The organism is Arthrobacter sp. 01N442 (assembly GCF_056399345.1).
The window spans coordinates 557360-611685 of record NZ_JBFTRD010000002.1; the positions used below are offsets into that span (position 1 = coordinate 557360).

General features: G+C 68.2%; 62 protein-coding genes (2 of these 62 running past the window's edge). 41 read left to right on the plus strand and 21 right to left on the minus strand.

Going from position 1 to position 54326, the window contains the following annotated elements:
- Positions 1-681 carry the 3' portion of an MFS transporter gene (locus AC1DNC_RS05000; RefSeq protein ID WP_476861443.1) on the plus strand. It extends 507 nt beyond the left edge of the window, so only the last 681 of its 1188 coding nucleotides appear in the window; the start codon falls outside the window, past its left edge; the stop codon is at positions 679-681.
- On the opposite strand, the gene AC1DNC_RS05005 is transcribed toward AC1DNC_RS05000, so the two are convergent.
- Complete coding sequence (locus AC1DNC_RS05005; RefSeq protein WP_476861444.1) at positions 614-1105, minus strand: phosphatase PAP2 family protein; 492 nt, start codon at positions 1103-1105, stop codon at positions 614-616. The genes AC1DNC_RS05000 and AC1DNC_RS05005 overlap by 68 nt on opposite strands.
- Before the next feature lie 264 nt (positions 1106-1369).
- Here AC1DNC_RS05005 and AC1DNC_RS05010 point away from each other — a divergent pair, with 264 nt between their 5' ends.
- From AC1DNC_RS05010 to AC1DNC_RS05030, 5 genes are all read left to right on the plus strand, one after another.
- Positions 1370-2872, plus strand: coding sequence for a phosphatase PAP2 family protein (locus AC1DNC_RS05010; protein WP_476861445.1), 1503 nt, complete (start codon positions 1370-1372; stop codon positions 2870-2872).
- A 126-nt stretch (positions 2873-2998) separates the two neighbouring features.
- Positions 2999-3943 carry an ABC transporter ATP-binding protein gene (locus AC1DNC_RS05015; RefSeq protein ID WP_476861446.1) on the plus strand — a complete coding sequence of 315 codons (945 nt, stop codon included), beginning with the start codon at positions 2999-3001 and terminating at the stop codon, positions 3941-3943.
- A gap of 3 nt (positions 3944-3946) precedes the next feature.
- Entirely contained in the window at positions 3947-4852 is a 906-nt protein-coding gene (locus AC1DNC_RS05020; RefSeq protein ID WP_476861447.1) for an ABC-2 transporter permease, read from the plus strand.
- 251 nt (positions 4853-5103) lie between these two features.
- Positions 5104-6585, plus strand: coding sequence for an amino acid permease (locus AC1DNC_RS05025; RefSeq protein WP_476861448.1), 1482 nt, complete (start codon positions 5104-5106; stop codon positions 6583-6585).
- Positions 6586-6681: 96 nt separating this feature from the next.
- The gene (locus AC1DNC_RS05030) at positions 6682-7998 is read left to right on the plus strand and encodes a M18 family aminopeptidase (protein WP_476861449.1); all 1317 of its coding nucleotides are present in this window, start codon (positions 6682-6684) and stop codon (positions 7996-7998) included.
- Positions 7999-8005: 7 nt separating this feature from the next.
- Here the strand turns inward: AC1DNC_RS05030 and AC1DNC_RS05035 are convergent, their stop codons facing one another.
- Positions 8006-8692 carry a DUF1345 domain-containing protein gene (locus AC1DNC_RS05035; RefSeq protein ID WP_476861450.1) on the minus strand — a complete coding sequence of 229 codons (687 nt, stop codon included), beginning with the start codon at positions 8690-8692 and terminating at the stop codon, positions 8006-8008.
- 250 nt (positions 8693-8942) lie between these two features.
- Here AC1DNC_RS05035 and rpsF point away from each other — a divergent pair, with 250 nt between their 5' ends.
- The 7 genes from rpsF (at position 8943) to AC1DNC_RS05070 (ending at position 13001) form a co-directional block, all read left to right on the plus strand.
- Positions 8943-9248 (plus strand): 30S ribosomal protein S6, encoded by a 306-nt coding sequence (gene rpsF, locus AC1DNC_RS05040; RefSeq protein WP_056736825.1) that lies wholly within the window; start codon positions 8943-8945, stop codon positions 9246-9248.
- 54 nt (positions 9249-9302) lie between these two features.
- Positions 9303-9875 (plus strand): single-stranded DNA-binding protein, encoded by a 573-nt coding sequence (locus AC1DNC_RS05045; RefSeq protein WP_476861451.1) that lies wholly within the window; start codon positions 9303-9305, stop codon positions 9873-9875.
- A gap of 125 nt (positions 9876-10000) precedes the next feature.
- A complete protein-coding gene (gene rpsR / locus AC1DNC_RS05050; protein WP_003800144.1) occupies positions 10001-10240 on the plus strand; it encodes a 30S ribosomal protein S18 in 240 nt (79 codons plus the stop codon).
- Positions 10241-10257: 17 nt separating this feature from the next.
- A complete protein-coding gene (gene rplI, locus AC1DNC_RS05055) occupies positions 10258-10710 on the plus strand; it encodes a 50S ribosomal protein L9 (protein ID WP_175323062.1) in 453 nt (150 codons plus the stop codon).
- A gap of 164 nt (positions 10711-10874) precedes the next feature.
- Positions 10875-11729 (plus strand): PhzF family phenazine biosynthesis protein, encoded by an 855-nt coding sequence (locus AC1DNC_RS05060; protein ID WP_476861452.1) that lies wholly within the window; start codon positions 10875-10877, stop codon positions 11727-11729.
- Positions 11730-11850: 121 nt separating this feature from the next.
- On the plus strand, positions 11851-12477 hold the full coding sequence (locus AC1DNC_RS05065; RefSeq protein WP_476861594.1) for an FMN reductase: 627 nt from the start codon (positions 11851-11853) through the stop codon (positions 12475-12477).
- A gap of 95 nt (positions 12478-12572) precedes the next feature.
- Entirely contained in the window at positions 12573-13001 is a 429-nt protein-coding gene (locus AC1DNC_RS05070) for a TFIIB-type zinc ribbon-containing protein (protein ID WP_476861453.1), read from the plus strand.
- Positions 13002-13023: 22 nt separating this feature from the next.
- Here AC1DNC_RS05070 and AC1DNC_RS05075 read toward each other — a convergent pair whose 3' ends face one another.
- Together AC1DNC_RS05075 and AC1DNC_RS05080 are read right to left on the minus strand one after the other, a co-directional pair.
- Positions 13024-13599 carry a hypothetical protein gene (locus AC1DNC_RS05075; protein WP_476861454.1) on the minus strand — a complete coding sequence of 192 codons (576 nt, stop codon included), beginning with the start codon at positions 13597-13599 and terminating at the stop codon, positions 13024-13026.
- A 3-nt stretch (positions 13600-13602) separates the two neighbouring features.
- Positions 13603-14070, minus strand: coding sequence for a hypothetical protein (locus tag AC1DNC_RS05080; RefSeq protein ID WP_476861455.1), 468 nt, complete (start codon positions 14068-14070; stop codon positions 13603-13605).
- Between the two features lie 721 nt (positions 14071-14791).
- Here AC1DNC_RS05080 and dnaB point away from each other — a divergent pair.
- Positions 14792-16177 carry a replicative DNA helicase gene (gene dnaB / locus AC1DNC_RS05085; RefSeq protein WP_476861456.1) on the plus strand — a complete coding sequence of 462 codons (1386 nt, stop codon included), beginning with the start codon at positions 14792-14794 and terminating at the stop codon, positions 16175-16177.
- A 9-nt stretch (positions 16178-16186) separates the two neighbouring features.
- Here the strand turns inward: dnaB and AC1DNC_RS05090 are convergent, their stop codons facing one another.
- The gene (locus AC1DNC_RS05090) at positions 16187-17149 is read right to left on the minus strand and encodes an acyl-CoA thioesterase (protein WP_476861457.1); all 963 of its coding nucleotides are present in this window, start codon (positions 17147-17149) and stop codon (positions 16187-16189) included.
- 167 nt (positions 17150-17316) lie between these two features.
- Positions 17317-17751 (minus strand): DoxX family protein, encoded by a 435-nt coding sequence (locus AC1DNC_RS05095; protein WP_476861458.1) that lies wholly within the window; start codon positions 17749-17751, stop codon positions 17317-17319.
- 147 nt (positions 17752-17898) lie between these two features.
- On the opposite strand from AC1DNC_RS05095, the gene AC1DNC_RS05100 reads away from it, so the two are divergent.
- The 3 genes from AC1DNC_RS05100 to AC1DNC_RS05110 all read left to right on the plus strand — a co-directional run bounded on the left by AC1DNC_RS05100 (position 17899) and on the right by AC1DNC_RS05110 (position 20311).
- Entirely contained in the window at positions 17899-19254 is a 1356-nt protein-coding gene (locus AC1DNC_RS05100) for an MATE family efflux transporter (protein WP_476861459.1), read from the plus strand.
- Positions 19255-19275: 21 nt separating this feature from the next.
- Positions 19276-19869 (plus strand): hypothetical protein, encoded by a 594-nt coding sequence (locus AC1DNC_RS05105; protein ID WP_476861460.1) that lies wholly within the window; start codon positions 19276-19278, stop codon positions 19867-19869.
- 85 nt (positions 19870-19954) lie between these two features.
- Complete coding sequence (locus AC1DNC_RS05110; RefSeq protein ID WP_476861461.1) at positions 19955-20311, plus strand: hypothetical protein; 357 nt, start codon at positions 19955-19957, stop codon at positions 20309-20311.
- 42 nt (positions 20312-20353) lie between these two features.
- Here the strand turns inward: AC1DNC_RS05110 and AC1DNC_RS05115 are convergent, their stop codons facing one another.
- Positions 20354-20896: a CGNR zinc finger domain-containing protein gene (locus AC1DNC_RS05115; RefSeq protein ID WP_476861462.1), complete on the minus strand. Its 543-nt coding sequence runs from the start codon at positions 20894-20896 to the stop codon at positions 20354-20356.
- Between the two features lie 123 nt (positions 20897-21019).
- Here AC1DNC_RS05115 and AC1DNC_RS05120 point away from each other — a divergent pair, with 123 nt between their 5' ends.
- Positions 21020-22012 carry an EamA family transporter gene (locus tag AC1DNC_RS05120; protein ID WP_476861595.1) on the plus strand — a complete coding sequence of 331 codons (993 nt, stop codon included), beginning with the start codon at positions 21020-21022 and terminating at the stop codon, positions 22010-22012.
- A 99-nt stretch (positions 22013-22111) separates the two neighbouring features.
- Here the strand turns inward: AC1DNC_RS05120 and AC1DNC_RS05125 are convergent, their stop codons facing one another.
- The 5 genes from AC1DNC_RS05125 to AC1DNC_RS05145 form a co-directional block, all read right to left on the minus strand.
- A complete protein-coding gene (locus AC1DNC_RS05125; RefSeq protein ID WP_476861463.1) occupies positions 22112-22378 on the minus strand; it encodes a hypothetical protein in 267 nt (88 codons plus the stop codon).
- Between the two features lie 136 nt (positions 22379-22514).
- On the minus strand, positions 22515-24785 hold the full coding sequence (locus AC1DNC_RS05130; RefSeq protein WP_476861464.1) for a heavy metal translocating P-type ATPase: 2271 nt from the start codon (positions 24783-24785) through the stop codon (positions 22515-22517).
- Positions 24786-24870: 85 nt separating this feature from the next.
- Positions 24871-25101 carry a heavy-metal-associated domain-containing protein gene (locus tag AC1DNC_RS05135; RefSeq protein WP_175323461.1) on the minus strand — a complete coding sequence of 77 codons (231 nt, stop codon included), beginning with the start codon at positions 25099-25101 and terminating at the stop codon, positions 24871-24873.
- Positions 25102-25141: 40 nt separating this feature from the next.
- Positions 25142-25489 (minus strand): metal-sensitive transcriptional regulator, encoded by a 348-nt coding sequence (locus tag AC1DNC_RS05140; protein ID WP_476861465.1) that lies wholly within the window; start codon positions 25487-25489, stop codon positions 25142-25144.
- Between the two features lie 243 nt (positions 25490-25732).
- A complete protein-coding gene (locus AC1DNC_RS05145) occupies positions 25733-26242 on the minus strand; it encodes a universal stress protein (RefSeq protein WP_476861466.1) in 510 nt (169 codons plus the stop codon).
- A gap of 104 nt (positions 26243-26346) precedes the next feature.
- On the opposite strand from AC1DNC_RS05145, the gene AC1DNC_RS05150 reads away from it, so the two are divergent.
- Genes AC1DNC_RS05150 through AC1DNC_RS05160 form a run of 3 tightly spaced genes read left to right on the plus strand, consistent with a single transcriptional unit; the run spans position 26347 to position 28030 of the window.
- Complete coding sequence (locus AC1DNC_RS05150; protein WP_476861467.1) at positions 26347-26547, plus strand: hypothetical protein; 201 nt, start codon at positions 26347-26349, stop codon at positions 26545-26547.
- 50 nt (positions 26548-26597) lie between these two features.
- Positions 26598-27734, plus strand: coding sequence for a WD40/YVTN/BNR-like repeat-containing protein (locus AC1DNC_RS05155; protein WP_476861468.1), 1137 nt, complete (start codon positions 26598-26600; stop codon positions 27732-27734).
- Between the two features lie 8 nt (positions 27735-27742).
- Complete coding sequence (locus AC1DNC_RS05160) at positions 27743-28030, plus strand: MoaD/ThiS family protein (RefSeq protein ID WP_476861469.1); 288 nt, start codon at positions 27743-27745, stop codon at positions 28028-28030.
- A gap of 4 nt (positions 28031-28034) precedes the next feature.
- Here AC1DNC_RS05160 and AC1DNC_RS05165 read toward each other — a convergent pair whose 3' ends face one another.
- The gene (locus AC1DNC_RS05165) at positions 28035-28271 is read right to left on the minus strand and encodes a hypothetical protein (RefSeq protein ID WP_476861470.1); all 237 of its coding nucleotides are present in this window, start codon (positions 28269-28271) and stop codon (positions 28035-28037) included.
- Positions 28272-28436: 165 nt separating this feature from the next.
- On the opposite strand from AC1DNC_RS05165, the gene AC1DNC_RS05170 reads away from it, so the two are divergent.
- Positions 28437-29513 carry an ATP-dependent DNA ligase gene (locus AC1DNC_RS05170; RefSeq protein WP_476861471.1) on the plus strand — a complete coding sequence of 359 codons (1077 nt, stop codon included), beginning with the start codon at positions 28437-28439 and terminating at the stop codon, positions 29511-29513.
- Between the two features lie 132 nt (positions 29514-29645).
- On the opposite strand, the gene AC1DNC_RS05175 is transcribed toward AC1DNC_RS05170, so the two are convergent.
- Positions 29646-30965, minus strand: a complete 1320-nt coding sequence (locus tag AC1DNC_RS05175) for an MFS transporter (RefSeq protein ID WP_476861472.1) — start codon at positions 30963-30965, stop codon at positions 29646-29648.
- A gap of 226 nt (positions 30966-31191) precedes the next feature.
- On the opposite strand from AC1DNC_RS05175, the gene AC1DNC_RS05180 reads away from it, so the two are divergent.
- The 12 genes from AC1DNC_RS05180 to AC1DNC_RS05235 all read left to right on the plus strand — a co-directional run bounded on the left by AC1DNC_RS05180 (position 31192) and on the right by AC1DNC_RS05235 (position 42757).
- Complete coding sequence (locus tag AC1DNC_RS05180; protein WP_476861473.1) at positions 31192-32052, plus strand: IclR family transcriptional regulator; 861 nt, start codon at positions 31192-31194, stop codon at positions 32050-32052.
- 124 nt (positions 32053-32176) lie between these two features.
- On the plus strand, positions 32177-33058 hold the full coding sequence (locus tag AC1DNC_RS05185; protein ID WP_476861474.1) for a shikimate dehydrogenase: 882 nt from the start codon (positions 32177-32179) through the stop codon (positions 33056-33058).
- Positions 33058-34989: a bifunctional sugar phosphate isomerase/epimerase/4-hydroxyphenylpyruvate dioxygenase family protein gene (locus AC1DNC_RS05190; protein WP_476861475.1), complete on the plus strand. Its 1932-nt coding sequence runs from the start codon at positions 33058-33060 to the stop codon at positions 34987-34989. The genes AC1DNC_RS05185 and AC1DNC_RS05190 overlap by 1 nt, the downstream gene beginning before the upstream one ends.
- A gap of 43 nt (positions 34990-35032) precedes the next feature.
- Positions 35033-35941, plus strand: coding sequence for a protocatechuate 3,4-dioxygenase subunit beta (pcaH, locus tag AC1DNC_RS05195; protein WP_476861476.1), 909 nt, complete (start codon positions 35033-35035; stop codon positions 35939-35941).
- Positions 35934-36530, plus strand: a complete 597-nt coding sequence (gene pcaG / locus AC1DNC_RS05200) for a protocatechuate 3,4-dioxygenase subunit alpha (RefSeq protein ID WP_476861477.1) — start codon at positions 35934-35936, stop codon at positions 36528-36530. Before pcaH ends, pcaG begins: the two co-directional genes overlap by 8 nt.
- On the plus strand, positions 36527-38038 hold the full coding sequence (locus AC1DNC_RS05205; protein WP_476861478.1) for a lyase family protein: 1512 nt from the start codon (positions 36527-36529) through the stop codon (positions 38036-38038). The genes pcaG and AC1DNC_RS05205 overlap by 4 nt, the downstream gene beginning before the upstream one ends.
- Positions 38031-38849, plus strand: a complete 819-nt coding sequence (locus AC1DNC_RS05210) for an alpha/beta fold hydrolase (RefSeq protein WP_476861479.1) — start codon at positions 38031-38033, stop codon at positions 38847-38849. Before AC1DNC_RS05205 ends, AC1DNC_RS05210 begins: the two co-directional genes overlap by 8 nt.
- Positions 38846-39346 carry a 4-carboxymuconolactone decarboxylase gene (pcaC, locus tag AC1DNC_RS05215; protein WP_476861480.1) on the plus strand — a complete coding sequence of 167 codons (501 nt, stop codon included), beginning with the start codon at positions 38846-38848 and terminating at the stop codon, positions 39344-39346. Before AC1DNC_RS05210 ends, pcaC begins: the two co-directional genes overlap by 4 nt.
- Entirely contained in the window at positions 39343-40566 is a 1224-nt protein-coding gene (locus tag AC1DNC_RS05220; RefSeq protein ID WP_476861481.1) for a thiolase family protein, read from the plus strand. Before pcaC ends, AC1DNC_RS05220 begins: the two co-directional genes overlap by 4 nt.
- A 3-nt stretch (positions 40567-40569) precedes the next feature.
- A complete protein-coding gene (locus AC1DNC_RS05225; protein WP_476861482.1) occupies positions 40570-41229 on the plus strand; it encodes a 3-oxoacid CoA-transferase subunit A in 660 nt (219 codons plus the stop codon).
- Complete coding sequence (locus AC1DNC_RS05230) at positions 41229-41903, plus strand: 3-oxoacid CoA-transferase subunit B (protein WP_476861483.1); 675 nt, start codon at positions 41229-41231, stop codon at positions 41901-41903. Before AC1DNC_RS05225 ends, AC1DNC_RS05230 begins: the two co-directional genes overlap by 1 nt.
- A 35-nt stretch (positions 41904-41938) precedes the next feature.
- Positions 41939-42757, plus strand: coding sequence for an IclR family transcriptional regulator domain-containing protein (locus AC1DNC_RS05235; protein WP_476861484.1), 819 nt, complete (start codon positions 41939-41941; stop codon positions 42755-42757).
- 48 nt (positions 42758-42805) lie between these two features.
- Here the strand turns inward: AC1DNC_RS05235 and AC1DNC_RS05240 are convergent, their stop codons facing one another.
- Positions 42806-43291, minus strand: a complete 486-nt coding sequence (locus tag AC1DNC_RS05240; protein ID WP_476861485.1) for a hypothetical protein — start codon at positions 43289-43291, stop codon at positions 42806-42808.
- A 253-nt stretch (positions 43292-43544) separates the two neighbouring features.
- Entirely contained in the window at positions 43545-43778 is a 234-nt protein-coding gene (locus AC1DNC_RS05245; protein ID WP_476861486.1) for a hypothetical protein, read from the minus strand.
- A gap of 213 nt (positions 43779-43991) precedes the next feature.
- Between AC1DNC_RS05245 and AC1DNC_RS05250 the strand changes: the two genes are divergently transcribed.
- Complete coding sequence (locus AC1DNC_RS05250) at positions 43992-44951, plus strand: diacylglycerol/lipid kinase family protein (protein WP_476861487.1); 960 nt, start codon at positions 43992-43994, stop codon at positions 44949-44951.
- 204 nt (positions 44952-45155) lie between these two features.
- Here AC1DNC_RS05250 and mscL read toward each other — a convergent pair whose 3' ends face one another.
- Positions 45156-45716: a large conductance mechanosensitive channel protein MscL gene (gene mscL / locus AC1DNC_RS05255; protein ID WP_476861488.1), complete on the minus strand. Its 561-nt coding sequence runs from the start codon at positions 45714-45716 to the stop codon at positions 45156-45158.
- Between the two features lie 176 nt (positions 45717-45892).
- On the opposite strand from mscL, the gene AC1DNC_RS05260 reads away from it, so the two are divergent.
- From AC1DNC_RS05260 to AC1DNC_RS05275, 4 genes are all read left to right on the plus strand, one after another.
- Positions 45893-46945, plus strand: coding sequence for an FUSC family protein (locus tag AC1DNC_RS05260; RefSeq protein ID WP_476861596.1), 1053 nt, complete (start codon positions 45893-45895; stop codon positions 46943-46945).
- Positions 46946-46982: 37 nt separating this feature from the next.
- A complete protein-coding gene (locus tag AC1DNC_RS05265) occupies positions 46983-47762 on the plus strand; it encodes an IclR family transcriptional regulator (RefSeq protein ID WP_476861489.1) in 780 nt (259 codons plus the stop codon).
- Between the two features lie 116 nt (positions 47763-47878).
- Positions 47879-49069: a 4-hydroxybenzoate 3-monooxygenase gene (locus AC1DNC_RS05270; RefSeq protein ID WP_476861490.1), complete on the plus strand. Its 1191-nt coding sequence runs from the start codon at positions 47879-47881 to the stop codon at positions 49067-49069.
- Positions 49070-49185: 116 nt separating this feature from the next.
- Complete coding sequence (locus AC1DNC_RS05275) at positions 49186-49578, plus strand: nuclear transport factor 2 family protein (RefSeq protein ID WP_476861491.1); 393 nt, start codon at positions 49186-49188, stop codon at positions 49576-49578.
- Between the two features lie 26 nt (positions 49579-49604).
- Here AC1DNC_RS05275 and AC1DNC_RS05280 read toward each other — a convergent pair whose 3' ends face one another.
- The 4 genes from AC1DNC_RS05280 to purB form a co-directional block, all read right to left on the minus strand.
- A complete protein-coding gene (locus tag AC1DNC_RS05280; RefSeq protein ID WP_476861492.1) occupies positions 49605-50108 on the minus strand; it encodes a GNAT family N-acetyltransferase in 504 nt (167 codons plus the stop codon).
- A 109-nt stretch (positions 50109-50217) separates the two neighbouring features.
- Positions 50218-50889 carry a histidine phosphatase family protein gene (locus AC1DNC_RS05285; protein ID WP_476861493.1) on the minus strand — a complete coding sequence of 224 codons (672 nt, stop codon included), beginning with the start codon at positions 50887-50889 and terminating at the stop codon, positions 50218-50220.
- A 52-nt stretch (positions 50890-50941) separates the two neighbouring features.
- Positions 50942-51820, minus strand: coding sequence for an endonuclease/exonuclease/phosphatase family protein (locus AC1DNC_RS05290; protein WP_476861494.1), 879 nt, complete (start codon positions 51818-51820; stop codon positions 50942-50944).
- A gap of 109 nt (positions 51821-51929) precedes the next feature.
- Positions 51930-53372, minus strand: a complete 1443-nt coding sequence (gene purB / locus AC1DNC_RS05295; RefSeq protein ID WP_476861495.1) for an adenylosuccinate lyase — start codon at positions 53370-53372, stop codon at positions 51930-51932.
- Positions 53373-53580: 208 nt separating this feature from the next.
- Here purB and AC1DNC_RS05300 point away from each other — a divergent pair, with 208 nt between their 5' ends.
- On the plus strand, positions 53581-53877 hold the full coding sequence (locus AC1DNC_RS05300) for a hypothetical protein (RefSeq protein ID WP_476861496.1): 297 nt from the start codon (positions 53581-53583) through the stop codon (positions 53875-53877).
- On the plus strand, positions 53877-54326 hold the start of the coding sequence (locus AC1DNC_RS05305; protein ID WP_476861497.1) for a hypothetical protein. The gene runs 1020 nt beyond the window's last position; only the first 450 of its 1470 coding nucleotides appear in the window; its start codon is at positions 53877-53879; the stop codon falls past the right edge of the window. The genes AC1DNC_RS05300 and AC1DNC_RS05305 overlap by 1 nt, the downstream gene beginning before the upstream one ends.

Genomic DNA, 54326 nt, shown 5'->3' on the forward strand with positions numbered 1-54326 from the left:
GCCCACCTGCTGGTGATCGCCGTGCTGGTGGCCCTGGCGGCGCAACTCGCGCCGCGCTACTTCCTTCCGCACACACCCGCGCCGGCCCCCGCCGCCGGCGACGCCCCTCCGCCGCGCGCCGGCACGGCGTGGCGGGACGGCCGCACCCTGCTGATCGGCGTCGTCGTCCTCGGCGCCACCCTGACCGAAGGCGCGGGCAACGACTGGATCGCCAAGGCGTCCGTCGACGGCCTCGGTGCCGAGCAGTCCACCGGCGCGCTGCTGTTCGCGGTCTTTGTGCTGGCGATGACCGCGATGCGCTTCTTCGGCGGCCGGGCGATTGACGTCTATGGGCGGGTCGCCGTGCTGCGGGCAAGCATGGCTGCCGCCGCAGCCGGGCTGGGATTCTTCGTCTTCGCCGGCAACATCTGGCTCGCGACGGCGGGCGCCGCCCTGTGGGGTGTGGGTGCGGCCCTCGCCTTTCCGATGGGCATGTCCGCCGCGGCCGACGATCCCCGGCACGCTGCCGCCCGGGTGTCCGTGGTGTCCACCCTCGGCTACATCGCGTTCCTTGCCGGACCCCCGCTGCTGGGCTACCTCGGCGACCTGACCGGGATCCGCCCGGCGCTGCTGGCTATCGGGGTGCCGATTCTGGTTGCGTTGCTGCTCGCCGGCGCCGCGCGGCCCGTGCGCGCCAGCTAAGCAGCCGCCTCGCGTCAGCGTTTTCCCGGAGGCAGACGTTCTGGTAGCCGAGCCAAAGCAGCAACACCACGGGCGCGGCCAGGCAGACGGCGCCCACCGTGTCCGTCAGCCAATGCGCCGAGAGGTAGGTCCGGCTGACCATCATGGCCACGGTTCCGGCCGAGGCCAGCAACCAGGTCCAGGCCTTCGGCATCAGGAGCGCCAGCACCAGGACAAAGGCCGTGGTGGTGGCCACGTGCCCGGACGGGAACGAGCCGGTGTCAGTCAGCACCACCGTGTTATGCGGCCGCTCGCGGAGCAGGCCCGCCTTCAGGACCTGGGTGACGATGAGCACGGCTGCACCGGCCGCGGCGCTGAACACGGCCGCGTGGGGTCTCCGGCGGAGCAGGAGCGCGATAACCAGCAACCCGTGTAGCACCAGCACGCCGCGGTAGCCGGCGACGTTGAGGAAAGCGTTCGTGCCGTCCCAGAACGGGCTGTGCAGGGCGGTGATGAAGCCGGCCCAGCCCTGGTCCAGGCCCTGGAAGGGCGGCCGGGCGACGTTGGCGGCCAGTAGGCCCCCCGAGCACCGCGGCGACGGTCAGCATCGCAGTGCTGGCCGCGAGGACACGGCCTGTGGGCAAACGCCGGGGATCCAGCACTCGGGTCATCGCCTCATCCTAACGGCGCCCCGCAGTAAGGTGGGGAAATGCGAAGCCTACTGGGGAAAACGCCGCGCCGGCTTGAGCGGCTGGACCGCAAACTTGTCCGGTCCGTCTCCGGGCTGCCCGGCGGCGGCCACGACGACTTTTTCCGGCGGCTCTCCGCGGCCGCCAACAACGGCAAGCTCTGGTTCGGGATCGCCGGTGCGATGGCCCTGTTCCCCGGTAAAACCCGCCGCGCGGCCCTGCACGGGGTCCTGGCGCAGGGCGTTGCGTCCGCGGTGACCAATCTGGTCTTCAAGACCCTGCTGCCGCGGGCCCGGCCGCTGCCCGAGCATCTGCCGGTTTTCCGCTTCGTTCATCCTCAGCCGACCAGTTCCTCCATGCCCTCGGGCCATTCCGCTTCGGCCGCCGCCTTCGCCCTGGGGGTGGGCCTGGTCCGGCCCGCTCTCGGAGCCGCCGTCGCGCCCCTTGCCGCGGGGGTCGCCTACTCCCGCGTCCACACCGGTGCGCACTGGCCCTCGGATGTCGTCTTCGGCTCCGCGATCGGCGCCGGTGCCGCCCTCGTGACGCGGAAGTGGTGGCCGGTCCGGCCCCCGTTCCCCGCTGTCAGGCGCACTCCCGTCGAGGCCGCCGCGCTGCCCGACGGCGAAGGGCTCGGCATCGCGGTCAACACACTCGGCGGGTCCTACGCCGACGAAACCGCCGACGCCCTGCAAAAAGTATTCCCTAAGGCGTATATAAAGGAGATCGGGCCGGACGAGGACGTTGCAGCCGAAATTGAGGCGGTGGCAACGCATCCCGGCGTCGTGGCGCTGGGCGTCTGGGGCGGGGACGGGACGGTGGGCACCGCCGCCGCGGCCGCCGTCGCGCACTCCCTGCCGCTGCTCGTGCTGCCGGGGGGAACCCTCAACCATTTCGCCCGGGACGCCGGCACCGGCAGCCTGCGGGATGCCGTGGAGGCAGCAGCGAAGGGAGAGGCGGCGCGGGCCGACATTGGGCACGTAGCGGTCGAACGGGGCTTGCCGGACAGCCCGGAGAAGCTGGAGCTCTCCATGCTGAACACCGCCAGCATCGGCCTGTACCCGAACCTGGTGCGCCGCCGGGAGCAGCTCCAGCCCGCGCTGGGAAAGCCACTGGCAGGGGTCGTTGCCATGTTCCGGACCTTCGCCGCGGGTACCCCGAGCACCCTGATCGTGGACGGGGTGCGGCACAAGCTCTGGATCCTCTACGTCGGCCGCGGGCGCTATTACCCCCGTGACCACGCCCCCTTGGTCCGGCCGGTGCTGGACGACGGCGTCCTGGACCTGCGCATGATCACCGCGGACGAATCCTTTGCCCGCCTCCGCCTGCTCTGGTCCGTGCTGACCGGCACTGTGGCGACCTCCCGGATCACGCATTTGCGCGAAGCCAGCCGCATCCGGGTCGAACCGGGTGACACCACAATGGTGCTGGCGGTGGACGGCGAAGTCATGCCCGGCGTCCGTGCCGTCGAGTTCTCGGTCAAGCGTGGCGGGCTGGTGTACTACTCCCCTAAGCAGGAGGGCTGAGCCGGAGTTATCCCTGCGGTTTACCCTGATTGAGCCCTGAAACAACCCTTAAAAGCGGCACATTCGCGCTTCGGCGTCGGTAGCGTGGGGATTACACAACCACACGCGACGCAAAGGAACGCTTCCATGATCGAAGCACGAGGCCTGACCAAGGTATACGGCGACAAAACCGCCGTCGCCGGAGTCAATTTCACCGTGGAGGCGGGCCGGGTTACTGGCTTCCTGGGCCCCAACGGTGCCGGCAAATCCACCACGATGCGCATGATCATGGGACTGGACCGGCCGACGTCGGGATCCGTCACGGTCAACGGGGTGCCCTTTGACCGGCACCATGCCCCGCTGCGGGATGTCGGCGCCCTGCTCGACGCCAAGGCCGTCCACACCGGCCGCTCGGCCTACAACCACCTGTTGGCCATGGCCGCCACGCACAGTATTCCGAAAAAGCGCGTGCACGACGTCATCGAGATGACGGGACTGGCCGAGGTCGCCCGGAAGAAGGTGGGCGGCTTCTCCCTCGGCATGGGCCAGCGCCTCGGGATCGCCGCCGCACTGCTCGGCGACCCGCAGACAATCATCCTGGACGAGCCGGTCAACGGCCTTGACCCGGAAGGGGTGGTCTGGGTCCGCAACCTGGTCAAATACCTGGCCTCCGAGGGCCGGACCGTGTTCCTGTCCAGCCACCTGATGAGCGAAATGGCAGTCACCGCGGACCATTTGATCGTGATCGGACGCGGCCGGATCATCGCCGACGCCCCGATCCAGGAGATCATCACCGGCAAGGGACAGGGGCGCACCCGCGTACGCACCGACCAGCAGGACCAGCTCATGCGCCTGCTGGCCGACGGCGGAGCCACCGTTCAGGTGCAGGACCACGAACTCCTTGAGGTCGCGGGTATGGAACCGCGGCAAATCGCACGCACCGCGCTCGACAACCACATCATGATCTACGAACTCACCCCGCTTCAGGCCAGCCTCGAGGAGGCCTATATGGAACTGACTAAGGATGAGGTCGAGTACCACTCACTGATCACCGCGGGCGCCAGCGCCCCCACCCAGTCCGGAGGCAACTAGGCCATGAGCTCGACCAGTCTTGAACCCAACCCTTCGGGCCGCGGCGCGCACTCCGGCGCTGCGCACAACCAGGCAAACGGCGGGGCGGGCGGGAGCCTCAGCGCCGGTCCAGGCCCCAGCTTCTTGCGGGTCCTCAACTCCGAGGCCATCAAGTTCCGCACCCTGCTGTCCACGTTGATCCTGCTCGCTGCCACGGTCATCGTCATCGTTGGGGTCGGCGCGCTGGCGGCCTGGGGAATAGGCCAGGCGCTGCAGGCTTCCGGATCGGATCCGCAGCGCTCCGCCGCGCTGGCTGCCCAGGGCGACATTGCGGCTTCCGCGCCCAGCGCCGGTATAGCCTTCGCACAGCTGATCCTCGGCTCGCTGGCCGTCCTGCTTATCAGTTCCGAGTTCACCACGGGAATGGCGCGGTCCACCTTCACCGCCGTCCCCAAGCGGATCCCTGCCTTCGTGGCCAAGCTCCTGGTCGTCGTGGTCTCCGCCTTCCTGGTGAGTGCAGTCTCCCTCTACCTCGCCGGGCTGGTGGCGGTGCCTATCCTGGACGAGTACGGCCACACCCTGGACGTCTCCAGCGGTGACTATTACCGGACCCTGCTGATCAACAGCGCCTACGTTGCCGCCGTCGCTGCGATCGGCATGGCCCTCGGAGCCCTGATCAGGAATTCCGCCGGCGGCATCATGGCACTCGTGGGCATCTTCTTCGTATTGCCGATCGCGCTGCAGATCATCCAGGGCGACTTCGTCGCCGAACTGCGCAAATTCATCCCTTCGAACACCCTGGAACCGCTGACCGCCACCAAGCATCTACCGGACACGCTGGAAGCCTGGCAGGCCGCCCTGGTCCTCGGCGCCTGGGTGGTCATTCCGCTGGTGCTCGCCGCCATCCTGCTCAAGAAGCGGGACATCTAGCCGGAGCCTTTGGCCTGAAGCAGTGGTTTCAGGCACATTTCTGAATTGCCTCCCAGGCAACAGCTCTTGCCTGGGAGGCTCTAATGCTGGAGCTCCGTCCCAATTTTGCGTGCGTAATCTGTATGACTGCACAGAACGGAGCCTCTCTGGCGCGGTCTAGGGTGAAACGACATTGTGGTCCGCCGCACATCCCTCCCGGCATCGCCGGCGCGGCGGCACGGACCCACACCACCCAAGAAGGACGGCGCTTCATGCAGGCTGACCAGCAACTCTCCAAATCCCTGAAACCACGGCATCTGTCCATGATCGCCATCGCCGGCGTCATCGGCGCGGGCCTCTTCGTCGGTTCCGGTGCCGCAATCCAGCAGGCCGGCCCGGGCATCCTGGTGGCCTACCTGGCGGCGGGAATCGTGGTCATCCTGGTCATGCGCATGCTGGGCGAGATGGCAGCCGCGAACCCGGAGACCGGATCGTTCTCCACCTACGCCGACAAGGCGCTGGGCCGCTGGGCCGGATTCAGCATCGGCTGGCTCTATGCTTGGTTCTGGATCATCGTGCTCGGCATCGAGGCCACGGCCGGCGCAGCCATCATGCACCGCTGGGTACCCGGCATTGACCAGTGGGTCTGGGCGCTGGCCCTGATGATCCTCCTGACCCTGACCAACCTTGGCTCGGTGAAGTCGTACGGCGAGTTCGAGTTCTGGTTCGCCTCCATCAAGGTCGCCGCAATCGTGCTGTTCCTGCTCTTCGGCGTCGCCGCCATCCTGGGCCTCATCCCCGGCGTTCCCGCCCCGGGACTGGACAACCTGACCGGCAAGGGCGGCTTTATGCCCAACGGTCCCGGCGCGGTACTGGCCGGCATTCTCGTGGTCGTGTTTTCCTTCTTCGGCGCAGAGATCGCCACTATCGCCGCCGGCGAATCCGAGAACCCGGTCGACGCCGTCAAGAAGGCCGTCAAATCCACCGTCTGGCGCATCCTGGTGTTCTACATCGGCTCCATCGCCATCGTGGTGACGCTGCTCCCCTGGAACTCCGCCTCCGTGGCGAAGAGCCCGTATGTCGCCGTGATCGAACTCTTCGGCATCCCCGGCGCCGGAACCATCATGGACGTCGTCGTACTGACCTCGGTGCTGTCCTGCCTCAACTCCGGTCTCTACACCGCCAGCCGCATGCTCTTCTCGCTCTCCCGCCGCGGCGACGCCCCCCGCTCCTGGATGCGGATCTCCAAGCGCGGCGTTCCGGCCGGGGCCGTGCTGGCCTCGACCGTGGTTGGCTTCATCACCGTGGGCCTGAACTACATTGCCCCGGACACCGTGTTCCTGTTCCTGGTCAACACCTCCGGGGCCATCGCCTTGTTCGTCTGGCTGGTCATTTCGGTCTCGCAGTTGATCCTGCGCCGCCGGATGGGCGCAGCCGCCCGGGAACTCGAGCTGAAGATGTGGCTTTTCCCCTACCTGACCTGGCTCGCGATCGTCAGCATCGTCGCGCTGCTGGTGGGCATGGTGGTGCTGGACAGTACCCGCGAATCACTGCTGCTCTCCCTCGCCCTTGCCGCCGTCGTGGTGGGAATCGGACTCTGGCGCTACCGCGGGCACGCTGCCCTCAAGCCCGACGCCGGCACCCCGGCCGCCGATACCGACGCCGGCACCCCGGCCGCCGATACCGACGCCGGCACCCCGGCCGGGGACACGGCTGCTGCGGAGGCCCCGGCCGCCGCTGGCCGGAGCCTGTAGCTTCCGACGAAATCGGGCATGCCCACTCCCGGACACCGGGGGTGGGCATGCTGCTGTCCCGCGTACCTGCGTACCTCCGGCGCTAGACTCGGAGCCATGCCTTCCTCCGCCACAGCCGCAGACCACATCCAGGACCTCGGCGCGTATGTCAGCGCGTCGCCGTCGAGCTTCCACGCCGTCCACGAGGCCGCCCGGCGGCTGGACGAAGCGGGTTTCACCGCCCTCGACGAACTGCAGCAGTGGAACGACGCCGAAACAGGGTCGGCCGGCAAGCACTACGTGATCCGCGACGGCGCCCTGATCGCCTGGGTGACTCCTACCGGCGCCGGGCCCACCACCGGCTTCAACATCCTTGGCGCGCACACGGACTCCCCGTCCTTCAAGCTCAAGCCCAAGCCCACCACCGGCAAGTTCGGCTGGCTGCAGGCCGGCGTCGAGGTCTACGGCGGTCCCCTGCTGAACTCCTGGCTGGACCGCGAACTCCAGCTCGCCGGCCGCCTGGTGATGCTGGACGGCACCCAGCACCTGACCGCCACCGGCCCGCTGCTGCGCTTCCCGCAATTGGCCATCCACCTGGACCGCGCCGTCAACGAGGGCCTGGCCCTGGACAAGCAACAGCACATGAACCCGGTCTTCGGTCTGGGCGACCCGGCCGACGCGGACGTCCTGGGCCTGCTGGCGGCTCGGGTGCCCGGGGCCACGGTGGATCCAGCGCAGATCGGCGGCTACGACGTCGTCGTCGCCGACACGCAGGCACCCGCGGTCTTCGGCGCAAAGGGTGAGTTCTTCGCCTCGGGGCGCCTCGACAACCTTTCCGCCACGCATGCCGGCCTCGCCGCACTGATCGCGCACGCCGACAGTGAGGTGCCGGCGGACGGTCCGATCGCCGTGCTGGCCGCCTTCGACCACGAGGAAATCGGCTCCGCCTCGCGCTCCGGTGCCTGCGGCCCGGTTCTCGAGGACATCCTGGTCCGGATTTCCGACGGGCTGGGCGCGACGGCGAGCCAGCGGCGGCAGGCGTTCGCGGCGTCGTTCTGCGTTTCGGCCGACGCCGGCCACGCTGTGCACCCGAACTACGCCGAACGCCACGACCCGGCCAACCGCCCCGCACTGAACGGCGGTCCGTTGCTTAAGATCAACGCCAACCAGCGCTACGCCACGGATGCGGCCGGCGCGGCACTGTGGGCGAGGCTCTGCACCGACGCCGGGATCCCGTACCAGGAGTTCGTCTCCAACAACGTAATGCCCTGCGGCTCGACGATCGGCCCGCTGACCGCCACCCGGCTGGGGATCCGGACGGTCGACGTCGGCGTGCCGCTGCTCTCGATGCACTCGGCCCGCGAGCTGTGCGGCGTCGAGGACCCGCACCGGCTGGCAACGGTCACGGAGCTGTTCTTCCGGACGGCTGCGTAGCTCCCTCCTAGGAGGCGGCGAGGCCGATCACGAGGTTGATGGTGGCGGCCAGGATGACGGTGCCGAACAGGTAGGACAACAGGCTGTGCTTGAGCGCCTCGGCCCGGATCGCATGGTTTTTCAGGGCGGTGTCCGACACCTGGTAGGTCATGCCCAGGCTGGTGGCAAGGTACGCGAAGTCGGTGTACTGCGGCGGCTCGTCCTGGTTGAAGTCGATGCCGCCCACCGCCGCCCCGGCCCGCGGCTCCGTGCTGTAGTAGAGCCCGGCGTACCGGACCGTAAAGAGCGTCTGCACCAGCATCCAGGACAGTGCCACGGAGGCCAGGGCCAGCAGGCCGCCGCCGAGGCGGGAGCCGCCGCTGTTCGCGTGCGAGTCGAGCACGACGGCGGCCACGGCCGCCAGGCTCGCGACATTGGCGGCGAGGATCATCAGATCCGTCACCCGGCGGGACGGATCTTCGTTGGTGGCGTGGCCCCGGGTCTCGGCGGCGTCCAGCGGGCCGATCACAATCCAGACCCAGAGCACGTAGGTGAGGGCGGCACTGCTCCAGCCGATGGCCGGGGCCTCCACCCAATGGCCGGACAGGCCTGAAGCCACGGCGGCGAGCAGCCCCGCCAGCAGCATCACAGCGAAGCGCAGCCGGCTGCGGTGGACTGGAGAAGTGAGGGGATGCGAGGTGGACCCGGTGCTCATTCCCCGATCATGGCACAAGCGTCCGTGCCGTTATCCACAACGGTGCCGGGAAGCTTTCGCGCGCGGCGCCGCGGAATCTAAGGTGGCGGTGGAGAAAATCGCTGAAACCGGCCCGGATGCACTAAGCTATTGAAGTCTGTGCTGCGTCCTGCCTCCGTTCCGGGGGGCAATGCAAGGCACAAGCACCGCAAATGAACCTCCTGTTACGGAAATGCCGTAACCGCTTAGCCCAAAGGAGGTGGGTTCACATATGCGTCCTTACGAATTGATGGTAATCATCGACCCCGAGGTCGAAGAGCGTACCGTTGAGCCGTCGCTTCAGAAGTTCCTGAACGTCATCACCAACGATGGTGGAACCATCGAAAAGGTTGACATCTGGGGCCGCCGTCGACTGGCTTACGAAATCCAGAAGAAGTCCGAAGGTATCTACGCCGTGGTGAACTTCACCGCTGAGCCGGCTACCGCCAAGGAACTTGACCGCCAGCTGAGTCTCAATGAGACCATCATGCGCACCAAGATCACCCGCCCCGAAGAGCAGAAGGTCGTTGCTGAGTAATTCAGCTCCACCCTTCAATCTTTAACCCCGCAGGAACGAACAAGGAGGCAGTAGATGGCAGGCGAAACCACTATTACGGTCATCGGTAATCTCACCAATGACCCCGAACTGAGGTTCACACCGTCAGGTTCGGCAGTAGCGAACTTCACCATCGCTTCTACGCCCCGCACTTTCGACCGCCAGTCCAATGAGTGGAAGGACGGGGAAACCCTGTTCCTCCGCGCATCGGTATGGCGCGAAGCAGCCGAAAACGTCGCCGAGTCCCTGACCAAGGGCATGCGCGTGATCGTTTCCGGCCGCCTGAAGAGCCGTTCCTACGAAACCAAGGAAGGCGAGAAGCGCACCGTTATCGAGCTTGAGGTCGACGAAATCGGCCCCAGCCTGCGCTACGCCAATGCCAAGGTCAACCGCACCCAGCGCTCCGGCGGACAGGGTGGACAGGGCGGCTTCGGCGGCGGCAACAGCGGCGGTTTCGGGGGCAACTCTGGTGGAAACCAGGGCGGCAACTCCGGCGGAAACTGGGGCGGCAACCAGCCCGCACAGCAGGACGATCCCTGGGCCACGCCCGGGGTCAGCAACGCTGGCGGCGGCTGGGGCAACGGCCCGGATTCCGAACCTCCCTTCTAAACAACATCTAAGGTCCGACGTCGGGACCCGCGAGGCAGCCGCACGGCAGCCCCGCGACGACCGCCGCGGATCACCACCATCCCGTGGATCAATATCCACGGGCTCCATCGAATAGGAGCTCCACGATGGCTAAGGCTGAACTCCGTAAGCCCAAACCAAAGTCCAACCCCTTGAAGGCCGCTGACATCACTGTCATCGACTACAAGGACGTAGCATTGCTGCGCAAGTTCATCTCCGACCGCGGAAAGATCCGCGCCCGTCGCGTCACCGGCGTCACGGTGCAGGAACAGCGCAAGATCGCACAGGCAATCAAGAACGCCCGCGAAGTTGCTCTGCTGCCTTACTCCGGCGCTGGCCGCGGCTAAGGAAGGGATTAACTAACATGGCAAAGCTCATTCTGACCCACGAAGTAACCGGTCTCGGTGCTGCTGGCGACGTTGTCGAGGTCAAGGACGGTTACGCACGTAACTACCTGCTGCCCCGCAACTTCGCCCTGACCTGGTCCAAGGGTGGCGAGAAGCAGGTTGAGTCCATCAAGGCTGCCCGCGCTGCCCGCGAGCACGCTTCCCTGGAAGACGCTCAGAAGCAGGCCGCTGCACTGCAGGCCAAGCCGGTCAAGCTCGTCGTCAAGGCTGGCGAGACCGGACGCCTGTTCGGCACCGTCAAGCAGGCCGACGTGGCCGACGCTGTTGAGGCCGCTGGCCTCGGCCGCATCGACAAGCGCAAGGTGGAACTGCCGGCTCACATCAAGTCGACCGGTTCCTACCAGGCGAACGTCCGTCTGCACGACGACGTTTCCGCTGTGATCGAACTCGACGTAGTTGCAGGCAAGTAGTCCTCGGACTGACTGAACTGCCGGAAGGCCCCCGCCTTCGGATTCCCTTGGGAAGCCGGACGCGGGGGCCTTCTGCGTTAACTCCAAGCCCATAATTCCGGGCCGCAAACTCCGGGCTGGGCGCACCTGGCCCGCGGAGCCGGCACCGGTGATAGCCTGCGGCAGTGACCGAGAACAGTGCACCCCGACTCCGCCCCTTCTCCCAGGTCGACGTCTTCTCCGCCGAACCGTACCGCGGGAACCCGCTGGCGGTCGTCCTCGACGCGGAGGGCCTCGACGCCGACGCCATGCAGAGGTTCGCCAACTGGACCAACCTCTCGGAAACCACATTCCTGCTGCCGCCCACCGATCCCCGGGCCGACTACCGGGTCAGGATCTTCACCGGCAGCGAAGAGTTTCCCTTCGCCGGCCACCCAACCCTCGGCTCGGCCCATGCCTGGCTTGAAGCGGGCGGCGTCCCGCAGCGGGACGGCGAGCTGGTTCAGGAATGCGCTGCCGGGCTGGTCCGGGTGAAGCGCGACGGCGGCCGCTTGGCCTTCGCGGCCCCGCCGCTGACCCGTTCGGGCCCGGTGGCCGAGGCGGACCTCGCCCGCATAGCGGCTGGCCTAAGGATGCCTCGGCAGGAACTCCTGGACGCCTCCTGGCTCGTCAACGGCCCGGAATGGATCGGGGTGTTGCTGGAATCCGCCGAACGGGTGCTCGCCATCAGGCCCGACTACCCGGCAATGGCCGGGCTCAAGGTCGGCGTGATCGGCCCCCACCCCGCTGGATCCGGGCCGGACTTCGAGGTCCGCACCTTTATCCCCGGCGACGCGGCCGCCGAAGACCCCGTCACCGGAAGCTTCAACGCCGGCGCGGCTCAGTGGCTGATCGGTACTGGCCGGGCGCCAGGGTCCTACCTCGCGGCTCAGGGGACGGTGTTGGGTCGTGCCGGCCGGGTCCACATCGAGGCGACCGGTGACGATGTCTGGGTCGGCGGGAACTCCGTGAGCTGTATCGAGGGATTCGTCCTCCTCTGAGTTGCGGGCTGCAGTGTGGGGGGCAACGGCGGAGGGAATAAAGCAGGCAGGTCCCGGCTTCTATAGGTAGATGCAAATGCATATAAATACCGAAACCGTGGACCAGCTACAGGAGCACACCGTGGAAAGCCGCCGCATTACCGTTATCTCCGCCGGACTCGGCGTACCGTCGTCGAGCCGCCTGCTCGCGGACCAACTGGCCGCTTCCGCCGAACGCCAGCTCGCCGCGGCGGGCCATGCCGTGACGGTCGACGTCGTCGAGCTGCGTGACCTGGCCGTTGAGATCGCCCACAACTTTGTAACCGGCTACGCTGCGCCCCGCCTGGCCGAGGTGATCGCCGGCGTGGAAGCCTCTGATGGCATCATCGCGGTCAGCCCCGTCTTCAGCGCGTCGTACAGCGGGCTCTTCAAGTCCTTCATCGACGTGCTGGATCCCAAGTCACTCGAGGGCAAAGCCGTCCTGCTGGGCGCCACCGGGGGCACCGACCGTCATCAAATGGTGCTGGACTACGCAATGCGTCCGCTTTTCAGCTACCTCCGCACCCGGATGGCGGCCACCGGCGTCTTCGCCGGCCCGCAGGACTGGGGAACGGCGGGCGACGGCGCTTCACCGCTCTCCGCGAGGGTTGAGCGGGCGGCGGGGGAGTTCACCGCCCTGCTCGACGGCGCTCAGCCGCGGCCGCAGCAGGCCCCGCTGGAGTCGTTGCCGTTTGAGCAGCTGCTCGCGGGGATCTCCGGCCGCAGCTAGGACCCGCTGCCGCTGGGGCGGCTGACGCGGGCCGGCCCGTGCCTGCCCAGCGCTCCGGCCCGAACTAATTCTGCGCGGGGTTCGTTGTTCGGGACATGAAATGCCCTGTGGATTCCGTAGACCTGGTAATGAGCGAACGAAGCGGCGTGGAGATCGATTACTGCCCGCAATGCCGTGGCGTGTGGCTGGACCGCGGCGAGCTCGACAAGATCATCGACCGTGCGGCGGAGGGCTTCGGCGCCTCCGCCGGCGCCTCCGCCGGGTCCGCTGCCGCAGCGACCCCTGCCCCGGCGCCGACCCCGCCGGGACACATCCCGCCGCCGCTCTACACCCCGCCTCTTCACATCCCGCCTCTTCACGCCCCGAACCCGCGCCGGGACGACCGCAGGCCGGATGAACGCCGCTACGACGATCGCCGCCACGACGAACGCCGGGACCGTCCCCGCTATGACCAGCCCCGCTACGATGACCGCCGCCGGCCCAAGAAGAAGGAAGGCTGGCTGGGCGAGCTGTTCGACTTCTAGTGCCGCCCGGCCGGGACTGCGCCTAATCTTCGAGCAGGGCGATGAACTCCCGGGCCTGCTTGAGCGAGATGTCCGAGTGGCGGGTGAGCGTGGCTGCCGCCGCCTCCGTGTCGCCGCTCTTGGCCAGCGTGCGGATCCGTCCGTAGATCTCGTCGTTCAGCATGTTGCTGCTCACCTCGCGCGTGACATCGCCTTTGCTGGCGATCGCGCGGTACCGGTATGAAAAGCGCTGCGGGGCGTCGTCATCGTCGTCGTGCGCGGGCTGCTCGGGCGCCTGCGGGGGCCGATACGGCTGGGGGTGCGCAGCCAGGGCCCCTACTGCGTCCCGCGACGCGCGAAGTCCCTCGCCGGTGGCTTCCAGGTACAGCTTGATCGCGGCCATCGCCTGCCCCTGGGCGATCAGGGCGTACAGGCGCCGGTGTTGCTCCTGGTCCAGCCGGGCCGCCGCGGCGCGGGCGAGCTCGGTCGAGTTCCGGACGGGCTGAGGGGCCGCGTCCTGCGGCGTGCGCGGCCGGCGTCGCCCGATGGCGCGGGCGGCAAGTGCGACGCCGAGGCCGACGAGCACGAGGATCAGGAGGGGGACTAGCAGGGCTTCCATGGACTACAGCCGATCTACGTAATTCTTAGCGGTCAAAAGATCTGTGTTCGTGGCCTGGCGCAGCAGCTTAATAGCCTGAACCTTGTGGCCGGACCGGGCCAGGGACTGCAGTTGGAGCGTGAACTGGGGGTTCAACTGGCCGCCGGGCAGGACCGCGCCGGGGTAGCCAGGCTGGCTCCGGTCGCTGAAGGCACTGCCGCTGCCCTGCGAGGCCGCGCGGGCGTGCTCGGCCTGCTGGGACTGCTGCTGTTCGTTCTGGCTTGGGCGGGTGGCTGCATCCACCCGGGCGCGGGCCGCCGTGGCTGCCTTGACCTGAGCCTCGTAGTGGGCGCGGGATCGCATGGCCAGTTCCAGTTGGTAGCGCTCCGCATCGGAGATGCCGAAATTGCGCGGTTTCAGTGCCGCTGAGACCGCCCACAGCACGCCAGCGAGGATGAGGGCAGGCAGTATGACTATCAAGACATCGCCCATGGCCACAGCTTATGCCAGATAACAGTTATCCACAGCATATTCTGGGTCCCGCATACAAGCCGCGACGAAGTCCGTCAATTCGCCCCTCTCCGAGTGGCGAGCATCACATAATTCGCATATTTGAGCCGTTCTGTGGCCCTCAAACTCCGCACTATCCCCAGCCGCGGGCTGCAAGCTGTGGATGAACCTTGTGAAGAATTCTTTTTCATCCACAGGAAAATTCCTACGTTTCCGCACGTCAGAGGCCTATCTGGGATGAAAAATTTGTTCTATCCACAGGGGTTCCCACAGGCTGTGCACAAGCTGGGGGGATTAGTCCACAAGTTATCCACAGGAAGGCCGGTAGGGCGGGTTGGTGCGGGCCGAATCGGGGGATAACGTAGCGGGAGACCTCGTTGGCGGCACCGGTATCTGGACGCCGCCGCAGCGTGCAGGCCACCCCGGCGCCGGGGCGTCACCACCTCCGGGTGCGGGACAAAATGTCGGTCGCTGGCGCTAGAACTGATGCAAGGGAGGCCAGCCGGACCACCCGGGCGGCCCCGCCCCGGAACGGCGCCCATAGTGCGCGGCAGCCCCCGGGCAAGGCAGCAACACGGCAGGGCACTAACGCAGCACGGCAACAACACGGCACGGCAGTACAACTCAGCACGGCAGTACAACACATGGCCTCAGGGCCGCCGGTGGAAAATTTTCCGCCGGCACACAATGAAGGACGGCAGTTTTGTCAGTTACGCATCTGGACTCGGTCGAGGGCACTCGGGGAGCCGAAGGCAGCCGCAAGCCGCCGCAGGACATCCCGGCGGAGCAGTCCGTGCTGGGCGGCATGATGCTCTCCAAGGATGCGATTGCGGACGTCGTCGAGATCCTCCGCGGCCAGGACTTCTACCGCCCGGCGCACGAGACCATCTATGAAGCCATCATCGACCTGTATGGCCGCGGTGAACCCGCCGATGCCGTCACCGTCTCGGATGAGCTGACCAAGCGCGGCGAAATCAACCGGATCGGCGGCCCGGCCTACCTCCACGAGCTGATTCAGACCGTACCCACCGCCGCAAACGCCGGCTACTATGCCGAAATCGTGGCAGAACGGGCCGTCCTGCGCCGGTTGGTCAACGCCGGCACCAAGATCGTCCAGCTCGGCTACGGGCAGGACGGCGAGGTGGAGGACCTGGTCAACCAGGCCCAGGCCGAGGTTTACGCCGTGGCCGAACGACGCACCGCCGAGGACTACGTCGTCCTCAAGGACGTCATGGAATCGACCGTGGACGAAATCGAAGCGTCCGGACACCGCGGCGAAGGCATGGTGGGTGTCCCCACCGGGTTCTACGAGCTCGACGAGCTGACCCATGGCCTGCACCCCGGGCAGATGATCGTCATCGCCGCGCGCCCCGCCGTCGGTAAGTCCACCTTTGCCCTCGACTTCGCCCGTTCCGCGGCGATCAAGAACAACCTTGCCACCGTCATGTTCTCCCTCGAAATGGGCCGGAACGAGATCGCGATGCGCCTGCTGTCCGCGGAGGCCACGATCGGCCTGCAGGACCTCCGCAAGGGCACCATCAAGGACGAGCAGTGGTCCAAGATCGCCACCACCATGGGCCGGATGAACGACGCCCCGCTGTTCATCGACGACAGCCCCAACATGTCGCTGATGGAAATCCGCGCCAAGTGCCGCCGGCTGAAGCAGCAGCACGACCTCAAGCTGGTCATCCTCGACTACCTGCAGCTCATGAGCTCGGGTAAGAAGGTTGAATCGCGCCAGCAGGAAGTTTCGGAATTCTCCCGCGCCCTGAAGCTGCTGGCCAAGGAACTCCAGGTTCCGGTGATCGCCTTGTCGCAGCTGAACCGTGGCTCCGAGCAGCGCCAGGACAAGCGCCCCATGGTCTCCGACCTCCGTGAGTCGGGTTCCATCGAGCAGGACGCCGACATGGTCATCCTGCTGCACCGCGAGGACGTCTACGACAAGGAATCCCCGCGCGCCGGCGAGGCGGACATCCTCATCGCCAAGCACCGTAACGGCCCCACCAAGGACATCGTGGTTGCGTTCCAGGGACACTACTCCCGCTTCGCCAATATGGCGGGGGACGCAGCCGGCGGAGGCGGCTTCTAAAGGAGCGGGCTACTGGAGCAGGTGGTTGGGCAGCCGGTTTCCCGGCGCCTTGCCCCGGATCTCGAGCAGCTCGCGCGCGTGGGCGTGCAGCCGTTTGTCCTCCTCGGAGACCGGCACCCATTGCGGGATCGGAACTGAGGTGCCGCTCTCATCGCGGGCCACCATCACGGTCAGGCAGTACGTGGTGAGGTTGAGCTCGTGCCCCTTGGGATCCCCGGAACGGACGTGGACGGCGATGTGCATGCCCTTCGTCCCCGTGTAGACCAGCCGGGCCTCCACCTCCACCAGGTGGCCGATCAGCAGCGGCCGGTAGAACCGGACGCCGCCGGAAAAAACCGCCACGGTGTCCATGCCGCAGTAGCGCGAGGCGCAGACGTAGGCAGCCTCGTCGATCCACTTCATGACGATTCCGCCATGAACCTTGCCACCCCAGTTCACATCCGTGGGGGCGGCCATGAACCGCAACGTCACGCGCTCGGCGGTGCCGGCGTCGGTGTACTCCTGCCCGCTCATGGCCTCGACAATGTCCTCGCGGACCTTGATCCTCGCCAGTGCGTGCTCCCGCTCTTCGACTTCCGCCGGAGTCCGCGGTTCAAACTGCGGCACGGGAATCGGCTTGCCGTCCTCGCCCACTGCCACGAAGATCACCAGGCACTGGCTGCGCATCGTGGCCGGTCCGCCCTTGGGATCGCCGGAGGAGACCACGGTGCGGATGTGCATCGAGGACCGGCCGGTGTAGACGATGGTGGCGGTTACTTCGACCATGTCGCCGCTGTTGACCGGATCCGCGAAGTGGATGTTCCCCACGTAGGCGGTCACGCAATAGGACTTGGCCCAGCCGACGGCGGCCGCGTAGGCCGCCTTGTCCACCCATTCCAGGACTGTCCCGGCGTCCACCGAGCCGCTGTGGCCCACGTCCGTGGGCGCGGCCAGAAAGCGCAGGGTGACGGCGTTGGCGGAAGTCTCACTCATGGAAGCGAGTGTACTGAGGGAGCGGCGAACGGGCGCGGGGTGATGACACAAAGCCGGCGCCGGCCGCCACACACGGCGCCACCCGCACCCGCCCCGCTGCCGGAGACGACGGCGGGCGGCCACCCGAAGGTGACCGCCCGCCGTCGAACGCTTTGGAGTAGCGGTTCCTAGGCCAAGGCGCTGAGCTTGGAGCCGGAGCGGCCGAAGAGGGCTCCGTCCACTGAGACCTTGCCTGCGCCGACCAGCGCCACGGCCAGCGCCGCGGCGGCGAGGATGAGCACCAGTTCGTAGCCTCCCGAGGCAACGAATATTCCCGCCGGGGCATGAACGAGGAAGAACGCGCCCAGCATGTCCACCGCCAGCAGCAGCGCGAACACGCGGGTGAGCACGCCCAGGATCAGCGCGATCCCGCCGGCCAGTTCCAGCGAGGCAACAACCGGCGCCACGATGTTGGCAGCCGGGACGCCCATCTGGGCAAAGGCGGCCTGGGTTCCGGGGATGGTGAACTCGCTGAATTTCTGCCAGCCATGTGCGGCGAAAAGGAAGCCGGTGACGAGGCGCAGGATCGTGCGGGCCGTGGTGGTGAGCGTGGGCTGGTTCATGGGCATACCGTTCTGACGTCGGGCAAGCGGGGCTGGGGGCAATGGGAGGGGTCAGCCGCTTTAGTTGAAGATTCAACTTAAACTCTGGCCACCTTTAGTTGAAAAGTCAACTAATGCGTAGTCGTGCGACGCCGCTAGGGTGGATCCGTGCCGACACCCGCCCTGACTCCCGCAACCCTCACGCCGCCAGCAGTCCGACGGCGTGAAATCCTGCGCCTGGCCGTTCCCGCCTTCGGGGCGCTGATCGCCGAGCCGCTCTTCCTGCTCGCGGACTCGGCGATTGTTGGCCACCTGGGCGTGGCCGAACTTGCCGGTGTGGGGCTGGCATCGGCGGTGCTGCATACCGCGGTGGGCCTGATGGTGTTCCTCGCCTACTCCACCACCCCCGCGGTGGCGCGCGCGATCGGCAACGGCCAGCTGCCAAAGGCGCTTGCGGCCGGCCGCGATGGCGTCTGGCTGGCCCTGGTGCTGGGCGTGGTCCTGGCCGCGGCGGGGTTCGTCGCAGCTGAACCGCTCCTGGAGCTGATGGGCGCGCGCGGTGAGGTCCGGTCCTTTGCGGTGGACTACCTGCGGTGGTCCATGCCGGGCCTGGTGGCCATGCTGCTCATCTTCGCCGGCACCGGAGTGCTTCGCGGGCTGCAGGACACCCGGACCCCGCTGGCCGTGGCCGCAGCCGGCTTCACCGCCAACATTGTGCTGAACCTGTTCCTGGTCTACGGCCTGCGGCTCTCAGTCACCGGCTCGGCCCTGGGCACCAGCATCGCGCAGTGGGCCATGGCCCTGGTCTACGTCGTCATGGTGCAGCGCAATGCCCGCAACCACGGCGTGTCCCTGCTCCCGGACTGGCGGGGCATCCGGGCCCTGGCCAAGGTGGGCTCCTGGCTGATGTTGCGGACCCTCAGCTTGCGAATCGCGATCCTCGCCACGGTGTTGGTCGCCACTGCACAGGGGCCGGTGAACCTGGCCGCCCACCAGCTCGCGATGACCGTCTTCACCTTCCTGGCCTTCGCCCTCGACGCCTTGGCAATCGCCGCCCAGGCCCTCATCGGCAAGGAACTCGGCGCCTCGCACCCGGCGGCGGCGAGGCAGCTCACCGGCACCATGACCCGCTGGGGACTCGGCTTCGGGGTACTGACCGGGCTGCTCCTGGCCGCGGCCGCGCCGTGGGCGGGGCAGCTGTTTACCGCCGATGCCGGGGTCCAGTCCGCGCTCACGCTCGCCCTTTGGGTGCTTGCCGCCGGGCAGCCGATCGCGGGCTTCGTCTTCGTCCTCGACGGCGTGCTGATCGGCGCCGGGGACGCGAGGTACCTGGCGATTGCCGGCGTCGTGAATCTTGCCGTCTACCTGCCGCTGCTGCTGGCGGTCGGGCTCTCCGGGGCCCGCGGCGGTGCGGCGCTGCTCTGGCTGTGGGCCGCCTTCTCGCTGGGCTACATGCTGGCCCGCGCCGTCACGCTCGGCCTGCGGGCACGCACGGACCGGTGGATGTTGCTCGGCGCCCACTGAGCCACCCACTAAACTGGGCGGGTGACTCTCCCCGCAAACTCCCACGCTTCGACTGCCCTGCCCGCCGCCCCGGACGTGTGGAAGCCCGTGCTGCTCCGGGCCGCCGTCGCGCTGGTCTTCGGCGCCGTGACCGTCTTCTGGGCCGCGCCATCCGTTGCCGGCATGGGCTGGACGGGCGGCCTTTACCTGCTGGCCACCGGGTTGGTGCTGCTCTGGAGTGTCAAGAAGACCGGGTTGGCGCACGGGGGCCGGACTGCCAAGGTCCTGGCCGCCGCCGGGGCGGTCCTGACCGGAACCGGCGCAGCGGTGGCGCTGCTCGCCGGCAATCTGGTGTTCGGCGTCATCGGCGCCCTGGGTCTGGGCCTTGCGGGCGCCGCCGAGTTCTACCTGGGCCTGGCCGCCCGGCGCCGCTCGGTCCTGGCGCGGGACTGGATCGCCTCCGGCGTCATCGGCCTGGGAACCGCGGCTGCCCTGCCGTTCTTCATTGATCTCGGCCCGCATGCGCTGCTGGGTGTGGCCGGCGGCGGCGCGATCATTTGCGGGGTGCTGTGGACCCTGGCCGGCCTGACCCTGCGGCACGATGCGCGGGGCGCAGCCGCCGAGGCCGTAAACTAGTAGGAACAGGTTCTACCCTGCGTAGAACAACCGCGGTATCAGAACTGCCACGCCAATCCGGCGCTGGCGGCAGGAGGAAAGCACCTTGGCAGAGCAGAAATCAGGAGAACGCCGCAGCCTGCGGACCTCGGTCAAGGGGCCGCTCATGTTCTCCGCCTTCTGGGCAGTGCTGGCCTTCTTCGCCGTCCTGATCTTCGCCTCCGGGGGCAGCGCAAAGTCGCCCCGCTTCGACCTGGCCTTCACCGGCGCCGGCATCGCGTTCATTGTGACCCTCGTGATCGCAGCCATGCTCTCCATGAGCTACAAGGACAATGCCGAACACCTGGGCAAGGGCTCCGGCGTCAACCTCAGCTCCAAGCGGCCGGCTGCCTCCTTTGACAGCCCTGCCGCTGACCCGGCCCGCGACGCCGAGACCCGCGAGCCCGGCAGCGAGCTCCGCTAGCCCCCACCTGCAGGGCGACCGCCCCGCGCCAGCACGCAACGGCTAGGACGCCGCTTTCCGCGCCCGGTAGGCCGCGACGTGCGCGCGGTTGGCGCAGTTTCCGGTGTCGCAGTAGCGCTTCGATCGGTTCCGGCTCAGGTCCAGCACGACGGCGTCGCAGTCGTCGGCCGCGCAGACCAGCATCCGGTCCATTTCCTTGCTGCGGATCACGTCCACCAGCGCCATCGCGGCCTCGGTGCTCATCCTGTCGGCCAGCGGCGCCTCGGGAGTGGTTGCGTGCAGGTGCCAGTCCCAGCCGTCATGCTTCTTCAGCTGCGGCAGTGCCCGCGCCTCGGCCAACAGGCGGTTGACGGCCTCCACGGCGGTGTCCTCATCCGCCAGCCATAGCCGGGCGAGCTCGGCACGCAGCCGGTGCACGCTGGCCAGTTCCGCGGCGTCATGGGTCCGGGATCCACTGAAGCCCTCGGCCGCGAGGAATTGGTCCAGGTCCGCGACGGTGGTGAGCTTCTCCTCCCCGTTGGCTGCGGTGTTGATCAGGGCAGCCACGGACCGCAGCGCGATCTCCGTGTCAGGGGCAAAAACCATCTTGACTCCTTACGTCACCTGAGCGTACTGTCATGACCATAACCCAACTTTACTCCTGACAGGAGGCCGCCCGTGTCTGCCGCACGCCGCCCCGCCGCCGCTCCGGCCAAGAAGCGCCCCCAGATCCCCGGTGCCGGAAACGCAACTCCGGACGCTCCGGGCTTCTTGGCGTCCGGCCTGGGGGTTGCCCTGTTCTCGTCGGCGGTGTTCGGAATTTCCGGCTCCTTCGCCAAGGCGCTGCTGGAGACCGGGTGGACCCCGGGTGCCGCGGTCACCGCCCGGCTCACCGGAGCCGCGCTGGTGCTGGCCGTCCCTGCTGCGGTCGCCCTTCGCGGCCGCTGGCACCAGCTGCGCGACAACTGGCTCACCGTCCTGCTGTTCGGGTTGATCGGCGTCGCCGCGTGCCAGCTCTTCTATTTCAACGCTGTCGCCCGGCTTTCTGTCGGTGTGGCGCTGCTGCTCGAATACCTGGCCCCGGTGATCATCGTGCTGTGGCTTTGGGTGGCCAGCCGGAGACGGCCGCGGCCCCTCACCATTGCAGGCACCCTGCTTTCCCTCGCGGGCCTGGTCCTGGTGCTGGACCTCACCGGCGCCGTAAAGATCGACCTGGTCGGCGTGCTGTGGGGCATCGCGGCGGCCGTCTGCCTGGCCATCTACTTCTTCATCACCGCCAAGGAGAACGACACGTTGCCGCCGATCGTGCTGGCTTCCGGCGGCCTCATGGTGGGGGCGCTCGTTATGTGGCTGGCCGCGGCCACGGGCCTGCTGCCGATGGCCGCCAGCACGGCCGACACCCGGCTCGGCCCGTGGGTCACGCCGTGGTGGGTCGCGCTGGGCGGGCTGGTCATCCTTGCCACCGTGCTCGCCTACGTATCCGGCGTCGTCGCGGCGCGGGCGCTGGGCTCCAAGGTGGCCTCATTCGTCTCGCTCACCGAGGTCCTGTTCGCCGTCATCTGGGCGTGGCTGCTCCTGGGCGAGCTGCCCGGGCCCATCCAGCTCCTGGGCGGGCTGCTGATCGTCGGCGGGGTGGTCCTGGTCCGGCTGGACGAATTGCGCACCCGGGCCCCGCTGCCCGCCGAGCTCGACCACGCGAACGACGTCGAGACCGTCCCCTAATAAGGGGATGCCGGCCCGCTTGGACAGCCGGCACAAACGATCAGCCCGGACGCGAGTGCGTCCGGGCTGATCGGGAAACTGCTCCGTCGAGTGGCAGGCCTAGCGCGAGGAGGCGCTTTCCTGCTCGGTGGCGTTGCGGTTGGCCTGCTGGCTGGCCTGCTGCAGCGCCTGGGAGACCCGGGTGAGGGCGGCAACGTGCTCGCCGTTCCACTCGTTGCGGAACTTGTCCGCGTCCGGCCCCAGCCACTGGGTGCCGGCCAGCACCTTGGTCAGCAGCGTCCTCTGGTTGTCGATCTCCTGCGAACCGGCCTGCAGCTTCGTCCCAAGAGTCTTGAGCTGAGTAACATCTGCACCCCAAATAGCCATTTGAAAAAACTCCTTAGTTCACCGGACCCGAATACTCTCGGCATCCCCAGCGGCCTCCGGCTGATCCGGAAGATCCATTGCTTCGAACCTACCCTGTTCCACAAAAAGCTGTCGATGGGCAGCCCTCCCCATGGGGCTAGCGGCCGAAGCTGCGCAACCGCAGGGAGTTGGCCACCACCAGCACGGAGCTGGCCGCCATTGCGGCGCCGGCGATCATCGGGTTGAGCAGGCCCAGTGCGGCCACGGGTATGCCGATGGCGTTGTAGAAGAATGCCCAGAAGAGGTTCGTCTTGATCGTGGACAGGGTCCTGCGGGACAGTTCAATGGCCTGGGCAACCTGCCCCAGGTCGTTGCCCATTACGGTCAGGTCCGCCGCTTCGATGGCGACGTCGGTGCCGGATCCCATCGCGATGCCCAGGTCCGCCTGGGCCAGCGCAGCGGCATCGTTCACGCCGTCGCCGGCCATTGCCACCGTGGCGCCGCCGGCCTGCAGCGTCCGCACGGCGTCGACCTTGCCCTCCGGCAGGACGCCCGCGAAGACGTCTTCCGGCGGGATCCCGACGGCGGCCGCCACCTGTCCGGCCACCGCCGCGTTGTCCCCGGTCAGCAGGATGGGCCGCAGCCCAAGGTCCCGGAGCCGGGCGATGGCGGCGGCGGAGCCGGGCTTCAGGGTGTCGCGGAGGCTGATGATGCCCGCCGGAACCCCGTCCACGGCCACCCAGATGGCGGTGGCTCCGGCGTCCTCGGCGGCTGCCAGGGTGGTCTGGTGCGGGCCGGACACAACGACGCCGTTCTCCTGCAGCCAGCCGGACCGTCCCACGGTGACGCGGCGTCCTTCCACGCTGCCGCGGACACCGCCGCCGGGGGCCGAGTGGAAGTCCGCGACGGCGGGCAGTTGCGCATCGGCGTCGTGCTCCCGTTCTGCGGTCAGCGCCGCCGCGGCAATGGCCCGGGCGACCGGGTGCTCGGAGGCGGCCTCCGCCGCGCCGGCGAGCCGCAGGACCTCGCTGTCGCCGAAGGGGGCAAACGCGCGGGTGCCGGCAACGGCGAGGTGGCCGGTGGTGACTGTTCCGGTCTTGTCCAGCAGGATGGTGTCCACGGTGCGGGTGTCCTCGAGCACCTGCGGGCCCTTGATCAGGATGCCCAGCTGGGCGCCGCGGCCGGTGCCGGTGAGGAGGCCGACCGGGGTGGCGAGTCCCAGGGCGCACGGGCAGGCGATGACCAGCACCGCGACGGCTGCCGTGAAGGCGGCGCGGAGCTCGGTGTCGCTGACGGACGGGCCGGCCGCGAGCAGCCAGGCGCCGAAGGTGACCGCCGCGATCACCAGGACCACCGGGACGAAGACTGCACTGATGCGGTCCGCGAGCCGGGCGATCGGGGCCTTCCCGGACTGCGCCTGGGAGACCAGCCGGCCCATCTGGGCCAGGGTCGTGTCGGCGCCGACGCGGGTGGCGCGGACCAGGAGCCGTCCCGAGGTGTTGATGGTGGCGCCCGTGACCGGGCTGTCGGGGCCGACTTCGACCGGCACCGACTCCCCGGTCACCAGCGAGGCGTCGACGGCGGAGCTGCCCTCGAGGACGACGCCGTCGGTGGCGATCTTCTCGCCCGGGCGGACGACGACGACGTCTCCGACCCGGAGCCGGTCCGCGGGGACCTGGAATTCCGCGCCGTCACGGAGCACGGTGGCATCTTTGGCGCCCAGGTCCAGCAGGGCCTTGAGCGCGTCGCCGGCCTTGCGCTTGGCGTTCGCCTCCAGATAGCGGCCGAGCAGCAGGAAGGTGGTGACGACGGAGGCGACCTCAAAGTACAGGCCGGCGGAGTCCATGCCCTCCATGCCCGGGTGCTCGGTGAGGCGGGGATCGGCCAGCAGTTGCCAGGCCGAGAACGCAAAGGCGGCCGTTACGCCGATCGACACCAGCGTGTCCATGGTGGAGGACAGATGCCGTGCGTTCACCGCCGCGGCTCGGTGGAAGGGCCACGCCGCCCAGCTGACCACCGGCAACGCCAGCGCGGCGGCGATCCAGCCCCAGTTCGGGAACTGGACGGCAGGAAACATCGAGAGCACGAAGACCGGGACGGTGAGGGCGGCCGCGACCATCAGCCGGGGCTTCAGTTTCGCCGCCGGTCCTTCGGCGGTGGCCTCGGCCGCCGGGGCGGCTTCCCGGGGGGTCCGCACCGTGGCCTTGTAGCCCGCGGCGTTCACGGTCGCGGCGATTTGCTCGTCGCTGATGTTGGCCGGGACGCTGACCCGGGCGGACTCCAGCGGAAGGTTGACCGAAGCCTGCACCCCATCGAGCTTCCCGAGCTTGCGCTCGACCCGGCCGACGCAGGACGCGCAGGTCATGCCCTCGATATCGAGTTCAATCACCCGGTTCCCCGGCTGGTCCAGCAGTTGTGCGTTGCTCACGGTATGTGCCCCTCGATCGCGTTCGGTGAAGTTCTGCTCGCTCGTCCTGCCCGTCCTCCGCGGGGGAGGCGGCCCGACGTCGGGCTCAGGCCTCGTTGGCAACCACCAGGTAGCCGGCCTCGGCTACCGCTTCGCCGATCTCGGCGGGAGAGAGTGCCTTGTCGGAGGTGATCGTGACGGTGGAGATCCCGCCGGCGTTGAGGTCGACGTCGACGCTCTCGACGCCCGCCAGGGCCTCGAGTTCCTCGGAAACAGAGGACACGCAGTGTCCGCAGGTCATCCCGGACACCTCGACGGTGGTGGAAACGGTGCTCATGGCTTGCTCCTTGGTGGGGGTGTGGTGAGTGGTGTTGCCGCTACCGCAGCAGGCGCCCGATGGCATCGGTGGCCTCCTTCACTTTGAAGTCAATGGTTTCGGCCCGAAGCTCCGGATCCGGCTCCGCGGCGGCCCCGACGACGCAGTGGCCGATGTGTTCCTCCACCAGCCCGAGGCTGACGGCGTGCAGGGCCTTGGTGACGGCGGCGACCTGGGTAAGGATGTCGATGCAGTACTTGTCCTCATCGACCATCCGGGCTATGCCGCGGACCTGGCCCTCGATCCGTTTGAGCCGCTTGAGGTAGGCGTCCTTGTTGGCGGAATAGCCGTGCTGCTGGTGCGCGGCGCCCTTCAGGGGCGGCGTCAGGGAGGCTTCGGACTCGTTCATGCCATCAAGGTATACCCCCTAGGGGTATCTTGCAAGTACCCTCCGGGGGTACCTGGGGTACCTGGGGCCGAAATGGACATTGTCCGGAAATTAAAGAGCTCCGGAGTGCGTTATTGGGGGATACGCACTCCGGAGCAGCTATGGGGTAGTCGGTTTCCCGGCTACGAGTACAACCTTACGGGGCAGTAGCAACGATGCGCCAGCACCTCGAATAACTACTTTCGCTTTATTTTCCCGGGCCATTCAGGAGCCGCCGTGGCGGGCCCCGTCAACGGCGGTCCGCGCCGGAACGATCAGGACCGGACGGTCCTGATGATGGCTGAGCCAGGCGGCCACCGATCCGTTGAGTGCGGCAGTGAGCCGATGGCCCAGCCCCGCTCCGGGAGTGCCCACGATGATCATGGCCGCGTCCGCATCCGCAGCCAGCCGGCCCAGCGCCCGGGCCGGATCCCCGGCCAGGGTCTGCAGCTTCCATTCCACCCCGGGAACGTCGCAGACCGCGGCGACTTCTGATCGGAGGCGTTCCGTCGCCGCCTGGATCGCCGCATTGTCGGCCTCCGGATGGAGCGAAAGCCGGTGGGCTGACCGGGCAGGGTCCCACTCCACGAGATAGCTCGCCTCGTCCACGTAGGCACAGACCAGCGGCGCGGAAAGGCTCCTGGACAGCATCACCGCCGTCGCGAGCACCTCCGGGGGCTGGCCCGGAAGGACGCCGACAACCAGCGGGGCTGGACTCATGCTCGCTGCGGGCATGCTTCATTGTTGTCCCGGGCCGGCCGGTCCGGCTAGGGCCTTCCTCCCTTGATCGGCCCCGGCGGCGGGCCTACCGTGAGAAGCAGACGGGAAGGGCGGCAGCGGTGGAAATTTTCATGTGGTGGTTGGACCTGGACCTCGCCAGCAAGGAATGGCTGCGGGATAACCTGCGCGCCGAGGAGCTGCCCCTGCCGGTGCTGCAGGGCATCGCCGAGGCCGGCGGGCCGCACCCGGACCGGCCGTCCGGCGTGCTGAGCGCCGCCGACTGGGACTTCATCGAAACCCAGTCCGAATTCGTCGATTGACTGGCGAAAAACCATTGCGGCTCTCCGGCTGCGGTGGTTGCATGTAGGGCATGGCTACCGCAGAAAGTTATGTCCTGGCGATCGGCACCAAAAAAGGGCTCTGGCTCGCCAGCAGCCCGGACCGGCAAAACTGGTCCCTGTCCGGCCCGCACTTCCTGATGAGTGAGATCCCCAGCATCGCAATCGACACGCGTGGGGGCCGAACCCGCATCCTGGTCGGGGTCCGCTCGGAACACTGGGGACCCACCGTTTTCCACTCGGACGACCTCGGCGAAACCTGGAACGAGCCGGAAAACGGCGCCATCCGCTTCCCCGAGGGCACCGACGCCGCGCTGGAGCGCGTTTGGCAGATACATCCCGATGCCGATTCCCGCCCCGGCGTCGTCTGGGCCGGCTGCGAGCCGATCTCGGTCTGGAAGTCCACCGACGGCGGCGAACACTTCGAACTCAACCGGGGCCTCTGGGACCATCCGCACCGCAGTGAATGGGGTGCCGGCTACGGAGGGGCCGCGGCACATTCGATCGTCGTCCATCCCGACGGCGAGAAGGTGCACGTCGCCATGAGCACCGGCGGCGTGTACCGCTCGCTCGACGGCGGCACCTCCTGGGAGCCGCGGAACAAGGGGATCTCGGCGTACTTCATGCCCGATCCCAACCCCGAATTCGGCCAGTGTGTACACAAGATCGCTGCGGATGCCGCCGTCGAGGGCCGCCTGTACGCGCAAAACCACCATGGCGTCTACCGCAGCGACGACGACGCCGAAACCTGGGAATCCATCGCTGAGGGGCTGCCGGCCGATTTCGGCTTTGTCATGCTGACGCACCCCCGCCGTGCCGGCACAGCTTGGGTCATCCCGCTGAAGGCCGACGGCGAACGGATCCCGCCGGGCGGAAAGCTTGCCGTGCACCGGACCGACGATGCCGGCGCGAGCTGGAAGCGGCTCGACGCCGGCCTGCCGGAGTCCGAATTCAATGCCGTGCTGCGCGACGCGGCGTGCGTGGACGGCGCCGAACCTGCGGGGGTCTATTTTGGGACCCGCGGCGGCAGTGTCTACGCCAGTGCCGACGAAGGCGAACACTTCACCGAGGTTGCCTCGCACCTGCCCGACGTGCTGTGCGTGCGGGCCGCACAGGTGACCGGCGCCCCAGTGCCGGCGGCGGCGCAGTCCGCCGCGGCGTCCGCCTGAGGCTTCGCGTGCCCGGCATCAATGTGCTGCTTCCCAGCGTCCTCCAACCGCTGGCCGGCGGGCAGTCCATCCTGACTGCGCCCGCGGAGGGGGCCGTGACGGTCCAATGGTTGCTGGATTCGGTCGCGGGGGAATTCCCCGCCTTGTCCCGGCGCCTACGGGACGAAACCGGAGCCGTTCGCCGCTACGTGAATATATACGTCAACGGGAACGAAATCCGGCGGCTGCAGGGACTGGGGACGGAAGTGATGCCCGGCCAGGAAGTCCTGATCATCCAGTCCGTGGCCGGCGGCTAGCGGGCTAGGCCACGCGCCAGAGGCTGCACTCGTCGGCGTTGACGGCCTTGCGGGTGCCTGATTGCCGGTCCAGGATCCACACGACGCCGATCCCCGGCGCCGTCTCCTGCACGCTGCCGCGACGGATCACCACGTCGTCGTAGTTGGGGCCCACGCGCAGCCGGGCTTCGATCTCGTCGCCGCGGTGCAGCTGGTCGAGGGCGCGGATGCGGGTGATCTGGACCTTGGCTTCTTTCAACATGGCGGGCCTCCTGGACTGGAGCTGGTGCCTGCTCTTGCCGGCAACACCAGTGTCCTGCCCGTATGTTGCCGCTGCGTTTCGGTGCGGTAAGCGGTGGGTTAGTTTTCCCGGCCCCTCCCGGCTGCAGGGTCGACGTGTGCGGCTGGCCGCGCCAGAATGGGCCGTATGCGACTGCCGCTGATGCCTCCAATCCCGCCGATGCTGGCCAAAGCCGTCAGCGCGCTGCCCGAGGGGGCGATGAGCTTCGAGCCCAAGTGGGACGGCTTCCGCTCCATCATCTTCCGCGACGGCGACGAGGTGGAGATCGGCAGCCGGAACGGAAAGCCCCTGACCCGGTACTTCCCGGAACTCGTGGAGTCCCTAAAAGCAAATCTCCCGCCGCGCTGCGTGATCGACGGCGAGATTGTCTTGGTCGGCGCGGCCGGGAACCGGCTCGACTTCGACGCGCTCCAACAGCGGATCCATCCGGCAGCCAGCCGCGTCCGCCTGCTCGCCGCCCAGACTCCCGCGAGTTTCGTCGCCTTCGACCTGCTGGCGCTCGACGAGGATGACCTCACCGGGCGCCCGTTCGAGGAGCGCCGCGCGGTGCTCGAAGGGATGCTTGCGCGCAGCTCCGCCCCGGTGCACCTGACGGCCGCGACCCGGGACCGGGACACCGCGGACCGTTGGTTCCGGCAGTTTGAAGGCGCCGGCCTGGACGGGATCGTGGCCAAGGCCTTGGACTCCCATTACCAGCCGGACAAGCGCACCATGTTCAAGGTCAAGCACGAACGCACCGCCGACTGTGTCCTCGCCGGGTACCGGGTGCACAGCTCCGGTGCGGACCGGATCGGTTCGCTGTTGCTGGGGCTGTACGACGACGAGGGCGTCCTCGCCAATGTGGGCGTGGTGGGCGCTTTCCCGATGCAGCGCCGTCAGGAACTATTCGAAGAACTCCAGCCGCTTGTTACCGACTCTGCCGAGCACCCGTGGGCCTCGGCCCGGCAGGAGGAGGGGGCCCGGACGCCGCGCAACGCCGAGGGAAGCCGGTGGAGCGGGGGCAAGGACCTGGGCTTCACGCCGTTGCGGCCGGAGCGGGTGGTTGAGGTGAAGTACGACCACATGGAGGGGCCGCGGTTCCGGCACACGGCCCAGTTCGTCCGCTGGCGGCCGGACCGGGAGCCCGCGTCCTGCACCTACGCCCAGCTGGAGGAACCGGTCAGCTATGACCTGGCCGCGGTGCTGGGCGCCGGACACGACTGAAGCTCCCGCCGTCGGGCGCTCCCGCCCGGTTAGTACCGCAGCCCGGCCCCCGACACACCGAAAAGCCCGGCGTGTTCACCGAACACGCCGGGCTCCTCCGGTTGTAACTGGGCGGGAACGTCCGGCCGGTTCCTAGCGCAGGCCGAGCTCCCTGGTGGGAACCTTGAAGGTTTCCTTAGCGGTCAGCGCAGAGACGGCGGCAATGGCGCAGATGATCCCGGTGAAGATGGTGATCTGGACCCAGCCGCCGGGCTGGATGCCGCCCATGGCCGCCACGATTGCCGGAGCAAAGCCGGCCATCAGGAAGCCGAGCTGGGTGCCGATCGCAAGGCCGGAGAAGCGGACCCGGGTGCTGAACATCTCGGCGTAGAAGGAAGGCCAGACGGCATTGGAGGCCGCGTAGCCGAAGGAGAAGAAGCCGATTGCGGCCAGGAACATCAGCGGGACGCTGCCGGATTCGAGGCTGAGCAGGAACACCGGGGTCAGCACCGCGCTGGACAGGGCGCCGTAGATAAAGACGGGCTTGCGGCCGATCCGGTCCGCCAGCTTGCCGAAGAGCGGCTGGGTGCCGAGCGCCACGAGGTTGGCGCCCACGACGAGCCACAGCGTGACGGTTCCGTCCACGTTCGCGACGTTCTTGGCGTAGGCGATGGCGAGGGTGCCGAACACGGTAGAGACGGCGGCGATGAACGCGCAGGCGACGACGCGCAGGACGTCGCGCCAGTGGTGCTTCAGCAGGTCGGCGATCGGGAGCTTGGAAATCTGTGCGCTCTTCTGGGCCTCTTCGAAGGCGGGCGGCTCGTGCAGGGTGCGGCGGATGAAGAACGCGACGACGACGACGACGGCGCTGAGCCAGAACGGGATGCGCCAGCCGATGCCGTACTTGATCTCGTCGGGCAGGGCCAGGACCGGGATGAAGACGAGGGCGGCGAGGATCTGGCCGCCCTGGGTGCCGGTCAGGGTCCACGAGGTGAAGAACGAACGGCGGTTGTCCGGGGCGTGCTCCAGCGTCATGGAGGAAGCGCCGGCCTGCTCGCCGGCGGCGGAGAGGCCCTGGCAGAGCCGGGCGATCACGAGCAGCACGGGAGCCCACCAGCCGACGGTCTTGAAGTCCGGCAGGCAGCCGATCACGAAGGTGGAGGCGCCCATCAGCAACAGCGTGAACATGAGGACCTTGCGGCGGCCCACCCGGTCACCGAAATGGCCCAGGATGATGGCCCCGACCGGACGTGCCACGTAGGCGAAGCCGAAGGTCGCGAAGGACATGATCGCGGCGTTGGTGCCGGCGTCCGGGAAGAAGACCTTCGGGAAGATGAGGGCGGCGGCGGATCCGAAGATGAAGAAGTCGTAATACTCGACGGCGCTGCCCAGGAAGCTGGCGAGGGCGGCCTTCTTTGGTGTCCCGGCCGGTGCGGCAGTGCCCGGCGTCGTAGACGGCAGTGTCTGGCTCATGATGTTCCTTTGGTGTGACGACGTTGTCGCGGATGGATCGGGAAGGTCTTGACGGCCGCTGGCTTCAAGTGTGCGGCAGCCGTTGGACCAAGGAAAGACCCGGACTAGTAGCCACATGGTGGGAGCTACTTGTGCGATGTAGCAAGCATGGCTGTGAGCGCGATCACTTGTCAAGAAAAATAATCACTATCTAGCAATAGCTCTCACCATGTGAGAACATCGATGCATGAGTGTGAATCAAGACACAGGGCCGGACACCGCAGTCGAAGCCCCTGCAGAGGCCGCGGAGGCCGCCGTTGAGACCGGGAAGCCTGTTCGCCCGGCGAAGGAGGATTCCCGCACGGACATGGTGGGCAAGGCCCTGGGCCTGCTCGTCCTGCTGGGCGACGAGCCGCGGGGAGCCAGTGCCGCCGAGCTCTCACGCCGGGCGGAACTGCCCTTCAGCACCACCTACCGGCTGCTCGGCTCGCTGACCCGGGACGGCTTTGTGGACTACGAGCCGGACGGACGCCGGTACCACCTGGGCCTGCGCGTCTTCCAGCTCGGCCAGCGGGTCTCCAACCACCACGGCTTTGCCGGGACCGCGCTGCCCATCCTGCGGCGCGTCACCGAGGAGACGGGCGAGGCCACCATCCTCTCCGTCCGCGACGGAAACCACCACCTGACCGTCAACAAGGTGGACGGCCCGCAGACCTTCCGTGTCACCTCGGATCCGGGCCACCTTGGCGCCCTGCACACCACCTCCGTGGGCAAGGCGCTCGTGGCGTTCGCCGACGACGCCACGCGGAGCCGGCTGGTGGAGGAGCTCGAGCTCGAGCCGCTCACGGGGCTCTCCATCACGGACCGGGAGGCCTTCCGGTCCGAAATAGAACTGGTTCGGCAGCGCGGCTACGCCACCATGGACGAGGAAAACGAGCTGGGCATGCGTGCCGTCGCGGTGCCGGTTTTCAACTCGCAGGGCCACGCCTTAGCCTCACTGGCCACCGCGGTGCCGGTGTTCAGGATGAGCATGGAGGCGCTGGTTGCCCTCGTGCCGCTGCTGCAGTCCGCAGCGGCTGAGCTCTCGGCCCGGCTGCCACAGCAGTAGTCACCGATGTTCGTAATAAGAACACTCGTGCAATATGTGAACACTTGCAGTAATGTAATCCCTACCACCCGGCCTGCCGCCCGCAGCGCGGCCGCCGAGTGCCGTTGTCAAAGGAGCTAGACGGATGAGCAATCGAGCAGAGTCCTTCCTCGTGGGCCTGGTAGGCGATGGCGTCACGCCGTCGCTCACGCCCGCCATGCATGAGCGCGAAGGCGATGTGCAGGGCCTCCGGTACCTCTACCGCCCCATCGATCTCACCGAGCTGGGCCTCCCGGGCGAGGCTGTTGGGGAACTCCTGACCGGCGCGCAGCGGCTCGGTTTCAACGGCCTGAACATCACCCATCCGTGCAAGCAGCTGGTGCTGGAACACCTTGACGAGATCTCGCCGGACGCCCGGCGCCTTGGGGCCGTCAACACGGTGACCATCCGGGACGGCCGCTTCATCGGCCACAACACCGATTTCTCCGGGTTTGCCTCCGCCCTCGCGTCCGGTTTGCCTGGGGCGAAGCTGGACCGCGTCGTGCAGCTGGGCGCCGGCGGCGCCGGGTCCGCCGTCGCCTACGCCCTGCTGACCGCGGGGGTGCGGCGGCTGGATCTCGTGGATACCGACGTCGCCCGTTGCGCGGACCGGGCAGCCGAGCTCGCCGGGTTCTTCCCGCAGAGCCGGGTCACGGCGCGGACGACGGCGGAACTCCCCGAGCTCATGCCCCTCGCCGACGGGCTGGTGCACTGCACCCCCGTCGGGATGGCCGCCCACCCCGGTGTCCCGCTGGACATGTCCCTCGTGGAACCGCGGCACTGGGTTGCGGACATCGTTTACCGGCCGATCGAGACCGAACTGGTCCGCGAAGCCCGTGCCAAGGGCTGCGAGGTGCTCGACGGCGGCCGGATGGCCGTGGGCCAGGCTGCCGACGCCTTCCGGATCTTCACCGGCGTCAAGGCCGACGCGGAACGGATGCGGGCCCACTTCCTGGAGCTCGTCGCCGCCGAGGAGGTGGCCGCCTGATGCGCACCGGAATCGCCACCGTCTGCCTCTCCGGCACCCTGCGGGAGAAGATGCAGGCCTGCGCCGCCGCCGGTTTCGACGGGATCGAGATCTTTGAACAGGACCTTGTGACTTCCTCCCTGAGCCCGGAGGAGGTCCGGTCGATGGCAGCGGACCTGGGCCTGAGCCTGGACCTCTACCAGCCGTTCCGCGACTTCGACAGTGTGCCGGAGGAGCTGCTCGCCGCGAACCTGCGCCGGGCGGAGGCCAAGTTCCGGCTCATGTCCCGGCTGGGGATGGACACCATCCTGGTCTGCTCCAATGTGGCCACGGCCAGCATCGACGACGACGAGCTTCGCGCCGCGCAGCTGTCCCGGCTCGCCTCGCTCGCCGGCAGCCACGGCGTGAAGGTCGCTTACGAGGCCCTGGCCTGGGGCAAGTACGTGAACGACTACGAGCACGCCCACCGCCTGGTGCAACTGGTGGACCACCCGAACCTGGGTACCTGCCTTGATTCCTTCCACATTCTGTCCCGGGACTGGGATACGGCCCCGATCGAGGGGTTCGACCCGGCGAAAATTTTCTTCGTCCAGGTGGCGGACGCCCCCAAGCTCTCCATGGACGTGCTGTCCTGGAGCAGGCATTACCGGGTCTTCCCGGGCGAGGGGCAGTTCGAGCTCGCGAAGTTCATGGGCCACGTGGTCCGCGCAGGCTATGCCGGCCCCGTCTCGCTGGAGGTCTTCAACGACGTCTTCCGGCAGTCCGACGTCGAACGGACCGCCGTGGACGCCATGCGTTCGCTGATCTGGCTCGAGGAACAGAGCGCCCAGTGGCTGGAGGCAAACCCCGCAGCGGCCGAAACGGGCGCCGGGGCTCCGGGCCGCCGCCGTTATCCGATGGAACTGGCCACGCTGCCGCGGGTGGCCGAACCGGCCGGCTTCAACTTCGCTGAGGTGCGCACGGCCGACACCGCCGCGCTGGAGACCCTGCTGGGCCAGCTTGGCTTCGCCTCCAACGGCCGGCACCGGACCAAGAACGTGCAATTGTGGACCATGGGCCACGCGCGCGTGATCATCAACGAGGAGGCGCCCGCCGCGGCGGAGACCGCCATTGCCGCGGTCGGCTTCGACGTCGATTCGCCGGTGATCGCGGCCGCCCGGGCGCAGCAGCTCAAGGCCCCCGCCGTGCCGCGCAAGAGCCAGGCCAACGAGGAAATCTTCCAGGGCTTCGCTGCCCCCGATTCCACCGAAATCTTCCTGTGCCAGGGCAGCCCGGACGGCACCGCCGCCTGGGTCGGCGAGTTCGGCACGGCACCCGAATCCGCGACCGCGGGATCCAGCACGGCGCCGCAGGCCGTGATCGACCACGTCAACCTGGCGCAGCCGTGGCAGCACTTCGACGAGGCCGTGCTTTTCTACACCAGCGCCCTGGCCCTGGAACCGCAACCGTACGCGGAAGTGGCCAGCCCCACCGGGCTGGTCCGCTCCCAGGTGATGACCACCCGGGACCGCGGCGTGCGGCTGGTGCTGAACCTGGCCCCGCTGCACCAGCAGGACGGCGGGCCGGACACGGCCGCCAGCGCCGCAACGGGAATCCAGCGCCGGACCTACCAGGAACACATCGCGTTCGCCGTCGATGACCTGGTGGCCACGGCCCGGGCCGCGCGCGGACGGGGCCTGGAGTTCCTGCGCATCCCGGCGAACTACTACGAGGACCTGGACGCGCGTTTCGACCTGGATCCGGCGTTCCTGGGCACGTTGCGCGAACTGAACCTGCTCTACGACCGCGACGCGGACGGCGAATTCCTGCACTTCTACACCGCCACCGTCGGCAGCGTGTTCTTCGAAATGGTGGAACGCCGCGGCTCCTACGACGGCTACGGGGCACCCAACGCCCCGGTCCGGCATGCCGTCCAGTACGACCACCTGCACCAGCTCAACCTCACCGCCTGACCACCCCCGGCCAGGATCGCCCTACCAACGAAAGGAGGCTGCTGTGCCTGAAGAAATCAACCTTGAAATTTTCAACGCGGATCCGATCACCGAAGACGTGTCCGACGCAGCGCCCGAGGCCGCACCGAAGGCTGCCACTAAGGCCGTCCCGGCCCTCGACTCCGCCGCGGAATCGCAGCAGATCCTCAGCGACGAGATGAAGGCCCTGGCCGACGCCTACGCGCAGGCCCGCCAAAACGGCGCCGCGGCGGAAATCCAGCCCCGGCTGGACTACCCCCCGTACCGCAGCAGCATCCTGCGCCACCCGACCAAGAGCCTGCATCACGCGGATCCGGAGACCATCGAGTTGTACTCGCCGGCCTTCGGGCACATGGACGTGCACGCGCTCGAATCCGACCTCACCATCCAGCACAACGGCGAACCGCTGGGCGAGCGGATCATCGTCTCCGGCCGCGTGCTCGACGGCGACGGCCGGCCGGTCGCCGGCCAGCTCGTGGAGATCTGGCAGGCCAACTCCTCCGGCCGCTACATCCACAAGCGGGACCAGCACCCGGCCCCGCTCGACCCGAACTTCACCGGCGTCGGCCGCTGCATCACCGGCGCGGACGGGTCCTACAGCTTCACCACGATCAAGCCCGGCGCCTACCCGTGGAAGAACCACCTAAACGCCTGGCGGCCGGCGCACATCCACTTCTCCCTGTTCGGCCAGGAGTTCACGCAGCGGATCGTCACCCAGATGTACTTCCCGGGCGACCCGCTCTTCGCCCTCGATCCGATTTACCAGTCGATCGTGGACCAGGACGCCCGCGACCGGCTGGTGGCCACGTACAACCACGATCAGACCAAGCCCGAGTGGGCGCTGGCCTACAACTGGGACATTGTCCTGACCGGTTCGAAGCGGACCTGGACGGAAAACGAGGCACTCGGCGCGGAAGGTGACGACCATGAGTAAATTGACCCCCACCCCCGGCCAGACGGTCGGCCCGTTCTACGGCTACGCGCTGCCCTACGCAAAGGACCGCGAGCTGCTGGCCCCCGGAACCGCCGGCTCCATCCGCCTGCAGGGCACCGTCTACGACGGCGCCGGCCACCCGGCCCCGGACGCCATCCTGGAGATCTGGCAGGCCGACGCCGAGGGCAAAGTCCCGCAGCGTACCGGCTCCCTGGTCCGCGACGGCTACACCTTCACCGGCTTCGGCCGCAGCGCCGTCGGCAACACCGGCGTCTTCACCTTCACCACCGTCAACCCCGGCCCCACCGCGCCCGGTGCCGCACCCTTCATCTCCGTGGTCGTGTTCGCCCGCGGCCTGATGAACCGGCTGTTCACCCGCGTCTACCTGCCGGAGAATGAGGACGCCCTTGCCGCGGACCCGCTGCTGTCCTCGCTGGAACCTGAACGCCGCCGGACCCTGATCGCCCGGCGCGACCCCGACGGCGGCCTGAGCTGGGACATCCGGCTGCAGGGCGAGGCCGAGACGGTCTTCCTCGATTTTGAAGGCAGCGGCGCCGAGGATTCTCCCGTTCAGGGCGCCGCGAAGTGACACCCCCCAACGGTGACCTTGGAGCCGGCCCGGACGGCGACTTCGGCCTGCTCAGCCCGGTGTCGGCTTCGCCCCGGGTGGCGGCGCTGACCGGCGACCGCGCGGTACTCGCCGCCATCCTCCGGGTCGAGGCCGGCTGGGCTGCCGTCCTCGAAGAGGCCTCCCTGGCCCCGGCCGGATCCGCCGCCCTCGTGGCGGAGGCCTCCGACGTCGAGCGCTACGACCTCGCCGGAATCGCCGTCCGCGCCCAGGGCGGCGGCAACCCGGTGATCCCGCTGCTCGCAGACCTGCGTGCGCAGGTGGCAGCCCTGGACACGGCCGGCCTTGGCGCCGGACGCGCCGTGCACACCTCGCTGACCAGCCAGGACGTGCTCGATTCCGCCCTGATGCTGCTGGCAGCAACGGCCGTCCGGGAACTCCTCCTCGACGTCAAACGCACGACGGCGGCCCTCGCCGACCTCGCGGAGCGGCACCAGCAAACCCTGTGTGTGGGCCGCAGCCTGACCCAGCACTCGCTGCCGTTCAGCTTCGGGCTCAAGGCCGCGCAGTGGTTCCACGGGCTCGCCGCGGCCGGCCGCCGGCTTGAGGCGCTGCAGCTCCCGGTGCAGAGCGGCGGAGCCGCCGGCACCCTGGCCGCCGGCACGGTGTTGACCGAAGGCTCGGCCCTGTCCCCGTTCGACCTGGCCGACCGGCTTGCCGCCCGGCTGGGACTGGCCGCGGCCCCGGCACCGTGGCACACCAACCGGCTCGCGGTCACCGCGCTCGGGGACGCCCTGGCCGCCGTGACGGACGCTGCGGGCAAAATCGCCGCCGACGTACTCTTCCTGAGCCGCCCGGAAGTGGCCGAACTCGCCGAACCGCGGGCCGCCGGCCGGGGCGGTTCCTCGGCCATGCCGCAAAAGCAAAACCCGGTGCTTTCCGTGCTGGTCCGCAGCGCAGCGCTGCAGGCACCGGCGCTTGCCGCTCAGCTGCACATCTCGGCAGCCAATTTCGACGACGAACGCCCCGACGGCGCCTGGCACAGTGAGTGGCCCGCGCTGCGCTCCCTGCTCCGGCTGGCCCTGGGCGCCGCCGGCCAGCTCCGCGAACTGGCAGAGGGCCTGACGGTCTTCCCGTCCGCTATGCGGCGGAACCTGGATCTCTCCGGACCGCTGCTGCTCTCCGAGGCGGTGAACGCCGCCGTCGTGCCCCTGCTGGGAACGGACGGCCGGCGCCGGCTCCAGGACGTGGTGGACCAGACGCTGCAGGTGCCCGCGGCCGAACAGCCAAGCTCCTACCGGAAGCTGCTGCGCGCCGCCGTCCCGGCCGAACTGCTCTCCGACGAACGGCTCGAGGCGTTGCTGGACCCGGCCAACTACCTCGGCCAGGCCGCCGAAATATCCTGCCGCATCCTCGCGGCGTGGCCCGACTTCGCGCAGCCGGATCCCGGACCGGGCCTATCGGCCGAACAGAACACGACGGTCGAGGACAAGAATGCGACCGAAGAGAAAGGCGCCCACCGTGGCTAGACCAACCCTGAAAGCCGTCCTGCTCTCGCCGGTGCGCGAGCTCGGCGACAAGCCCCTCCTCGTGGCGGGCCCGTCGCTCGGCACCTCCACGCTGCTCTGGAGCCAGGCGGGGGCGCTGCTCGGCAACGACGTCGACGTCGTCGCCTGGGACCTGCCGGGGCACGGCGTCTCACCGGCCGCGGCGGAGCCGTTTACGGTCGATGAGCTGGCCGACGCCGTCGTTGACCTGGTCGACTCGATCGCGCCCGGTGCCCGGTTCCACTACGCCGGAGTGTCCCTTGGCGGGGCCACCGGCCTGCAGCTGGGCATCAAGCACGGAGAGCGGCTCAAGAGCCTCTCCGTGCAGTGCAGCGGCGCGAAGATCGGCACCCCGGAGGGCTGGCTGGAACGGGCCGAAACCGTCCGCAACCAGGGCACCGGGGTGATGATCGAGGGATCCGCCCAGCGCTGGTTCGCGGATGGCTTCATGGAACGCCAGCCCGAGCTCAGCAGCCGCCTGCTGCACACCCTGCGCGATGCGGACAGGTTCAGCTACGCCTTTTGCTGTGAGGCCCTCGCCGGCTTCGACGTGCGGGACGAACTCGGCAGCATCCGGGTCCCCACCCAGGCCCTGGCCGGCGCCGAGGACACCGTCGCCCCGCCGTCGTTCGCGAAGGAGATCTCGGACGGCATCACCGCCGGCGGCGGCACGGCGAACGCCGCGACGCTGGAGGGCGTCTCCCACCTGGCACCCTTCGAGGCGCCGGGGCACGTGGCCGAACTGCTGCGCAGCCTGATCAGCTGGACCGAATCCCGCGGAGCAGGAAAATGACCGGCCCAGAGCAGATCGGCCCGGATCGGCAGGGCGTAGTCCAGCCGGATGCCACCAGCCGGGAGATCTACGACGGCGGCATGAAAGTCCGCCGCGAAGTGCTCGGCGCCGCGCACGTGGACCGCGCCAACGCCACCAGGGACTCCTTCACCGAGGACTTCCAGGACATGATTACCCGGATCGCCTGGGGCGGGATCTGGACCCGGCCCGGGATCAGCCGCCAGATGCGCTCGGCCGTCACCATCACCGCGATGGTGGCGCACGGGCACTGGGACGAGCTGGCCATGCACATCCGTGCCGCGCTCAACAACGGACTCAGCCGGGACGAGATCAAGGAAATCCTGCTGCAGACCGCCATCTACTGCGGCGTGCCCTCCGCCAACACCGCCTTCAAAACCGCGCAGCAGGTATTCCATTCCATGGACAACGCCGACGCGGACAACGCCGACGCGGACAACGCCGACGCGGACAACCCCGAAACGGAAGCAACAGCATGAACCAGGCCTATGTCTTCGACGCCGTGCGGACCCCGTTCGGCAAGTTCGGCGGCGGACTCGCGGGGGTCCGCCCGGATGATCTGGCCGCGCATGTCATCGGCGAGGCGGTCAGGCGCGCGCCGCAGCTCGACGTCGAGCGGATCGACGAGGTGGTCTTCGGCAACGCCAACGGCGCCGGCGAGGAGAACCGCAACGTGGCCCGGATGGGCACCCTGCTGGCCGGATTGCCGGTGTCGGTTCCCGGCACTACGGTCAACCGGCTGTGCGGATCCTCGCTGGACGCCGCGATCATCGCGTCCCGCCAGATCAATACCGGCGACGCCGATCTGCTGCTGGTGGGCGGGGTTGAGTCGATGTCCCGGGCTCCCTGGGTGCTGCCGAAGACTGAGAAGCCCTACCCGGCTGGGGACCTCTCCCTGGTCTCTACGACGCTGGGCTGGCGGCTGGTGAACAAGAACATGCAGCCGGACTGGACCGTCTCGCTAGGCGAAGCCACCGAACGGCTGGCGGACAAATACGGCGTGACCCGCGAGGCGCAGGACGAATTTGCCGCCAACTCGCACAACCTCGCCGCGGCTGCCTGGGACGAGGGGTTCTATGACGGACTCGTCACCGCGGTTCCGGGCACCGACCTGGTCCGGGACGAGGGCATCCGGCCCGGATCCTCGGCCCAGAAGCTCGCGGGGCTGAAGACCGTGTTCCGCGCCGACGGCACCGTTACCGCCGGGAACGCGTCCCCGCTCTCCGACGGCGCCTCCGCGGCGTGGCTGGGTTCCGAGGACGCCGCCGGCATCCTGGGCCTGGACCCGTTGGCCAGGATCGCCGGCCGCGGCGCGCACGCCAACGACCCCCAGTTCTTCGGCTATGCCCCCGTCGAGGCCGCGAACAAGGCCCTCGCCAAGGCGGGTATCGGCTGGGACCAGGTCGGCGCCGTCGAACTCAACGAGGCCTTCGCCGCCCAGTCGCTGGCCTGCATCAACGCCTGGGGGATCGACCCGTCGATCGTGAACCGGCACGGCGGCGCGATCGCCATGGGGCACCCGCTGGGCGCTTCCGGCGGACGGATCCTCGGCACCCTGGCCCGCTCCCTGCAGGCCTCCGGCGAACGCTGGGGCGTCGCCGCGATCTGCATCGGCGTCGGCCAGGGCCTCGCCGTCGTCCTCGAAAACGTCACCACCGCCGGGCGGAACAACCCGCCGTCACCAGCTGCAAAGGGCTAGTCCATGCTGAATTTCATTGACACCGTCGGCGAGGCAGTCGCCGGCATCCAGGACGGTTCCACCGTGATGATCGGTGGCTTCGGTAACGCCGGGCAGCCGTTCGAACTCATTGACGCGCTGCTGGACTGCGGGGCCACGGACCTCACCGTGGTCAACAACAACGCGGGCCAGGGCGACCAGGGCCTCGCGCTGCTGATCAAGGAGGGGCGGGTGAAGAAAATGATCTGTTCCTTCCCGCGGCAGTCCGACTCCTGGCACTTCGACGCGAAATTCCGCGCCGGGGAGATCGAACTGGAGCTCGTGCCGCAGGGCAACCTGGCCGAACGGATCCGCGCCGCCGGCGCCGGAATCGGCGGGTTCTTCACCCCCACCGGCTACGGCACCATGCTGGCCGAAGGCAAGGAAGCCCGGTTCCTGGACGGCAAGTGGCAGGTGTTTGAGACCCCCATCCACGCAGACGTCGCGCTCATCAAGGCGCTCACGGCCGACGGCAAGGGCAACCTCGTCTACCGCAAGACGGCCCGCAACTTCGGCCCGATCATGGCCGCCGCCGCGAAGCACACGATCGCCCAGGTCTCCGAGCTCGTCCCGACGGGCGGACTGGACCCTGAAATCGTCGTGACCCCCGGAATTTACGTCAACAGCATCGTGAAGGTGGCCTGATGAGCATCCAGACGAGTATCCAGACCTCGGACAAGCCCCTGGGCCGCGACGACCTGGCCCGCTTGGTGGCCCAGGACATCAAGCCCGGTTCCTTCGTAAACCTGGGCATCGGCCAGCCCACGCTGGTCTCCAACTACCTGGAGCCGGAGCAGCACATCACGCTCCACACCGAGAACGGCATGCTCGGGATGGGCCCGGAAGCCACCGGTGACCAGATCGACGGCGACCTCATCAACGCCGGCAAGATTCCCGTGACCGAATTGCCCGGTGCCTCCTACTTCCACCACGCCGACTCCTTCGCGATCATGCGCGGCGGCCACCTGGACATCTGCGTGCTGGGCGCCTTCCAGGTCTCGGCCACCGGCGACCTCGCCAACTGGCACACCGGCGCGCCGGACGCGATCCCCGCCGTCGGCGGCGCCATGGACCTGGCCACCGGCGCCAAGGACGTGTTCGTGATGATGACGCTGCTGACCCGGGAGGGAGTGTCCAAGCTGGTGGAGTCCTGCAGCTACCCGCTGACCGGCATCGGCTGCGTCACGCGGGTCTACACGGACAAGGCAGTCTTCCTGACCGGCCCCGACGGCGTCCAGGTGCGGGAGACGTTCGGCTGCACCCTCGAGGAACTGCAGGCGCTCGTGCCGGTGCCGCTCTCGGCCGCAGCCCAGGCCTGACGCGTATAAAGTGATGCGTGATCGAGAGGCGTTAAATGACTGAGGCAGCAAAGGCCACCCGTGCCGACGGGGCGCCGGCGGCCAGCGACCAGTACGTGCAGTCGCTGGCGAGGGGACTGGCGGTGATCCGGTCCTTTGACTCGGAGCACCCGCTGATGACGCTGACCGAGGTTGCGGCCCGGACCGACCTCACCCGTGCCACGGCACGGCGCTTCCTGCACACCCTCGTCGAGCTCGGCTACGTCCGCACCGACGGAAAGGCCTTCGCGCTGACCGCCAAGGTGCTCCAGCTTGGCTACGCCTACCTGTCCGGGCTGTCGCTGCCGCAAATTGCCCAGCCGCACCTGGAGGAACTGTCGCTCAAGCTGGGGGAGTCGACGTCGGCCGCCGTGCTGGACGGCACGGACATCGCCTACATCGCCCGGGTGGCGACGCGGCGGATCATGACCGTCGGCATTACCGTCGGCACCCGCTTCCCCGCATACGCCACCTCCATGGGCCGGGTCCTGCTGGCCGCCTTACCGCCTGCCGAGCTCCAGGAGTACCTGGCCACGGCACGGATCCGGCCGCTCACCCCGCGCGCCATCGGCACCCGCGAGGAGCTGCTGGCCGAGCTGGACACCGTCCGGGCCCAGGGCTGGTGCCTGCTGGACCAGGAGCTGGAGCTCGGGCTGATGTCCCTGGCGGCGCCGATCTACGACGGTCCGGACAAGGTGGTCGCCGCCATCAACGTCTCGCTGCAGGCCCAGGCAGTTGCCGCCCAGCCTGACCCGGAGGCGTATCTCGATTCGATCCGCGAAGCGGCCGTTGCCACCGCGGAACTCATCTCCGCGGATCTTTCCGCCGGACGCTGACGTAACGCTGGCGGGGCCTGACGCGGCCTGACGCGACGCTGACCCGGCCTAGCTTCGGCGGGACTGGGCGAAGAGCTGCCGCAGGGTGAAGAAGCAGCCCAGCGCGCTGAACAGCAGCGCCATCAGGAACTCTCCTTTGAGGCCCTCGATCAGGTCTGCGTTGCTGGTCAGGTTGTAGCCCAGCAGGTCCCAGGCCTCCGGTTCGAACAGCAGGGCCAGCGGTGAGGCGCCAAGGTAGTCGGCCAGGTCCAGCCAAATCGTGCCCAGGAATGAGAGCAGCACCGTCACCACCGTCACGGCCACGACAACCCACGCGCCGCGCCTGGTTATGCTGCCGCCGCTGCCCACCGTGCTCCCGGCGATATACAGCTTGGCGGCGCCGGCCGCCGTCACAAAGGCAACGATGGAGGCCATCCAGCCCATCTTCCACAGAATCAGCCAGAGGGCGACGCCTACCGGGACCATGGCCAGGGCGAAGACGGCGCCCCGCAGCATGTGCTCCAGGGACTCCGTCCGGACCTGGGGGAGGGGCAATGCGGGCAGCTGAGCCTGCCGGTGATCGGAAGAATCCGGCCAAGGAGCCCCGTCGGGCCAGCGCTGGCCGTAGCCCGGCTCGCCCTGGCCAAAGGATTCGGATTCTTTTCTGGCGTCAAAATCTGCGCGCTCTGTCATCATTCCCCCAAATGATCTGTGTGTCCCGGCCCACTATGGGCCGGTAAATCCCGCTTATTGTGGCACACCACGCGAGGGAATTGCTGATCTGCGCTGTTCTATTTCTGGCCGGGCCTCAGCCGGCAGTGTCAGCCTTCGTCGATACCGTGATCGTGACCCCCGCTGCGTCGTCGCGGATGGTTAGGTGCAGCGGCCTGTCCACGAGGCTGGCATGCATCTCTTCGGCATCCTCCGGGGCCAGCTGCTCAGCCAGCCGGGTAAGGGCCAGGGCCATCGCCCGGCCCCAGTCGTGTGGATCCCTGCTCGAGGCTTCGGCCTCGGCTGAGTAGTTTTCCCCTGGATCGGTCATGTGGCCGCCTTCCGCGCCTGGAACGCGGCCGCCCCGGCGAATCCGGAGCGGCATCCGGACGGGTCCGGTACGCGTCAGTTCGTGAACATGGCCAGTGTAGTGACCGGTCCAACAGCGCGTCCATGACTCCCTGCCACGCTGCGCAGCTTATCCGTCCCGCCCCGATAAGCTTTCCCTGCGGGACCCATCCCGCCCACACGCCCGAAGGACGCCATGTCACAGACCAATGCCGCGCAGGACAATTCTGTTCAGGACACTTCCGTTCAGACCCGGCGCGCCGCCGTCATCATCAATCCCATGAAGTCTTCCGGAGAGGACTTCAAGGCCTCGTTCTACCGGCTCTGCGAAACCCAGGGCTGGACGGAGCCGCTCTGGCTCGAGACCACGGCCGAGGACACCGGGCTGGGCCAGGCGCGGGAAGCGCTGGAGGCGGGGGTCGACGTCGTGATCGCCGCAGGCGGCGACGGAACCGTCCGCTGCGTGGCCGAGGTCCTTGCGGGCACCGGGACGCCGATGGGCCTGGTGCCGATGGGCACCGGCAACCTGCTGGCCCGCAACATCGGAGTCGACATCACCGACCCGGTGGCCGCCAGCTACGACGTCCTGAACGGCACGGACATCAAGGTGGACGTGGTGAAGGCCAGCCTGGACCACTCCCAGGACGAACAAGTCTTTTTGGTCATGGCCGGACTCGGCTACGACGCTGCGATCATGGCGAACACCGTGGACGAGCTCAAGGACCGCGTGGGCTGGCTCGCATATGTCGAGGCCGGCATCCGGCACCTGCCCGGCAAGCCGGTCAAGGCGCACATCAGCATTGACGGCCAGCACCCGGTCCGGCGCCGGATCCGCAGCGTCATGGTGGGAAACTGCGGCAAGATCACCGGCGGGGTGGAAGTCTTTCCCGACGCAAAGATCGATGACAACATCCTTGACGTGCTGATCCTGGCTCCGGCGGGCCGGCTCGGCTGGCTCAGCGTGCTGGCCGGCATGTTCGGCCGGAAGAACGGCAAGAACAAGTCTGTGGAATACTTCGCCGGAAAGTCGGCGGAAATCAGCCTCGACCATGAGCAGGAGTTCCAGCTCGACGGCGACCACATCGGCAAGGCCAAGCACCTCAAGGTCGCCGTGGAGCACGAGGCGCTGACCATCAGGATGACGAAGGCGGTCTAGCGGGACGCTCCCTCACGTTTGGTGGGTTTGGGGGTGACGCTCCCTCACGTTTGGTGGGTTTGGGGGTGACGCTCCCTCACCTTTGGTGGGTTTGGGGGTGACGCTCCCTCACGTTTGGTGGGTTTGGGGGTGACGCTCCCTCACGTTTGGTGGGTTTGGGGGTGACGCTCCCTCACGTTTGGTGGGTTTGGGGGTGACGCTCCCTCACCTTCGGGGAGAAGGCGCGCCGGAATGGGCGAGGTCCTCGGAGGGAACTTCATCGTCGGGGAGCCCGACGGCGGCGTGCCGGCCGCCGTCGTCGTCGCCTTTACCCACGCCCTCCCCGGATCCGGCCAGCGAAGCCAGCAGGTCGCGGATCTCGGCGAGCAGAGCGGTGTCCGGCGGCAGGGGCTTCTCTTCGGGCTCTGCGGTGGCCAGCCGGTGCTTGACCATCCGGTTGATCCGGTTCATCGGTGCCACGAAGATGAAGTACACCACCGCGGCGGTGATGATGAAGGTCACGAAGGCCGTCAGGACGGCGCCGAAGTTCACAAATGTCTTGGAGTTTCCCGGCCAGATGGAGAAGCCGAGGCCTTCCGCCTCGACGCCGCCGGCTGCCGCGATGATCGGGTTCACGATGTTCGTGGTGAACGCCGTCACCAGTGCGGTGAAGGCCGTACCGACGACGACGGCGATGGACAGTTCGATCACGTTGCCGCGCAGGATGAAGTCCTTGAATCCTTTGAGCATGGGGTCCTCCGGAATGGTGCCGTGTGGGTGGTTCAACCGCTCGACGCTACCATTCGGCCGTCCTGGAGTTCTTTCCGTTCAATGGAATATGAAGCCGGGAATGGTCGGGTTCCGGCGTACGATTCAGCTGGATGCCAGTGCCGCCGTCGTTTTCAACCGACTGCAAAGGAAGACCCATTCCAGCTGTGAAGCCCGCGAAATTGCTCGCCGAGATGTTCACCATGGCTCCAGCCAACAAGGACCACCAGGTCGCGATCCGTTGCGCCGTCGGCGTCTTTGTCCCGCTCATCACCCTGGTGCTGCTGGGCAGGCTGGATCTGGCCATTTTTGCCTCCTTTGGCGCCTTCACCGGAATCTACGGCCGGAATGAGCCCCATGGCCGGCGGTTGGTGCTTCAGCTTCGGGCCGGGTCCCTCATGCTTGCCGTGATCCTGCTCGGAGCCTTGGCGGCCCGCGCCGGGACGGCGTTCGCGCTCACCCCGTCAGGCACCGTCTGGCTGAAGGTCCTCGTGACCACGCTGGTGGCCGGCGGCTGCTCCCTGGTCGTCGCCTGGTGGCGGCTCCGCCCAGCAGGATCGCTGTTCCACATCTTCGCGTTCGCGGCCATCGCCTCCATTCCCAGCCAGCCGCCGCTGGGGCAGGGAATGCTGGTGGCCGTCCTGACCGTCGCGTTCTCGCTGCTGATCGGCTTGTCCGCCCGGGTGGCCCCGAGCCGCCGCCAGCCGTGGTCGTGGCCCCGGCCGGTCCGGCTGACCCCCGCCGAGCGCCGCGTTGCCTGGCTCGAAGCCGTGGGCTACCTCGTGGCAGCCGGGCTCGCCGGCGCCATCGCCACCCTTGCGGGCGAACGGCTCGGCTTCGGCCACAACTACTGGGCTATGGTGGCTGCCGTCGTGCCGCTCGTGGGGCACAGCACCCGGCACCGCATCAGCCGCGGCATGCAGCGCATCATCGGCACCGCCCTGGGGTTGGTGCTGCTCGCCGCCATCCTGCTGCTGCAGCCGGCCCCTTGGCAGACCGTGCTCGTTATCGCCGCCTGCCAGTTCGGCGCCGAAATGTTCATCGCCCGCCAGTACATGCTGGCCCAGGTCTTCGTCACCCCGCTCGCCCTGGTCTCCACCCTGCTGGTAGCCCCGGTGCCCGCCGCCACGCTGCTGCGCGACCGGTTCCTCGAGACGGTCATCGGCGCCCCCGTCGGCGTCGCCGTCGTGCTGGCACCGGCCCTCTGGCGCCGGTTGCGCGCCGCCCGCCGGTCAGTGGAAGACTGATCCCACAGGCAGGCAACGGTGAGGGGAAGCGGGGAGCGTGGCTAATTCCGGGTCGGGGGATTCCGTGGTGGACCGCGTGGTGCGCCTGATCGAGGCTTTCCCCGAGGGCTCTGCCGCGCTACAGCTCTCCGAACTCGCGGACCGGGCCGGCCTGCCCCTGACCACCGCCCACCGGCTGGTCCGGCAGTTGGCCGGGCACGGCCTCCTGGAGCTGGGAAACGGCGGATCGGTCCGGCTGGGGTTGCGCCTGTGGGAGCTGGTCAACCGGAACTCGCCGACCCTGGCCCTGCGGCAGGCGGCGATGCCCTTCATGGAGGACATCCAGCAGGTGCTCAACCAGAACGTGAACCTGGCCGTGCTGGACGGCTGGGACGCTTTGTTTGTGGAACGCCTGTCACGCCGCGGCTCGGTGGCGAACCGCGCGAAGGTCGCCGGACGGATGCCGGTGCACCTGTCCTCCGCCGGGCTGGCCCTGATGGCCCATCAGCCCGCCGCGGTGCAGGCGACCTACCTGCGCCAGTTCAAAGACCCCGCGGGCACGCTTAAGGCCGGGGATATCCGGGCGCTCCTGGCCGAGGCTGCCGAGGAAGGGTTTGCGCAGCTGGCCGGCGTCGTGGACCCCGACACCTGGGGGATCGCCGTGCCGGTGCGGGATGCAAGAAAGCGGACCGTTGCTGCGCTCGGCGTCGTGGTTCCGCTGCGGGAGATGCGGCTGCAGGCCCTGGTGCCGACGCTGCAGACCGCGGCGCGCGGCATCGGACGCCGGCTCGGAGACTCCCGCTCGGCAGCCCAATTCCGTTCAATGGATAGCCTGTAACGCGGATCACCACTCCGGGCGCACACTATTAGCCAGAAGACCGATCCGGTCCCGGGGTGTGGCGCGCGGCTGATTGGCGCACGCGGCTTCGGGCCCCGCAACGAAGCGAGGACAACATGGCAGCCCGAAAAGTCATCACCACCCAGGTGGCCATCGTGGGCGGCGGCCCCGCCGGGCTGATGCTCTCCCATCTGCTCGCCAAAGAGGGGATCGAGTCCACCGTGATCGAAGTGCGCAGCCGGCAGGAGATCTCGGAGACCGTCCGGGCCGGCATCCTCGAGCATGGCACCGTTAACCTCCTCGTGGACACCGACGTCTCCGACCGCGTGCTGCGCGACGGCGACCGGCACGACGGGATCGAACTGCGGTTCAACGGCGAAAGCCACCGCATCGACTTCCAGGACCTGGTGGGCGAATCCGTCTGGCTTTACCCGCAAACTGACGTCTTCAAGGACCTGGCCGCGCGCCGGGAGGCCGACGGCGGCGACGTCCGGTACAGCGTCACGGACACCAGCATCCATGACATCGAAGGCTCGCCGAAAGTGTGGTTCACGGACGCGGACGGCACCGAATTCGAGCTCCAGGCCGACTTCATTGCGGGGGCGGACGGCTCACGCAGCCACTGCCGGGTCCAGATTCCGGAGGCAGGGCGCAAGTGGTACTTCCACGAGTACCCCTTCGCCTGGTTCGGCATCCTGGCGGAGGCACCACGCAGTTCCGATGAGCTGATCTATGCCAACTCAGCCAACGGCTTCGCCCTGATCAGCCAGCGGACCGAGACGGTGCAGCGGATGTACTTCCAGTGCGATCCCGGTGAGGACGTCCGCAACTGGGACGATGAGCGGATCTGGGAGGCGTTCCGCAGCCGCGTGAACGGCAACGGCTTTGAGCTCAAGGAGGGACCGGTCATCGACAAGACGGTCCTGAAGTTCCGCAGCTTCGTGCACGCCCCGATGCGCCACGGCAAGTTGTTCCTTGCCGGGGACGCGGCCCACACCGTCCCGCCCACCGGCGCCAAGGGACTGAACCTCGCCATCCACGATGTCCGGGTGCTTTTCGAGGGCCTGGACAGCTACTACAAGACCGGCTCCACGATGCTCCTTGACCTGTACAGTGACCGCGCCCTGGACCGGGTCTGGAAGGCACAGCACTTCTCCTACTGGATGACTTCCATGCTGCACACTCCGGCCGGCGCCGACGATTTCGCCCGCGCCCGACAGCTAGGCGAGCTCAACTCCGTGGTCTCGTCCCGGCACGGCCGCGCCTACCTCGCCGAGGCCTATACGGGCTGGCCGGCGGGCAGCTAGGACGGCCCTCGCGGCCCCGGTGGCCGGACATATTTCCATCGACAGCCCCACGGGCCAGGACTAGCCTTTAACCGTCCCAGCATGACCCGACAAGGACGACAGAGAGGTGTCCGATCATGGGAAGCGCAGACAATGTTGAACTGGTCCGGCGGGGGTACGAGGCCTTTAACTCAGGGGATATGGCGACTCTTAGCGAAATCTTCGCGGAGGACGCAGTCTGGCACGTGGCCGGAAGCGGCGTGCTATCGGGGACGAAACAGGGCCGTGACGCCATCCTCGCGTACTTCGGCGAACTGGGAGCTCGCACGCAGGGCAACTTCCAAGCCAAGGTCCAGGACATCGTCGGCGGGGACGGCCACACGGTAGCGATCCAGCAGACCGTCGCGGAAAATAACGGCAAGAGTCTGGACATGGCTTCGGTCATCGCGTTTGTTGTCCGTGACGGCAAGATCGCCGAGGGCCGGGAGTTTTTCGAGGACACTGCCAAGTCGGACGATTTCTGGACCTGACTGAGCGCCCCGGTACACCGGTTGACTTACGCCATGGCGGTGTGGGCGGCGCTGTGCGAATCGATCGGCTTCGCATAGCAGTGCGAGTGCTCCAGGCCGAGGTAGGGGCCGAAGTTCGGAACGGGGACAAAGCCCGAGTTCTCGTAAAATTGCCGTCCGTCGGTTTGAACTGAACCCGCCTCGGCGGTCAGGGTGGTGATGCCGAGGGCGTGGGCATGTGCCTCCATCGCGGCCAGGATCGAGCTGGCCACTCCGGAGCCGCGGGTGTACGGCAACACGTACAGCCGCTTGATCTCGGCCGTGCGTTCATCCAGCAGCCGCAGGCCCCCGCAGCCCACCGGCTGGCCGGACGCCTTGTCGTGCGCCACCAGGAAGACTGCGGTGTCCGCTTCCGACGGCGGCGGTCCGGCCTCGTGCCCGCTGTGGCCGTAGCGGGCGTCCAGTTCCGCCTGCTGGGCTGCCCTCAGGTCGGCGCCCACGGGGTTGGACCAGGGCACCTGCCGGATGTTGAGCCGCGGGTTGGTCTGCATCGTTGCCTCGATTCGCCGAAGGGTTATGCAGACCAAGGCTAGGCAGCGGCGGTTTCGGGGGTGTTTCCTGCCGGTAAGGACTTCAAGAACTCGGCATCCGTCCTTCCGCTCAGGCTGGGCGGCCGGTGGGGTCTTCCGCCGTCGGGTCCGCCAGGGCGAGTCCGCCCACCGGGCTGTCGTCCCAATGGATCAGCCGCCACCCGGCGTCGGGGTCGCCTTCGAGCGCCACGATGCCGGTGTTGGCCAGCACGTGCCGCGCCGCGAACTCCGCCTCGACATTGGCTGCACGCAGGCCGGTCCAGACGCGGATCGCGGCGCCGTGGCTGACGACGGCGACGGCGGCATCGTCGCCACGGGTTGCAGCGGCGGCAGCGATCCTCGCGATCGAGTCGTCGTAGCGTTCGAAGAAGTCGTGGCCGCTGGGGCCCGCGGGCATCCGCCTGTCCAGTTCGCCCGCGGTCCAGGCGAACACCGTGCCCAGGTAGCGCAGGTGGGATTCGCGGTCGGTGAGCTTCTCCAGCGCCCCGGCTTCGATTTCCCGCAGCCCTTCCAATATTTCAACTTCCAGCCCGCGTGTGGTGGCGAGCGGGGCCGCGGTGAGCTGGGTGCGGACCAGGGTGGAGGCGTAGAGCAGTCCGATCTGCTCGTTCACCAGGGAGCGGGCCAGCGCGGCGGCCTGGCGCTCGCCGAGTTCGGTCAGTCCGGGACCCGGGTGGGCGGTATCCAGCTGCCCCAGGACATTGCCCGGGGTTTGGCCGTGGCGGATCAGCAGAAGCCTCATGGCAGCGAGTTTACCGGCTGCGTTCTGCCCTGCAGGCTGGGCTGCCGTGGGGTCAAGGGATCCTGACCGTGGCCTGGATCGGAGCATGGTCACTGGGATAACGGTCGTCGAGCCGGAAGGTGTTGACCGCGGCCTCGGCGACCTGGATCTCCGGCGTGACGGCGATCCAGTCGATGCGGCTTTCGCCGATGACCGGGTCCTTGTAGTTCGGGAATGTTCCGTACTCCGGGGTCAGCCGCTGCTGGGCCGCGGTCCAGGAATCGCGGAAGGTGCCGCTGCCCACCAGGGTGCTGTAGGCCCCCGACGCGCCGGCGTCGGCGTTGAAGTCACCCATCAGGACGGTCGGCAGGCCCGGTTCGAAACTCGTCGCGTGCTCCACGATGGCCTCGGCGCTGCGCAGCTGCGCGTTCTCCGACTCGTGGTCGAAGTGGGTGTTGACCACCATCAGCTCGCGTCCGGTGTGGTTGTCTTCGAACCGGCCCCACGTGGCGATCCGGGTGACGTGGTTGCCCCACGTGGCCGACCCCGCCACCGTGGGCGTGTCCGAGAGCCAGAACTGGTCCCACATCCGCAGCTTTAGCCGGCTGGAGTCGTAGAAGATGCAGGAGTGCTCGCCGCGTCGGCCGCCGTCGCGGCCGTGGCCGATCATCCGGTAACGGTCCGGCAGGGCCTCGCCGATCACGGCCAGCTGGTGCTCCAGGCCCTCCTGGATGCCCAGGACTTCGGGCAGTTCTTCGGCCAGGACGGCCTGCAAGGCCGGAACCCGCTCCGGCCAGTAGTCGGCCTGGCCCGGCAGGGTTTCCGCAATGTCGCAGCGGATGTTGAAGCTCATCAGGCTCAAGGCGGCCGCGTCGGCCATTGCGTCGGGTCCGGCCCCCGGGCCGGGGTCGGTCAGAACGGTCCGTGCTGTCGACGGTATGTCGCTCGGCAAGGGGTCTCCTCGGGTCGGTAACAGCCCCAGCTTCCCCCCGGAAGCTGGCCAGTCCTCGACGGCCGCGTAAACGGCGGCCTGCCGGAAGGTGAATTCGGGGCAAGCAGGGCTAGGCCAGGTGGTCGACCAGCTTGTCCGCGATGCCGGTGTACTTGCCCGGGGTCAGGGCCAGCAGCCGGGCTTCGGCGTCGGCGGACAGACCCAGGCCCTGGACGAATTCCTGCATCCGGGCTGCGTCCACCTGCTGCCCGCGGGTCAGGTCCTTGAGCCGCTCGTACGGGTTCTCCATGCCCGGGACGCCGGCGATCGCCTCGGCGCGCATGACCATCTGGATGGCCTCGCCAAGGACTTCCCAGTTGGTGTCCAGGTCTGCGGCCAGGACGTCCTCGGCGACCTTGAGCCGGTCCAGGCCCTTGGCGACGTTCGAGATGGCGAGCAACGAGTGGCCGAACGCCACACCGATGTTGCGCTGCGAGGACGAATCCGTGAGGTCGCGCTGCCAGCGGGAGGTGACCAGGGTGGAGCCCAGCACGTCCAGCAGGCCGGACGAGATCTCCAGGTTGGCTTCGGCGTTTTCGAAGCGGATCGGGTTCACCTTGTGCGGCATGGTGGAGGAACCGGTGGCGCCTGCCACCGGGATCTGCACGAAATAGCCGATCGAGATGTAGCTCCAGATGTCCGTGCAGACGTTGTGCAGGATGCGGTTGAAGCGTGCGACGTCGGCGTAGAGTTCGGCCTGCCAGTCGTGGCTTTCGATCTGCGTGGTCAGCGGGTTCCAGTCCAGGCCGAGACCTTCGACGAAGCTCTTCGCCACGTGCTCCCAGTCGGCGCCGGGAACGGAAGCGACGTGCGCCGCGTAGGTGCCGGTGGCGCCGTTGATCTTGCCGAGGTACTCGGTCCGGGCAATGCGGTCCAGCTGGCGGGTCAGCCGGTGGGCGATCACGGCCAGTTCCTTGCCCAGCGTGGTGGGGGTAGCGGGCTGGCCGTGCGTGCGGGACAGCATCGGCACCGCGCGGTTGGCCTCGGCCATGGCGCTGATCTGCGCGACGAGCTTGCGGGCGGCGGGCAGCCACACGTCCTCGACAGCGCCCTTGACGCCGAGCGCGTAGGAGAGGTTGTTGATGTCCTCTGAGGTGCAGCCGAAGTGCACCATTGCCGTCAGGTTTTCGATCCCGATGCCCGGCAGGCGGCGGCCGATGTAGTACTCCACGGCCTTGACGTCGTGGACGGTCACGGCTTCGATGTCGGCCAGTTCGGCGACCGACGCGGCGTCGAACTCGGTGACGATGGCACGAAGCTGCTCCTGCTGCCCGGCGCTCAGCGGCCCGGCGCCCGGCAGCACGTTGTTGCTGGTCAGGTGGATCAGCCACTCGACCTCGACGGCGACCCGGTCGCGGTTGAGCGCGGCCTCGGAGAGGTAGTCCACCAGCGGCGCGACCGACGACTGGTAGCGGCCGTCGAGCGGGCCGAGCGCGATTTGGTGGTCGGACGCGGCGAGGGCCAGGCGTCCGGACGGCGTGCGGGTCTCAGCTGTGGCGGCAGTTTCAGGCATGGTCCGATTCTTTCACGAAGTGCCGCCGGGCCTTAAGCAGGCGGTTCCGTATGACGAGTTCCGTAGGAGATCCCCTAGGACGGAGCCGCTGCGCGCGCCGCGCGGGGCGGCCGCTTTTCCACATAGCCGTGCCGGCCGCTTCCGGCGCAGGTGGAGGTTCCTTAGCCTCGATCCCGGGACTGAACGGCAATAGAAAGGGGCCCGGGCCATGAGTGGGACGTTAACCGCGGCTGAGGCGACGGCGTGCGCCTCACGCAGCTACGAGGTCCAGCAGTTCGCTGCCAGGGTCGCCTCATGCGCCGAGCAGGCTTCCGCCGCCTTGGCTGCGCTGAGCCGGCTGGAACTGCAGGGCTGGCAGTCCCCGGCGGGCCGCGCCTACCGGAGCACGCTGTCGCTTCAGGCCGCGGCCCTGCGGCGAGGCCGCGACGGGCTACAGGATGCGACGGCAGTGGTCCTGCGGCATGCCCAGAACGTGACGCTCTCTTCGGGCCGGCCGGGGTACTGATGGCGGAGGCTACACCGGCGGGTTCCGGAGAAGTACCGCGCCCCTCCGCTCCGCCGGCCGACGGGATGCTGCGGATCCGCGGCGGGATCGGGGGCCTTAGCTTCCAGTTCGAGGAACTGCTGGCCGGCGCGGCGGCCCTGGACGGCGTGGTGCACCGGCTCTCTGCCGTCGAGGCGGAGGCCGACGGCGTCCGCCGGGCCCTGTTCGACTACCAGTCGGACTCCTACCGGAGCGGCAGCAACGCCATCATCGCCGTGGGGGAGGCCGGCCGGGACATCGGCGCGGTCAGGGCCGAATTGGAACGCATCGCGGCTCAGGTCCGGGCCAGTCACCGGGAGTACGAATTCACCGAGGCCCGGAACGCCCTGCTGCTCCGGATGGGGCTTTCCGCCGCCGAATACGGCTCCCCGCAAGGACTCTTCGAGCTTCCGGGGGTCCGCGACCAGGTC

Coding starts and splice junctions, on each gene's coding strand:
- AC1DNC_RS05010 (WP_476861445.1), top strand. CDS start 1,370: ATGCGAAGCCTACTGGGGAAAACGCCGCGCCGGCTTGAGCGGCTGGAC.
- AC1DNC_RS05015 (WP_476861446.1), top strand. CDS start 2,999: ATGATCGAAGCACGAGGCCTGACCAAGGTATACGGCGACAAAACCGCC.
- AC1DNC_RS05020 (WP_476861447.1), top strand. CDS start 3,947: ATGAGCTCGACCAGTCTTGAACCCAACCCTTCGGGCCGCGGCGCGCAC.
- AC1DNC_RS05025 (WP_476861448.1), top strand. CDS start 5,104: ATGCAGGCTGACCAGCAACTCTCCAAATCCCTGAAACCACGGCATCTG.
- AC1DNC_RS05030 (WP_476861449.1), top strand. CDS start 6,682: ATGCCTTCCTCCGCCACAGCCGCAGACCACATCCAGGACCTCGGCGCG.
- AC1DNC_RS05035 (WP_476861450.1), bottom strand. CDS start 8,692: ATGAGCACCGGGTCCACCTCGCATCCCCTCACTTCTCCAGTCCACCGC.
- rpsF (WP_056736825.1), top strand. CDS start 8,943: ATGCGTCCTTACGAATTGATGGTAATCATCGACCCCGAGGTCGAAGAG.
- AC1DNC_RS05045 (WP_476861451.1), top strand. CDS start 9,303: ATGGCAGGCGAAACCACTATTACGGTCATCGGTAATCTCACCAATGAC.
- rpsR (WP_003800144.1), top strand. CDS start 10,001: ATGGCTAAGGCTGAACTCCGTAAGCCCAAACCAAAGTCCAACCCCTTG.
- rplI (WP_175323062.1), top strand. CDS start 10,258: ATGGCAAAGCTCATTCTGACCCACGAAGTAACCGGTCTCGGTGCTGCT.
- AC1DNC_RS05070 (WP_476861453.1), top strand. CDS start 12,573: ATGAAATGCCCTGTGGATTCCGTAGACCTGGTAATGAGCGAACGAAGC.
- AC1DNC_RS05075 (WP_476861454.1), bottom strand. CDS start 13,599: ATGGAAGCCCTGCTAGTCCCCCTCCTGATCCTCGTGCTCGTCGGCCTC.
- AC1DNC_RS05080 (WP_476861455.1), bottom strand. CDS start 14,070: ATGGGCGATGTCTTGATAGTCATACTGCCTGCCCTCATCCTCGCTGGC.
- AC1DNC_RS05090 (WP_476861457.1), bottom strand. CDS start 17,149: ATGAGTGAGACTTCCGCCAACGCCGTCACCCTGCGCTTTCTGGCCGCG.
- AC1DNC_RS05095 (WP_476861458.1), bottom strand. CDS start 17,751: ATGAACCAGCCCACGCTCACCACCACGGCCCGCACGATCCTGCGCCTC.
- AC1DNC_RS05115 (WP_476861462.1), bottom strand. CDS start 20,896: ATGGTTTTTGCCCCTGACACGGAGATCGCGCTGCGGTCCGTGGCTGCC.
- AC1DNC_RS05125 (WP_476861463.1), bottom strand. CDS start 22,378: ATGGCTATTTGGGGTGCAGATGTTACTCAGCTCAAGACTCTTGGGACG.
- AC1DNC_RS05135 (WP_175323461.1), bottom strand. CDS start 25,101: ATGAGCACCGTTTCCACCACCGTCGAGGTGTCCGGGATGACCTGCGGA.
- AC1DNC_RS05140 (WP_476861465.1), bottom strand. CDS start 25,489: ATGAACGAGTCCGAAGCCTCCCTGACGCCGCCCCTGAAGGGCGCCGCG.
- AC1DNC_RS05145 (WP_476861466.1), bottom strand. CDS start 26,242: ATGCCCGCAGCGAGCATGAGTCCAGCCCCGCTGGTTGTCGGCGTCCTT.
- AC1DNC_RS05155 (WP_476861468.1), top strand. CDS start 26,598: ATGGCTACCGCAGAAAGTTATGTCCTGGCGATCGGCACCAAAAAAGGG.
- AC1DNC_RS05165 (WP_476861470.1), bottom strand. CDS start 28,271: ATGTTGAAAGAAGCCAAGGTCCAGATCACCCGCATCCGCGCCCTCGAC.
- AC1DNC_RS05170 (WP_476861471.1), top strand. CDS start 28,437: ATGCGACTGCCGCTGATGCCTCCAATCCCGCCGATGCTGGCCAAAGCC.
- AC1DNC_RS05175 (WP_476861472.1), bottom strand. CDS start 30,965: ATGAGCCAGACACTGCCGTCTACGACGCCGGGCACTGCCGCACCGGCC.
- AC1DNC_RS05180 (WP_476861473.1), top strand. CDS start 31,192: ATGAGTGTGAATCAAGACACAGGGCCGGACACCGCAGTCGAAGCCCCT.
- AC1DNC_RS05185 (WP_476861474.1), top strand. CDS start 32,177: ATGAGCAATCGAGCAGAGTCCTTCCTCGTGGGCCTGGTAGGCGATGGC.
- AC1DNC_RS05190 (WP_476861475.1), top strand. CDS start 33,058: ATGCGCACCGGAATCGCCACCGTCTGCCTCTCCGGCACCCTGCGGGAG.
- pcaG (WP_476861477.1), top strand. CDS start 35,934: ATGAGTAAATTGACCCCCACCCCCGGCCAGACGGTCGGCCCGTTCTAC.
- pcaC (WP_476861480.1), top strand. CDS start 38,846: ATGACCGGCCCAGAGCAGATCGGCCCGGATCGGCAGGGCGTAGTCCAG.
- AC1DNC_RS05220 (WP_476861481.1), top strand. CDS start 39,343: ATGAACCAGGCCTATGTCTTCGACGCCGTGCGGACCCCGTTCGGCAAG.
- AC1DNC_RS05225 (WP_476861482.1), top strand. CDS start 40,570: ATGCTGAATTTCATTGACACCGTCGGCGAGGCAGTCGCCGGCATCCAG.
- AC1DNC_RS05230 (WP_476861483.1), top strand. CDS start 41,229: ATGAGCATCCAGACGAGTATCCAGACCTCGGACAAGCCCCTGGGCCGC.
- AC1DNC_RS05235 (WP_476861484.1), top strand. CDS start 41,939: ATGACTGAGGCAGCAAAGGCCACCCGTGCCGACGGGGCGCCGGCGGCC.
- AC1DNC_RS05245 (WP_476861486.1), bottom strand. CDS start 43,778: ATGACCGATCCAGGGGAAAACTACTCAGCCGAGGCCGAAGCCTCGAGC.
- AC1DNC_RS05250 (WP_476861487.1), top strand. CDS start 43,992: ATGTCACAGACCAATGCCGCGCAGGACAATTCTGTTCAGGACACTTCC.
- AC1DNC_RS05260 (WP_476861596.1), top strand. CDS start 45,893: ATGTTCACCATGGCTCCAGCCAACAAGGACCACCAGGTCGCGATCCGT.
- AC1DNC_RS05270 (WP_476861490.1), top strand. CDS start 47,879: ATGGCAGCCCGAAAAGTCATCACCACCCAGGTGGCCATCGTGGGCGGC.
- AC1DNC_RS05275 (WP_476861491.1), top strand. CDS start 49,186: ATGGGAAGCGCAGACAATGTTGAACTGGTCCGGCGGGGGTACGAGGCC.
- AC1DNC_RS05280 (WP_476861492.1), bottom strand. CDS start 50,108: ATGCAGACCAACCCGCGGCTCAACATCCGGCAGGTGCCCTGGTCCAAC.
- AC1DNC_RS05285 (WP_476861493.1), bottom strand. CDS start 50,889: ATGAGGCTTCTGCTGATCCGCCACGGCCAAACCCCGGGCAATGTCCTG.
- purB (WP_476861495.1), bottom strand. CDS start 53,372: ATGCCTGAAACTGCCGCCACAGCTGAGACCCGCACGCCGTCCGGACGC.
- AC1DNC_RS05300 (WP_476861496.1), top strand. CDS start 53,581: ATGAGTGGGACGTTAACCGCGGCTGAGGCGACGGCGTGCGCCTCACGC.